Source organism: Streptococcus thoraltensis DSM 12221, from assembly GCF_000380145.1.
In the GTDB taxonomy this organism is placed as follows: Bacteria; Bacillota; Bacilli; order Lactobacillales; family Streptococcaceae; genus Streptococcus; species Streptococcus thoraltensis.
The window spans coordinates 57672-115342 of sequence record NZ_KB904629.1; the positions used below are offsets into that span (position 1 = coordinate 57672).

Annotated in this window: 43 protein-coding genes, 1 tRNA gene, 1 other RNA gene and 1 pseudogene (2 of these 46 cut by a window edge); 18 read left to right on the forward strand and 28 right to left on the reverse strand. The window is 40.2% G+C overall.

What is annotated here, in order from left to right; genetic code table 11:
• The 4 genes from A3IA_RS0109165 to treP form a co-directional block, all read right to left on the reverse strand.
• Positions 1–615 carry the 5' portion of a M13 family metallopeptidase gene (locus A3IA_RS0109165; RefSeq protein WP_018381023.1) on the reverse strand. 1281 nt of this gene lie to the left of the window's left edge, so 615 of the gene's 1896 nt are visible here — the first part of the coding sequence; it begins with the start codon at positions 613–615; its stop codon lies off the left edge, out of view.
• A gap of 955 nt (positions 616–1570) precedes the next feature.
• Positions 1571–2908 (reverse strand): MFS transporter, encoded by a 1338-nt coding sequence (locus A3IA_RS0109170; RefSeq protein ID WP_018381025.1) that lies wholly within the window; start codon positions 2906–2908, stop codon positions 1571–1573.
• An 820-nt stretch (positions 2909–3728) separates the two neighbouring features.
• Complete coding sequence (treC, locus tag A3IA_RS0109175; RefSeq protein ID WP_018381026.1) at positions 3729–5354, reverse strand: alpha,alpha-phosphotrehalase; 1626 nt, start codon at positions 5352–5354, stop codon at positions 3729–3731.
• 425 nt (positions 5355–5779) lie between these two features.
• Entirely contained in the window at positions 5780–7819 is a 2040-nt protein-coding gene (gene treP / locus A3IA_RS0109180; protein ID WP_018381027.1) for a PTS system trehalose-specific EIIBC component, read from the reverse strand.
• Positions 7820–8017: 198 nt separating this feature from the next.
• On the opposite strand from treP, the gene treR reads away from it, so the two are divergent.
• Entirely contained in the window at positions 8018–8734 is a 717-nt protein-coding gene (treR, locus tag A3IA_RS0109185) for a trehalose operon repressor (protein ID WP_018381028.1), read from the forward strand.
• A gap of 62 nt (positions 8735–8796) precedes the next feature.
• Here treR and A3IA_RS0109190 read toward each other — a convergent pair whose 3' ends face one another.
• Positions 8797–9939 carry a glycerate kinase family protein gene (locus tag A3IA_RS0109190; protein WP_018381029.1) on the reverse strand — a complete coding sequence of 381 codons (1143 nt, stop codon included), beginning with the start codon at positions 9937–9939 and terminating at the stop codon, positions 8797–8799.
• 300 nt (positions 9940–10239) lie between these two features.
• Here A3IA_RS0109190 and A3IA_RS0109195 point away from each other — a divergent pair, with 300 nt between their 5' ends.
• Positions 10240–11880, forward strand: coding sequence for a phosphoenolpyruvate carboxykinase (ATP) (locus tag A3IA_RS0109195; protein WP_018381030.1), 1641 nt, complete (start codon positions 10240–10242; stop codon positions 11878–11880).
• Between the two features lie 801 nt (positions 11881–12681).
• Here the strand turns inward: A3IA_RS0109195 and A3IA_RS0109205 are convergent.
• The 3 genes from A3IA_RS0109205 to A3IA_RS0109215 all read right to left on the reverse strand — a co-directional run bounded on the left by A3IA_RS0109205 (position 12682) and on the right by A3IA_RS0109215 (position 16015).
• On the reverse strand, positions 12682–13011 hold the full coding sequence (locus A3IA_RS0109205) for a hypothetical protein (protein ID WP_018381032.1): 330 nt from the start codon (positions 13009–13011) through the stop codon (positions 12682–12684).
• 6 nt (positions 13012–13017) lie between these two features.
• Complete coding sequence (gene dtd, locus A3IA_RS0109210) at positions 13018–13461, reverse strand: D-aminoacyl-tRNA deacylase (protein WP_018381033.1); 444 nt, start codon at positions 13459–13461, stop codon at positions 13018–13020.
• Positions 13462–13792: 331 nt separating this feature from the next.
• A complete protein-coding gene (locus tag A3IA_RS0109215; RefSeq protein WP_018381034.1) occupies positions 13793–16015 on the reverse strand; it encodes a RelA/SpoT family protein in 2223 nt (740 codons plus the stop codon).
• 245 nt (positions 16016–16260) lie between these two features.
• On the opposite strand from A3IA_RS0109215, the gene A3IA_RS12070 reads away from it, so the two are divergent.
• Positions 16261–18717, forward strand: coding sequence for a bifunctional 2',3'-cyclic-nucleotide 2'-phosphodiesterase/3'-nucleotidase (locus tag A3IA_RS12070; protein WP_018381035.1), 2457 nt, complete (start codon positions 16261–16263; stop codon positions 18715–18717).
• 156 nt (positions 18718–18873) lie between these two features.
• Here A3IA_RS12070 and A3IA_RS0109225 read toward each other — a convergent pair whose 3' ends face one another.
• The 3 genes from A3IA_RS0109225 to A3IA_RS0109235 all read right to left on the reverse strand — a co-directional run bounded on the left by A3IA_RS0109225 (position 18874) and on the right by A3IA_RS0109235 (position 22894).
• Entirely contained in the window at positions 18874–19860 is a 987-nt protein-coding gene (locus A3IA_RS0109225; RefSeq protein ID WP_018381036.1) for a LacI family DNA-binding transcriptional regulator, read from the reverse strand.
• A 117-nt stretch (positions 19861–19977) separates the two neighbouring features.
• Positions 19978–21444: a glycoside hydrolase family 32 protein gene (locus A3IA_RS0109230; protein ID WP_018381037.1), complete on the reverse strand. Its 1467-nt coding sequence runs from the start codon at positions 21442–21444 to the stop codon at positions 19978–19980.
• Positions 21445–21454: 10 nt separating this feature from the next.
• Positions 21455–22894, reverse strand: a complete 1440-nt coding sequence (locus tag A3IA_RS0109235; protein ID WP_018381038.1) for a sucrose-specific PTS transporter subunit IIBC — start codon at positions 22892–22894, stop codon at positions 21455–21457.
• A gap of 180 nt (positions 22895–23074) precedes the next feature.
• On the opposite strand from A3IA_RS0109235, the gene nrdI reads away from it, so the two are divergent.
• The 4 genes from nrdI (at position 23075) to A3IA_RS0109255 (ending at position 25822) form a co-directional block, all read left to right on the forward strand.
• A complete protein-coding gene (gene nrdI, locus A3IA_RS0109240) occupies positions 23075–23530 on the forward strand; it encodes a class Ib ribonucleoside-diphosphate reductase assembly flavoprotein NrdI (protein WP_018381039.1) in 456 nt (151 codons plus the stop codon).
• A 123-nt stretch (positions 23531–23653) separates the two neighbouring features.
• Positions 23654–24691 (forward strand): M42 family metallopeptidase, encoded by a 1038-nt coding sequence (locus tag A3IA_RS0109245; RefSeq protein ID WP_018381040.1) that lies wholly within the window; start codon positions 23654–23656, stop codon positions 24689–24691.
• 120 nt (positions 24692–24811) lie between these two features.
• Positions 24812–25315 (forward strand): STM3941 family protein, encoded by a 504-nt coding sequence (locus tag A3IA_RS0109250; protein WP_018381041.1) that lies wholly within the window; start codon positions 24812–24814, stop codon positions 25313–25315.
• A gap of 6 nt (positions 25316–25321) precedes the next feature.
• A complete protein-coding gene (locus A3IA_RS0109255) occupies positions 25322–25822 on the forward strand; it encodes a kinase (protein ID WP_018381042.1) in 501 nt (166 codons plus the stop codon).
• Positions 25823–25847: 25 nt separating this feature from the next.
• On the opposite strand, the gene A3IA_RS0109260 is transcribed toward A3IA_RS0109255, so the two are convergent.
• From A3IA_RS0109260 to A3IA_RS0109330, 13 genes are all read right to left on the reverse strand, one after another.
• The gene (locus tag A3IA_RS0109260; RefSeq protein ID WP_026217657.1) at positions 25848–26660 is read right to left on the reverse strand and encodes an endonuclease/exonuclease/phosphatase family protein; all 813 of its coding nucleotides are present in this window, start codon (positions 26658–26660) and stop codon (positions 25848–25850) included.
• 403 nt (positions 26661–27063) lie between these two features.
• On the reverse strand, positions 27064–29253 hold the full coding sequence (locus A3IA_RS0109265; protein WP_018381044.1) for a PTS transporter subunit IIBC: 2190 nt from the start codon (positions 29251–29253) through the stop codon (positions 27064–27066).
• Positions 29254–30024: 771 nt separating this feature from the next.
• On the reverse strand, positions 30025–30483 hold the full coding sequence (locus A3IA_RS0109275; protein WP_018381045.1) for a hypothetical protein: 459 nt from the start codon (positions 30481–30483) through the stop codon (positions 30025–30027).
• A gap of 5 nt (positions 30484–30488) precedes the next feature.
• Entirely contained in the window at positions 30489–31241 is a 753-nt protein-coding gene (locus tag A3IA_RS0109280) for a MurR/RpiR family transcriptional regulator (RefSeq protein ID WP_018381046.1), read from the reverse strand.
• A 127-nt stretch (positions 31242–31368) separates the two neighbouring features.
• Positions 31369–32715, reverse strand: a complete 1347-nt coding sequence (locus A3IA_RS0109285; RefSeq protein ID WP_018381047.1) for a 6-phospho-alpha-glucosidase — start codon at positions 32713–32715, stop codon at positions 31369–31371.
• A gap of 11 nt (positions 32716–32726) precedes the next feature.
• A complete protein-coding gene (locus A3IA_RS0109290; RefSeq protein ID WP_018381048.1) occupies positions 32727–34325 on the reverse strand; it encodes an alpha-glucoside-specific PTS transporter subunit IIBC in 1599 nt (532 codons plus the stop codon).
• 792 nt (positions 34326–35117) lie between these two features.
• Entirely contained in the window at positions 35118–35861 is a 744-nt protein-coding gene (locus A3IA_RS0109300) for a 16S rRNA (uracil(1498)-N(3))-methyltransferase (RefSeq protein WP_018381050.1), read from the reverse strand.
• On the reverse strand, positions 35862–36809 hold the full coding sequence (prmA, locus tag A3IA_RS0109305; RefSeq protein WP_018381051.1) for a 50S ribosomal protein L11 methyltransferase: 948 nt from the start codon (positions 36807–36809) through the stop codon (positions 35862–35864).
• Positions 36810–37246: 437 nt separating this feature from the next.
• Positions 37247–37603, reverse strand: a complete 357-nt coding sequence (locus A3IA_RS0109310; RefSeq protein WP_018381052.1) for an ASCH domain-containing protein — start codon at positions 37601–37603, stop codon at positions 37247–37249.
• A gap of 25 nt (positions 37604–37628) precedes the next feature.
• Positions 37629–37949 carry a type II toxin-antitoxin system RelE/ParE family toxin gene (locus A3IA_RS0109315; RefSeq protein ID WP_018381053.1) on the reverse strand — a complete coding sequence of 107 codons (321 nt, stop codon included), beginning with the start codon at positions 37947–37949 and terminating at the stop codon, positions 37629–37631.
• A complete protein-coding gene (relB, locus tag A3IA_RS0109320) occupies positions 37939–38232 on the reverse strand; it encodes a type II toxin-antitoxin system RelB/ParD family antitoxin (protein WP_018381054.1) in 294 nt (97 codons plus the stop codon). Before relB ends, A3IA_RS0109315 begins: the two co-directional genes overlap by 11 nt.
• Before the next feature lie 207 nt (positions 38233–38439).
• Positions 38440–38907: a GNAT family N-acetyltransferase gene (locus tag A3IA_RS0109325; protein WP_018381055.1), complete on the reverse strand. Its 468-nt coding sequence runs from the start codon at positions 38905–38907 to the stop codon at positions 38440–38442.
• Positions 38908–38928: 21 nt separating this feature from the next.
• The gene (locus A3IA_RS0109330; protein WP_018381056.1) at positions 38929–39399 is read right to left on the reverse strand and encodes a DUF3013 family protein; all 471 of its coding nucleotides are present in this window, start codon (positions 39397–39399) and stop codon (positions 38929–38931) included.
• A gap of 97 nt (positions 39400–39496) precedes the next feature.
• Here A3IA_RS0109330 and A3IA_RS0109335 point away from each other — a divergent pair, with 97 nt between their 5' ends.
• The 4 genes from A3IA_RS0109335 to A3IA_RS0109345 all read left to right on the forward strand — a co-directional run bounded on the left by A3IA_RS0109335 (position 39497) and on the right by A3IA_RS0109345 (position 41605).
• Complete coding sequence (locus tag A3IA_RS0109335; RefSeq protein ID WP_018381057.1) at positions 39497–39994, forward strand: GNAT family N-acetyltransferase; 498 nt, start codon at positions 39497–39499, stop codon at positions 39992–39994.
• A complete protein-coding gene (locus A3IA_RS0109340; RefSeq protein ID WP_018381058.1) occupies positions 39987–41255 on the forward strand; it encodes a replication-associated recombination protein A in 1269 nt (422 codons plus the stop codon). Before A3IA_RS0109335 ends, A3IA_RS0109340 begins: the two co-directional genes overlap by 8 nt.
• Positions 41256–41332: 77 nt before the next feature.
• Positions 41333–41527: non-coding RNA, 6S RNA (gene ssrS / locus A3IA_RS12770), on the forward strand.
• A gap of 5 nt (positions 41528–41532) precedes the next feature.
• A tRNA-Lys gene (locus A3IA_RS0109345) sits at positions 41533–41605 on the forward strand.
• 47 nt (positions 41606–41652) lie between these two features.
• Here A3IA_RS0109345 and A3IA_RS12075 read toward each other — a convergent pair.
• From A3IA_RS12075 to A3IA_RS0109360, 3 genes and pseudogenes are all read right to left on the reverse strand, one after another.
• Positions 41653–42050, reverse strand: a pseudogene (locus A3IA_RS12075) (tyrosine-type recombinase/integrase); the annotation flags it as partial.
• Between the two features lie 74 nt (positions 42051–42124).
• The gene (locus A3IA_RS0109355) at positions 42125–43321 is read right to left on the reverse strand and encodes a peptidoglycan bridge formation glycyltransferase FemA/FemB family protein (RefSeq protein WP_018381060.1); all 1197 of its coding nucleotides are present in this window, start codon (positions 43319–43321) and stop codon (positions 42125–42127) included.
• A 14-nt stretch (positions 43322–43335) separates the two neighbouring features.
• On the reverse strand, positions 43336–43539 hold the full coding sequence (locus A3IA_RS0109360) for a hypothetical protein (protein ID WP_018381061.1): 204 nt from the start codon (positions 43537–43539) through the stop codon (positions 43336–43338).
• Between the two features lie 607 nt (positions 43540–44146).
• On the opposite strand from A3IA_RS0109360, the gene A3IA_RS0109365 reads away from it, so the two are divergent.
• From A3IA_RS0109365 to A3IA_RS0109380, 3 genes are all read left to right on the forward strand, one after another.
• Positions 44147–45217: a YSIRK-type signal peptide-containing protein gene (locus A3IA_RS0109365; protein WP_018381062.1), complete on the forward strand. Its 1071-nt coding sequence runs from the start codon at positions 44147–44149 to the stop codon at positions 45215–45217.
• A 490-nt stretch (positions 45218–45707) separates the two neighbouring features.
• A complete protein-coding gene (locus A3IA_RS0109370; protein ID WP_425314540.1) occupies positions 45708–50633 on the forward strand; it encodes a MucBP domain-containing protein in 4926 nt (1641 codons plus the stop codon).
• Between the two features lie 778 nt (positions 50634–51411).
• On the forward strand, positions 51412–52242 hold the full coding sequence (locus A3IA_RS0109380; protein WP_018381064.1) for a methyltransferase domain-containing protein: 831 nt from the start codon (positions 51412–51414) through the stop codon (positions 52240–52242).
• A 744-nt stretch (positions 52243–52986) separates the two neighbouring features.
• On the opposite strand, the gene A3IA_RS0109385 is transcribed toward A3IA_RS0109380, so the two are convergent.
• Entirely contained in the window at positions 52987–53493 is a 507-nt protein-coding gene (locus tag A3IA_RS0109385; RefSeq protein ID WP_018381065.1) for a TetR/AcrR family transcriptional regulator, read from the reverse strand.
• 165 nt (positions 53494–53658) lie between these two features.
• Between A3IA_RS0109385 and A3IA_RS0109390 the strand changes: the two genes are divergently transcribed.
• The 4 genes from A3IA_RS0109390 to A3IA_RS0109405 all read left to right on the forward strand — a co-directional run.
• Entirely contained in the window at positions 53659–54930 is a 1272-nt protein-coding gene (locus tag A3IA_RS0109390) for a YhgE/Pip domain-containing protein (RefSeq protein ID WP_018381066.1), read from the forward strand.
• Positions 54931–55189: 259 nt separating this feature from the next.
• The gene (locus A3IA_RS0109395) at positions 55190–55807 is read left to right on the forward strand and encodes a phosphate-starvation-inducible PsiE family protein (protein WP_018381067.1); all 618 of its coding nucleotides are present in this window, start codon (positions 55190–55192) and stop codon (positions 55805–55807) included.
• A gap of 170 nt (positions 55808–55977) precedes the next feature.
• Positions 55978–57327, forward strand: coding sequence for a glucose-6-phosphate isomerase (locus tag A3IA_RS0109400; protein ID WP_018381068.1), 1350 nt, complete (start codon positions 55978–55980; stop codon positions 57325–57327).
• Between the two features lie 157 nt (positions 57328–57484).
• Positions 57485–57671: the 5' end (the start) of an SDR family oxidoreductase gene (locus A3IA_RS0109405; RefSeq protein ID WP_018381069.1), read on the forward strand. It continues 614 nt past the right edge of the window; only the first 187 of its 801 coding nucleotides appear in the window; the start codon lies at positions 57485–57487; its stop codon lies beyond the right edge, outside the window.

Consider the following 57671-nt stretch of genomic DNA (forward strand, 5'->3'; position numbering starts at 1 on the left):
TGATTCTTCACTTGAAAGAACATACTTAGCCAATTTAGCATCCAAAGCAAGGATTTTATCCAGCATGTCTTTGATTTCTTCATCAGAAAAGCCAAATTTAGGCAGTAAATCTTCTTGCGACTTGCGCCAGAGGGTTAACAACTCTTTGCCTTTTTCATTGTCTTTGGCATAGTAGGTCGTGTCTGGTAGGATGAGGCTTGGTGCTTCTGCCCAGAGGACGTTAGTTTGGGCATCCATAAAGTCTGGAGATACGTTAAATGGCAAGAGATTTGGTTTGCCTTCCATTTCATAAGTGCCCATTTGTTGTGCAAACTCAGCAAATGATGCTAAACCTTTATACTCTTCAATTAGCGCTTGAACAGGCTCTGTCCCTGCGGCTTCACGCGCATCGTAGTCAGCTACTAACTTGTGGAATTTGACAAAATTAGCCAAAATAGCATCATCTGGAAGATTGTTTCCTGCTAACCACTCATCAGTCGTTTCTATCATCAAGTCTTCAATCTCATCTGCTAAATCTGAGAAACCACCTGTGCGAGGTTTATCATCAGGGATAACAGCTGTTTTTTCCCATTCACCATTGACGGCTTCAAAGAAATCATCTTGTAAACGTGTCATATATGTCTCCTTTTTACTTACATCACTTGCAAGCAAGCGATTGTTAAAAACTATTTTAACAGAAAATGGTATAAAAAGAAGTCAAAAACAATAAAATTATGGCAAAAAGATGAAAAAAGATTATCTTGATATATGATACCCAAGATTTTCTTAACAGAAGATAGCCATGCTAGTTCTCTTCATCAATGTTATTAATACGTCCCAATTTAAATCCTTTTAAATGGATTGCTCCAACTTCTTCAAGTAAATCAATAGCTCTTAAATAGACTTCTTGATACCCCTTTGTCAACCGTTTTTTATTAAAAATACAGTCAAATGAATTAACTTTCAGACAAGGAAGAGAAAAGACACGGACAGTGCTTGATACTCTTCGAAAATTAAAAGCAGACCTTCTTAAGTTGATTTGCTGACCTTCAGTTCTATCTGCATAGGCATCGCCTAGTCTGCTTTTGATTTTCATTGAGTATGAGTAGAACAAGTCGAAAGTGGCGATGTAGCAAAGTTAATTCAAAAGACCATATTTTCATTAACGTGTCTCATCTAATGCTTTACTTCTGGTCATCCCGACTAGTCAGGTGGTTAATCACAATTACTAAAAAGTTTCGCGTTACTAACTCAATCACTGTCTAGACTTTATAATAAACCTTATAAAGCTATTTGCGAAGAAGTTTGGCTGCTTTGACAATGATAATCAACTTTGCACTTTAACAGGGATAGATTAGGAATAAGACCTGCAAAAATCAGCAGAAAGCTAGCGAAAAACACTTCAAACAAGTTTTCTGCAGCTTTTTTTATTACAGCAAAAACTAAAAACTCCTAGAAACACTTAACTAGGTGTTTCTAGGAGCTGTGCTGTTGATAGGTTAAACGATAGGGGAAATATTAGGCTGTTTGGTAGGGTTTGGGGTGAGGCATTATCTTTCAAAGCTTTGCCCGATTTTTTTGATGTTGGTTGTTATTCTTTAATGATTTCTTCCTCACGTTTTGACAAAATGAGGTAACCAACAGCAGAGAAGGCTGATAAAGCAGCGATAACGATATAAGACCAGAACCAACCAAAGCTATCGGCTAGAATGGGCATGAGCCAGTTGGCTCCCATATTTCCAATGAGGTAGGCTGTAACACCGACAAAACCAATGGCAGTACCAGCAACATTTAGAGGGACAAAATCGATGGTTAAGATATTGACAATCAGCTGAGGTCCGTAGATCAGAGCGCCAAGAACCCCTGAAATGATTAGGAGTAATGGGTAATTGGGATGACCACTGGCAGTCATTTGTTCATAAATAATGACAAAACCAGTCATTGAAAAGAGGCCGATAGCTCCTATTTTCGCCATTTTATTAGGATATTTGATCGCTAACCAAGCAAATACAAGCGAACCTGGGATGGCTACCCATTCTAAAATGGAGATGGCAATTTGAGCTTGTTCTGTTGGTAAATTAGCAACTTCACTGAGATAAATGGGCATCCAGTCTTCAATCCCAAAACGAATAAAGTAGAGGGCAACATTGACTGCAGCAACCAAAAGTAGGGCAGGATTACAAAAAACGTATTTCCAAATTAACTGACCGTAAGAGAGCGAATTTTTCTCTTCCTCAGTCGCCACATTTGATTCACCAGCATCACCGTACATGGTTCGCAAGGAATCAAGACCTTCTGATTCGGGATTGTCACCTCCCAGTTTCCAACAAATCAGAGCAAATCCTAAGACTAGTATGCCGGGTACTAAAAAGGCCATATAGATGTTACCGGTTTCAGGCGTGACAAAGCCAGCGCTCGTTAGAAAAGCAATCATCATTGGTAGGAGAGCGGAGCCTGCATTTTGAGAAATGTTCCAGCCTGCAATAGCTCCTCCCCGTGTTTTATTGGGGAAGAAATTAGCAATCATAGCCTGTGAAGCAGGTGCTAAAGCTCCTTGAACAATACCACAGAGAATTAAAAGGACACCAAGTGTTAGCATGGACGTGTTGAAAAAGCCAATGATAATACAGATTAGGGCACTGCTTCCTAAACAGACGGCAAAAAGTTTACGTAAGCTGACCTTATCTCCTAAGGCACCCATGAAAAATTTAGCAAGCCCATAGGAGACGGTTAGACAAGACAGAAGTGTGGCAATATCAGCCTTGTCCCACCCATTATTAATCATGATGCTATTAGACATCAATTTAAAATTATTGCGTACCAAATAGGCACAGACGTAACCAAAGAAGGCAATGAGAAAAACAATCCGTTGGCGTTTAATAAATGTGGCAAACTTTTCAGGATGCTGTTGTTGATAATCTGTTTCCATAAAAAACCTCTTCATAAAATTGTAACTGCTTTCACAAAAAGATTATACCCTAAGTACCCAAGACTTGACAAGGGCAATGGAACAAAAAACAACAGAACATTTCAAACTAAGATAATCGATGAAACCCTCTTAATAGTCTCTAAGGTTCAAAACACCTCCTAGATCCTTGGTTTTAACAGATGAAACAGGTCTGCCTTAATCATTGTCACTGCTAAACGGGAAACTTGCCCCTACTCTAAGAGCTTAACTTTGCTGCCCTGCCGCCACGGAATGCGAAAAGGTCATACAAGCTAATCTCATCTACGAATTATAGTCTTTTGAATTAACTTTGATACATGGTCACTTTCAACTTGCCGTGTTCATACTCAATGACAATCAAGTACTGTCCGCCTCACAGTTCCTTGTTCTGAAAGTTAATTCATTTAACGATATCGGCTACTTAACCACTGCATCTTGCACAGAGCCACACAAAAAAAGCAAAAGCTAGGTTTTATCCTAGCCTAGAATGTAAACCGCTCCCTGAAAATTTGATAATATGGGAAATCTTCAGGGGGGGATAGATAATAATTAGAGGTTTAGAAACGCTGTTATTTCAGTGTTTTTTGCTGCCTTTCATTTTTGACTGCAAAGAAAAAAGATTGGATAAAAAGTCCATTTTGGACATTTTATCCAATCTGAGATGGGTTTTATCCCTTCTTGGAAGAAATGGATAGCCTTATACTCAATGAAAACCAAAAGCAGACTAGCCACCGCCGATGCAGATAGGGCCGGTGTTCATCAAATTAAGTCAACAGGGTTTGCTTTTGATTTTCGAAGAGTATTAGTTAGCTAGTATAGCCAGTGTCTGATAAGGTTTGAGAGTTACGATTTGCCCAACTGTTTCTGTGTCATAGTTACTAATAAGCACCCGACCATTTTGATAATCGGCTGATAGGTCTAACTCAACCTCCTTGTCATAGAAGTTGTTGAGGACAAGAAGTTTTTGACCGTCTAACTCACGCTCAAAGGCGTAAACAGACTTACTATCTCTATAAGCTGCCTTGTAATCCCCTTCTGAAATAATCGGCATTTCTTTGCGAAGCTTGATAAGGTCTTGATAGAACTTAAAGATGACACCGTCTTTTTCATTAGCCACGTTAATCTCTTTGTAAGATTTTCCCGCCTTTAGCCATGGTGTCCCAGTAGTAAATCCAGCATTGTCACTAGCATCCCACTGCATTGGGGTACGTGAGTTATCACGGGACTTGGCTTTGATAATCTCGAGAGCTTCTTCTGGTGTTTTACCCTCATCTAGCATGATTTGGTAGGCATTGATACTTTCAACATCCACATAATCAGACATTGACTCAAAATCAGGGTCAATCATCCCAATTTCTTCACCCATATAGATGTATGGCGTGCCACGCGATAGATGGATTGACGCGCCCAGCATGGTTGCTCCTTCGTTGCGGAAATTTTTCACATCTACAAAACGGTTAAGAGCGCGTGGTTGGTCGTGATTGTTGTAGAAAAGAGCATTCCAACCATTGCCTTCGCTCATTCCTTCCCCCCATGAATGAAAGAGGTCACGCAGAGCTGCGAAATCAAAATCCATGATAGTCCATTTTTGACCGTCTTGGTAATCTACTTTCAAGTGATGAAAGTTAAAAGCCATTGACAATTCTTCACGGTCTGGAGCTGTATACATGATGCAGTTTTCCACAGTTGTCGCTGACATTTCGCCGACGGTCATGAAGGAATCATCCTGTCCAAAGCTGGCTTGGTTGAGTTCATGAAGGTATTCGTGAGTAATAGGGCGGTCAGTGTAAGCTGGTTTTCCATCATTGATTGGGCAATCTTTAAGGACTTCATCTTTACCAATCAGGTTAATGACGTCAAATCGGAAGCCTTTGACACCCTTGTTTTGCCAGAATTTAACGACTTTAAAAAGTTCTTCACGCACATTTGGATTGCGCCAGTTCAAATCAGCTTGAGTCACGTCAAAAAGGTGGAGATAATATTTTCCAGTATCACCAAATGGTGCCCATGCATTGCCACCGAACTTGGAAACCCAGTCAGTTGGTTCATCACGCAGGATAAAGAAATCCTGATAATACTTATCACCGGCTAAAGCTTTTTGGAACCATTCATGCTCAGTTGAACAGTGGTTTAAAACCATATCCAGCATAAAGTCGATACCCAACTCTTTACCACGTGCTACCATGGCTTCAAAATCAGCCATAGTTCCAAAGTCTGGATTGACAGCTGTATAATCTGCCACATCATACCCGTTATCGCGTTGTGGACTTGGATAAAAAGGATTGAGCCAGATCATATCAATCCCTAGCTCTTTGAGGTAAGGCAAGTTTTCTGTCACCCCATTGAGGTCACCGGTACCACTACCAGTCGTGTCTTTAAATGATTTTGGGTAAATTTGGTAAACAACCTTACGTTTGTCGATTGCCATGATAAGTCCTTTCTAGTAACTTAATATAGATAAGAAGCTGGAACAAACGTACCCAGCTTAAACTTTTTAGAGTTAAACTTGCAAGAGGCAGTGCTTGAATGGGGTTAATTCTCTGATTCTACCCGCTTTTCTAGCCCTACTCACCTTTTGCATGGAGGCGACAAAATCGATTACTCCTAGTTGCTGATTTTGTCTCTCTTGCTATTTCATTTTATTGTCAAATGAATTAACTTTCAGAACAAGGAACTGTGACACAGACAGTACTTGATACTCTTCGAAAGTCAAATGCAGACCTTGCTGACTTGATTTGATGAAGACAGTTCTATCTGCTATCTGTGTCGCCTAGTTTGCTTTTGATTGTCATTGAGCATGAGTAAAGCAGGTCGAAAGTACTGATCTATCAACGTTAATTCAAAAGACTACACCTAGAGTTTTGTTGCTTTAAGGATGTCTTCACCACGTGAAACATGGCGAGGAGTAGTTCCTACAGGATCAACTTGATAGTCACTATGATTTGTCACAATAACTGGTGTTTCAACTGGGTATCCAGCTGCTTGGATGGCTGCAATATCAAATGAAATCAAGAGATCGCCAGCAGCAACCTTATCACCTTGAGCTACATGAGCTGTAAAACCTTTTCCGTCAAGGTTTACAGTGTCCATGCCGATGTGCATAAGCATTTCCACACCTTCATCGCTCACGAGTCCAACAGCATGTTTTGATGGGAAAAGAACAGAGATAGTTCCTGACATCGGTGCCACAAGTTGTCCTTCAGATGGTTCAACAAGGACACCTTGCCCCATGACACCTTGTGCAAAGACTGGATCAACAGCTTCAGAAAGTGGTTTGACCTCACCAGCAAGTGGGCTATGAATTGAGGAAACAGTTGCCACTGCTGATGTTGTAGTTGATGCTACAGGCGCTGACGTTTCAGCCGTTACATCAGTAAGAGCAGCTTGCGAAGCTAATTTTTCATCTTCAGCTTTTGTAAGGACGTTTGCTTTACGAAAAACAATGGTTAGGATAAATGGCACAATAAGAGCAACTGCCATACAGATGAAGAAAGGCACCATGTATTTAACGTTAATGGCAAGAAAACCCGGGATACCACCGACACCGATAGCGTTGGCTTGAACGTTCATAGTCGTTGATAAAAGGCCTGCGAGAGCTGAACCAATCATACCTGCGACGAATGGGTAGACGTATTTAACGTTAACACCAAAGAGGGCTGGCTCAGTTACGCCAAGGTAGGCTGAAATGGCTGCTGGAAGTGAGATTTCAGCTTCACGTTCATTTTTGCGGTTCATGAAGAAATAAGCAAATACAGCTGAACCTTGTGCCATATTTGAAAGAGCGATCATTGGCCATAAACCAGTTGTTTTAGAAGCAGTATCTGCAATGAGTTGGGTATCAATAGCATTGGTCATGTGGTGAAGTCCTGTGATAACAAGCGGTGCGTAAAGAGCGCCAAAGATGGCACCAAAGAGCCATTTGACAGGACCAGTTAAACCAGCTAAAACAACAAATGAAATCCCTTTACCAATTGTCCAACCAAGTGGGCCTAAAACGGTGTGAGCCAAGATAAGTGCTGGAAGTAACGAAAGAAATGGTACAAAAATCATTGAAACCATTTCTGGAATGCGTTTGCGCCAGAAGATTTCAAGGTAGGACAGGCTAAGTCCTGCAAGAAGAGCTGGGATAACTTGGGCTTGGTAGCCAATACGATTGATTGTAAATGATCCGAAATTCCACACCCAATCCTTAGCAATTTCAGCTGCTGGTGTTCCTGCTACTGCATAGGCATTGAGCAATTGTGGCGACACCAAACAGATACCAAGAACGATACCTAGAATTTGCGTTGTTCCCATTTTACGAGAGACAGACCAGGTGATTCCTACCGGTAGGAAGTGGAAAATAGCCTCACTGGGTAACCAGAGAAAGTGGTTTACACCGCTCCAGAAAGGGGAAACCATCGTAATGGTATTCCAAACAGGATTGCCATCAGCATCAAAAACTTTTGCACCATCTGCAATCTGTTGACCTAACCAAGGCATTCCCACAGATTCTAAGACATTACGAAAACCAAGAATTAAACCACCAACGATGATTGCTGGAATAATTGGAGTGAAAATCTCAGCCAACATGGTCATGACACGCTGGATAGGATTTTGATTACTTTTGGCTGCTGATTTAGCCGCTTCTTTAGAGACGCCTTCAACACCTGAAACGGCTGTAAAGTCATTGTAGAAAATCGGCACATCGTTACCGATAATGACTTGGAATTGTCCCGCGTTGGTGAAGGTGCCTTTAACAGCTGAAATCTTTTCGATTTCATTAACATTCGCTTTGCTGTCGTCATTTAAGACGAAGCGCATGCGTGTCGCACAGTGTGTGACAGCCTTGATATTTTCTTTACCACCGATGGCAGTTAAGAGGTCTTTAGCTTGAGATTCAAATTTTCCCATTTGAGTCAAACTCCTTTTATGATTTACTAGGATTGCTCCAGATTATTTTGCAGTAAGGCGTAGATAAATTTATTTACAAGACAAGTGTAATCGATTGCAAATTTGTAGGCAAGTTGTTTGGCGATATTTTTCTTAATTTTTGTTAAAATAAGGTATCTTGTCTGTAAAAAATAGACAACTTAGAAAAAGTGTGAAAAAATGAAAAAGTACGAGAAAATTTTCCGAAATTTAGAAGCTGCTATTATCCAAGGAACCTATCAAGTTAATGACTTTTTGCCAACCGAAGAAGAGCTGGCTCAGCAATTTGCCGTAAGCCGCGATACCATCCGAAAAGCTTTGAAACTCCTAGCACAACACGGGCTGATTCAGAAACGTCAAGGTAGTGGTTCACAAGTTATCAAGCATGAACGGATTAATTTCCCTGTTTCAGCCTTAACCAGTTTCCAAGAAATTGCACAGGCGCAGGGCATGACGACAACAACCAACGTCATCGCTATTGATAAACTCATCGTTGATGGGAAACTATCAGAACTCACAGGATTTTCACCTAAGAGTCATGTTTGGCGCATCACGCGCCAGCGTGTGATGGAAGGCGTTGCCTCTGTTCTTGACATTGACTATTTGCTAACCACATTTGTTCCAGAAATAGACCGTTCAATTGCGGAAAAATCCATTTATGACTATTTGGAAAATCAGTTACACCTCATGATTGATTTGGCAGAAAAAGAGATTACTATTGATCAAACTAATCAGCAAGACAGCATTCTTCTGGATCTAGCAGGTGAGCATCATGTTGTTTCCATCAAATCTAAGGTCTTTCTGACCAACGGCAAACAATTTCAATTCACCGAAAGTCGCCATAAACTGGATAAATTTAGGTTTGTGGATTTTGCCAAGAGAAGACCAGCAAATTAGACAAAAAAAATAACAATTCAAAACAAAAAGAACTGAGATAGTCGAGCTATCCCAGTCTTCTCTTATTTGCTTATCCTATGGTAAAAACTGATGACATTTTTGGCAGTATTGGCAATAAGAGATGGTGCATTTGTCATAGCTTCTTTCAAACTCATCGGAGAATTGACAATATCAAAAACCCCTGAAATCCCAGCATCATAGAGGGCATCCAAGTCTGTCGCTGCTCCACCGACAATCGCTATTGTAGGAACACCGTGTTTCTGAGCCAGCTGGGCAACCCCAATAGGAGCCTTACCATTCACTGATTGACTGTCCATTTGACCCTCTCCAGTAATCACCAGATCAGCTTTGGCAATGACCTCTTCAATAGCTATCAACTCTAAAATAGTCGCAATACCTTTTTCTGCTCTAGCATTGAAAAAGGTCAGCAAGCCAAATCCCAAACCACCAGCTGCACCAGCGCCTGCACTGTCTTTCTCGTGCCGTCCAGTCACTTCTGCTGCAAGATCAGCATACCTATCAAGCGCCCTATCCAAGTCCCTCAATTGCTCTATATTTCCTCCTTTTTGAGGACCATAAACAAAAGAAGCTCCCCGCTCACCACACAGGGGATTATCCACATCCACTAATAAAACAATCTCAACATCAGCGATAGCCTTTATTTTTTGGCTAGTATCTATCGAAGCAATTTTAGAGACATTAGCAGAAATCGGTTTGAGAGATTGACCAGCCTCATCAAAAAATCTTACTCCTAGAGCTGCTGCCAAGCCCATGCCGCCATCATTTGTCGCACTGCCACCCAAGCCTATATAAATCTTTGACACGCCTTTGTTAAGCGCATCTTTAACAAGTTCCCCCGTTCCATAAGTTGAAGATTGCAAAATATCCAAGTCTTCTTTTGCTACCAGGGTAAGCCCAGAAGCCTCTGCCGTCTCAATAATAGCTGTACTGCCATTATCAATGAGACCATAATGAGCCTCCACAGTCTGACCAAATGGTCCTTGAACATTTAAGGAAATACGGCTTCCCTCACGACTCGTCATAATGGCATCCACAGTCCCTTCACCACCGTCAGCAATAGGAAAAACAACAACGTGATCGTCAGGATAAAGCGCATGAATCCCCTGACAAATACTACGACCAACTTCTAAAGAGTTAACACTACCCTTGAAAGAATCACTAGCAACAACAATCGTTTCAGCCATAAACATCTCCTAGTCTTATACTCAATGAAAATCAACAACAGACTAGACGATGCCGATGCAGATAGAACTGAAGGTCATCAAATCAAGTCAACAAAGTCTGCTTTTGATTTTCCAAGAGTATTAATCATTCTACTCGTCTATAAAGTTATTACTGCCATTATATGAAAATCTCTTCAACTCCTCAAGTTTAGCGTTTACATAATGTATTAGATGTGTTTTTTTCATAGAAAAATGACAGCGCTTACTTAATTTGTGATATAATGAACCTAAATCACATTCTGTACAAAAGGAGATTTAGTTATGGTAACTTATCAACAATTTGCTGAAGATGACATGCGCAAAAGCGCCCCTTACTTCTCACCTCTCAAAACGACCATTGAGACTGCCTTTTATGAAAATCATGTCAAAACCATTAGGTCGTTGGAGGAGGCTTACACCCTAGCCAGTAAAGCGCCTACAACGGTTGTACTTGACATGGAGGTGGCTCACGCTGACGAGTTAGGGCTGCCAGAAGGAGCCAAGATACTTCTCTCAAATGGCGGAGCGGTTGTTGGACGAACTGCCAAAGCAAGACGTATTTTGGGGCAAAATCCTGAAGAAGATACCAAACTTCTGCCAATTGTGCGTGACGCTATTTTCAATGCTCGTCACCGGACTTTTTACCGTGCTGATGCAGTTGTTGGCTTAGACGAAGCCTTCATGCTCAGAGCCCATCTCATGGTGCCAGAAGACGACATCAACAACCTCTACTCTTGGTTGATTAATTTCCAAATCTTAAATGACGATTATCAAAAACGTCTGGATCAGTCCGTCCTACATGACGACAATGATATTTACATCTTCTCTGATCCTGAGTGGAGTCATCCAGATTACCCTGATGGTTTGGCTTATTTTGATACCAACCACAATTGTGCTTTCATTCTTGGAATGCATTATTTTGGTGAGCTTAAGAAATCAACTCTTACCCTAGGTTGGGGAACCGCCGCTCGAAACCATTACGTTTCTTGTCACGGAGGATTGAAAATCTTCAAAAAAGACGGTCAAGACAGCCACGTTGCTTCTTTCTTTGGACTTTCTGGTTCAGGAAAATCAACCCTAACCCATGCTAAGCATGACGGTAAATACGACATTAAAGTTCTTCATGATGATGCTTTCATCATTTCAGAAATAGATGGTTCTTCTATCGCCCTAGAACCTTCTTATTTTGATAAAACACAGGATTACCCATCAGGGCACCGTGAACAAGATTATTTTGTAACTGTCCAAAACTGCGGGGTTACGTTGGATACAGAGGGGCGTAAACGCTTGGTAACAGAAGATGTTCGAAATGGTAACGGTCGCACCGTCAAATCCCGCTATTCAACACCAAATCGTGTCGATCGTATCGAAGATGGGATCCAGTCTATTTTCTGGATTATGAAAGATGATTCATTACCACCGCTGGTTAAAGTCAATGACCCCGTTCTTGCTTCAACTATGGGCTGTACCCTCATGACTATGCGTTCCAGCGCTGAAAACACTTCTGATAGCCTCAATAGTTTGATTATCGAACCCTATGCTAATCCTTTCCGAGTTTATCCTTTGGTTGAAGATTATCAAAAATTCCAAAACCTCTTTGAATCAGGCGTTAATTGCTACATTATCAACACTGGCTCTTATATGGGAGACAAGATTCCTAAAGAAACAACCCTCAGCATTATTGAGCAAATCGTTGATAGGAAAGGTCTCTTTAGACCATTTGGCCCAACTTCAAAACTTGAATTTTTGGATTGCCCAGAATTTCCAGTTAAGGCTTTCGATGACGAGTACAAGCAACTCATTAGAGATCGTATGCAGGCTCGCCTTGATTTCCTTCTCAACTTTAACCACAGCAATCTCGAGCATCCGCTACCTGCAGAAGCCATTTTGCATATGGAAGATTTGCTAAAAGAGTTAGAGTAGTAGGCTTACTTAGATCGCACTCTATAGTCAAATGAATTAACAATCGGAAACCCAAAGCCTTATTTGCCACCAGCTAAGGCTTTGGGCTTTCTTGTTTTTCACTTCAAAAAACTGGCTCGAAGTCATAACAAAAGCGAGAAATACCTATGGGATTTCTCGCTTTTAAGCTGTTTATATCTATAGGCTTTCACCTAATGCTAAATAAATTGAATTGTGTTCCAACTTCTTTGAACAACTGCTTTTATACTCAATGAAAAGAAAAATAAGACTAGGCGACACTGATACAGATAGAACTAAAGGTCATCTCATCAAGCCAACAAGGTCTGACTGTCGTTTTAAAAGAGTGTTGAGTCAGAACAACACGAGTTTTGAAAGACTCTCTACAGTTCTTTAGTCTCTTCATCAAGCGTCCTAAAGGCTTGATTCTTAAGCTTTTGTGGTGCAACGGCAAGGAAATTACCAATAGCTAAAAACACTAACCCTCATAACGCTGAAAGAATGCGAGATAAGCCTGTAATAGGAAGTGGGGGTGCTTTTTAAGGCTTGTTTTACAGTCTTTTGAATTAGCTTTGCTACATGGTCACTTTCGACTTCCCTACTCATACTCAATGAAAAGCAAGTACTGTCCGCGTCTTTTCTGTTCCTTGTTCTGAAAGTTAATTCATTTGACTATAATTGGCTTCATTGATTAGAAGATAGCATTAGTTTCATAGTATCTACAAAACAGCTATTTTATTTTTGGGTAATGATGAAACCACCTTTTGTGGAACGCTTGATAGCTATGTCCTCAACTCTAAGCACTTAACGCGCTAAAAACATCGCAACTAAAATCAATACGTCAACCACCAAGCGAATCAATTGGGGTTTCAAGTTAGGACGCTGTCCCATATTAGCAGCATTATTGAGGGCTATTCCTGACATTGCAAAAAGACCTCCGGCAACACCATAGATAGCACTGCTGTTGCCCTGCCAGAAATAAAGGTAGGTAAAAGCAATGGTCACAAGCACTCCAAAAAGCGTCAGCAACATATTACGTTTGGTAATGATTTTAGCTCCCAAACTGCCTAAAACCGCTGAAAAAGCTATTACAGACAGGTATAGACCTAGCACAATTAACACGACAATTTTCATAAAATCCTACTTATTCTTTGTGTCCAAGATAATAGTCACAGGACCATCATTGACCAAGGCAACTTTCATATCTGCTCCAAAAATACCCTTTTCAACGGGAACAGTCTCAGCCAAAGCTGCATTAAACTGGTCATAGAAAGCACTAGCCTTATCAGGCTTGGCAGCGCCAGTAAAGGCAGGACGTTTCCCCTTTTTAGTGTCGGCATAGAGAGTAAACTGCGAAATAGACAGAATGCTTCCTTTAATATCCTGAATAGACAGATTCATTTTATCATCTGCATCTGAAAAGATGCGCATATTGACAATCTTACGCACTGCGTAGTCCAAGTCTTCTTGATTATCCTCCGGACCAACACCAACCAGAAGCATTAGTCCTGGACCAATCTGACCGACTATTTTTTCTTCTATCGTCACAGACGCTTCTGAAACCCTTTGAATTACAATTTTCATAGATTCATTTACTTTCTAAAAATCAACTGACTTTAATCACTTTCAAACACAAACCAAACAACATTAAGACCCTATCACACTCAAAGATACTAAGCAGCGTGTTGACAACCTTTTTTAACATTTTACTGCCTCATGAGGAAACAGTTGTGAAAGCCTAAGATTGACATAAGTAACAAGCTACAATTCCCTTAACCACTTACCTCGAGGTAAAATCCTCTAAAACTGAACGCTACAAAGATACTAAATGACAAATCACTCTGATAGGAGACAGGGCATAAAAGACATAACCTGAGTTGCACTAACAAGGTATCCACTGATTCATCAAAGACTATCAGCCATTGGTACGCTTAACAGAATACACATCTGGAATAATCTTAATTTTATCAACCACAGATGTCAAAGCAGAAACATTGGGGATACCAAAGGTCACGTGAATGTTGGCAAACTTCATATCTTTACTTGGTTGTGCATGAAAAGATGAAATATTTTTAGTGGTATTTGAAACCACTTGGATGACATCGTTGATAATCCCCGAACGATTGAGGGCATAAATATCAATCTCAGCTTGATATTCTTTGCGAGAGTGGGCATCATCCCATTCCACTTCAATCAAGCGCTGTTCATAACCTTCCTGACTCTTGATGTTGTGGCAATCTTGGCGGTGGATGGCTACCCCACGACCTTTGGTGATGTAGCCTTCGATAGGATCTCCAGGGACAGGGTTACAGCATTTGGCGATACGCATAAGAAGTCCCGAAGCCCCTTGAATGATAACACCATTTTCATCACTCTTGACCTTGAGAACATCTTTCTTCTCAGCCTTAACTTCGCCGCCCTTCATGAGCTCTTCAGCTTCAGCCTTAACCCTTGCACGCTCTTCTTCACGACGCTCTTTTTCGGTTAATTTATTAAAAACAGTGACCGGACCAATATCACCAAAGCCAACCGCAGCATATAGCGCCTCTTCGCTCTTCACACTAAGTCTCGGTAGAATCTCTTCAATACGTTTTTTCTCAAGGTACTTATTAGCCACGTAGCCCTGCTCTTGGAAGAAGTCCACCAGAATCTCGCGACCTTTATTGACTGACATTTCCTTGTCTTGATTTTTGAAAAATTGACGGATTTTATTACGCGCTTTAGTCGTTTTCACCATCTTAATCCAGTCACGACTTGGTCCAAAAGAATTACTGTTAGTGACAATCTCAACAACATCACCCGTTTTGAGCTTGGCAGTCAAGGGAACCATGCGACCATTTACCTTAGCCCCCGTAGCCTTCTCACCAACTTGGGTATGAATAGCATAGGCAAAATCAATAGGTCCAGAATCCTTTGGCAATTCCTGCACGGCACCTGTTGGTGTGAAGACATAAATCCGCTCTGAAAAAATGTCTTCCTTAACGGAATCAACAAAGTCAACAGCATCGCCATTGGATGCATCCTGTAATTCTACTAGGTCTTTAATCCAGTTCATACCAAGAGCCGACTCTTTTTGATCAACCTTGGCAGTAATCCCTTTTTTGTAAGCCCAGTGAGCTGCCACCCCAAATTCTGCTACTTGGTGCATTTCTTTGGTCCGGATTTGAATTTCAATAGGTCCTTTTGGTCCATAAACCGTAGTATGAATAGACTGATAGCCATTGACTTTTGGATTGGCGATGTAATCCTTAAAACGACCCGGCATTGGACGCCATAGTTCATGAATGTAGCCCAGCATAGCGTAGACATCGCTTTGCGTTTCCATGACACAACGGATAGCAATCAAATCATAAATTTGATCAAAGCGTTTCTTCTTATCACGCATTTTGCGATAAATAGAGTAGATGTGCTTAGGGCGTCCATAAACCTCACCGAAGATTCCTTCTTCTTCAGTTGTTGATTTGATTTTATTAACAATTTCATCCACAAGTTCTTCACGTTCGCGACGTTTTTCTTTCATCATGTGGGAAATTTTATAAAATTCAACTTCGTTGAGGTAACGAAAAGACAAGTCCTCTAGTTCCCATTTAATACGGCTAATACCAAGACGGTGGGCTAGAGGCGCATAAATTTCCATAGTCTCACGAGAAATACGCTCTTGCTTATTTTTAGGCAGGTGTTTCAAGGTACGCATGTTATGCAGGCGATCTGCCAATTTAACCAAGATAACACGAATATCCTTAGACATAGCCATCAGCATCTTTCGATGATTTTCCGCCAACTGCTCTGCATGGGATTTATACTCTACCTTCCCCAGCTTTGTAACACCATCAACGATATTACGAACATCCTTATCAAAGAGTTCTTCAATATCCCCTAAAGTAAAGTTTGTATCTTCTACAACATCATGAAGAAAGCCGCAAGCAACTGTCACAGCATCCAAATGAAGACCCGCCAAAATCCCTGCCACTTGGATAGGATGAATGATGTAGGGCTCACCAGATTTTCGGTACTGTTCCTCATGTGCTTTTTCTGCACACTCCAGCCCCTTCTTAACCAATGCAAGATCTTCTTTCGTCATGTATTGCGCTGCTAATGCAACGACTTCTTGACCAGTTAAATCAACCGCTTTTGCCATTCTAACTACCTACCCAATCTTAGACTCTTATAGTGTAACTATTTTAACACTATTTTTTAGAAAAAGGAACGAGTGCCCTCGCTAATTGCTCATTTTTTAAGATTTAACAGAAAATTACATGAAAAGCAAATGTTAAATCAATCCTTTAATAAAAAAGTTCGTTTTAAACAAAAATGTTATTGATGAAAAGGGTTACTTTTTATATAATGTTAATGTGAATTATTTTTAGGAAAAAAGGAGATCTTATGTCAAAGCATTATTGGTCAAAAAGCGCCCTGTTATTATCTCTTCTTGCTACTGCAACTAGTGCCAGCCTCGTTCAAGCAGAAGAAACAACAGGTTCAACGACAGCTGCTAATACTAATGTCGTCAGCCAGCCAGCAGCAACTGCTCCAACTGTAGAAGCGACACCAGCTACAAACCAACCCGTCGCTTCCGATACAAGCACGGTAACTGAATCACAGCCGCCTGCTGAAACTACTACAGCTAACTCCGATGCCACATCAACAGCAGCCCAACCCGTTGCAGCTGATACTAACGATACCGTTGCTCCTCAAGAAGGACAATCTGTTGACGTTCGCATCCTCTCAACAACCGACCTTCATACCAACCTTGTCAATTATGACTATTACCAAGACAAGGAATCTCAAAAAATCGGTCTAGCTAAAACTGCCGTTTTGATTGATAATGCCAAAGCTGAAAATAGTAACGTTGTCCTCGTCGACAACGGTGACCTTATCCAAGGAACACCTCTTGGAACATACAAAGCCTTGGTTGACCGTGTTGAAAAAGGGGAACAACACCCCATGTATGCAGCTCTTGGCGCTCTTGGCTTCGATGCTTCAACGCTTGGAAATCATGAATTCAACTATGGTCTTGACTACCTCAAAAATGTCATTTCAACTGCTGGTCTTCCTGTAGTCAATGCCAATGTTATTGATGCAACAAGTAATCAACCACTCTTTAAACAATACGAAATCATCACCAAATCATTCAAAGATGCCGATGGTAAACAAGTCAATCTTAAGATTGGTATTACAGGAATCGTACCGCCACAAATCCTCAACTGGGATAAAGCAAATTTAGAAGGAAAAGTCACTGTTCGTGATTCTGTTAAAGCCTTAGAAGAATTAGTTCCAAAAATCTGCCAAGCCGGTGCTGACATTGTCCTCGTCCTTTCTCACTCTGGTATCGGCGATGATGAATACCATGAAGGCGAAGAAAATGTTGGTTACCAAATCGCTGGAATCAAAGGGGTTGATGCTGTCGTAACTGGTCACTCACACGCTGAATTCCCTTCAGGAGATGATACTGGATTTTACGAAAAATACCCCAATGTTGACGGGGTAAATGGAACTATCAATGGGACACCTGTTACGATGGCTGGTAAATATGGAGACCATCTTGGTGTCATTGACCTTGGCTTAACTTACACTAACGGCAAATGGAAAGTTACCAAGAGCCACGCTGAAATCCGCGAAATTGACACGAAGAGCAATATTGCCGATCCAAGAGTCATAGCTATTGCTGACAAAGCCCACCAAGGTACCATTGCCTACGTTCGTAAACAGGTCGGCACAACAACAGCCCCTATCAACAGCTACTTTGCACTCGTCAAAGATGATCCTTCTGTTCAGATTGTGAATAACGCACAGCTCTGGTACGCTAAGCAAGAACTTGCTGGAACACCTGAAGCAGAGCTACCTCTACTATCTGCTGCTGCCCCATTTAAGGCTGGTACAAGAGGAGATGCTACAGCTTATACTGACATTCCTGCCGGTCCAATCGCGATTAAAAACGTAGCCGATCTCTACCTTTACGACAATGTCACAGCCATCTTAAAAGTAACCGGAGCCGATCTGAAAGAATGGTTGGAAATGTCTGCAGGTCAGTTCAACCAGATTGTTCCAACAGACACTAAGCCACAATCGCTCGTCAATATGGAATATCGCACCTACAACTTTGATGTGATTGATGGTCTCACATACGAATTCGATGTAACACAACCAAATAAATACGACCGCAACGGTAACTTGGTTAATGCTAGTGCGAGCCGCGTTCGCAACCTCAAATATAATGGTCAAGCCATTGATCCAAATCAAGAATTCATGGTCGTAACTAATAACTACCGTGCTACTGGAAACTTCCCTGGGGTTAAAAAGGCAAGCATCAATCGTTTGCTTAATCTTGAAAATCGCCAAGCCATTATCAACTACATTTTGGCTGAAAAAACCATCAATCCTTCTGCTGATAATAATTGGCGCTTTGCAGACACCATAAAAGGACTCGATTTACGTTTCCAAACAGCTGATAGTGCCAAAGGCTTGGTAGCTGGTAGTCAAGAATTAGTCTACCTCAACCCATCCACTACTATGGAAGGGTTTGGAGATTATCGTTTCGTCTACACAGAACCTACAACGACTGCACAAACACCAACTGTTGACACAAACGACGATCAAGTCGGTGACACATCAAGAACAACACTGGATCCAAAAACTCAAGCGGCCATCCACAGCATGGTTGCTAAGGCATATGCACAGACACTTGCTTCAACTGCCAATGAAAAACAAGCAAACATGTCCTCACAAAATAATGCAAAAGCCCTACCAAATACTGGTGAAACAAGCTCACTTTGGATGACAATCTTAGGAATTGTAAGCCTTGGCTTCATTGCTAAAGTCAAAAATCGTAAAGAAAACTAGTTTTCCAAAATAAAAATTCAGGTTGAAGAAAAAGCCCATCTCGGACGATTTCTTCAACCTGATTTGTTTTCTTAGGAGAATCCAGAAAAAGGTTACTACTACTCAATGAAATTGGAGGGCTTCTCTACTTCCTTTTCCTACCAGATTTTTTACTCTTTACCGAGTTGTCTTCCCTTCAATAAAAGAAACAGGGATTTTCTTACGAACAACTGGATGATTGTTGTTTCGATCATTGATACGATCTAATAAACAAGCCACTGCCTCTTTAGCAATTGCAGGAACATCTTGACGGATGCTAGATAGAAATACAGGTGTAGAATAACTTTGTTGACTTCCGTCAAAACCTATTAATTGGAGATCTTCAGGAACGCTTATATTTCTTTGCGTTAACAATTCGTAAACATTCAAAGCATGCGTATCTGACGCTGTTAAGATACCATCAACTTTTATTTGACCAGAGGCTATCTGGTTGATAAATTCAATCAGTCTGTTTTGATACTCTTTGCGGGAATCACTATCATAACAGAGATGGTAAGGAATACCATATTCCTCGCAGTAGGCTTTAAACCCATCTAAGCGAGCTGTCGTATCATTTTCATACGAAGAACCATGACCCACATAAGCCAGAACAGAACTTCCCCTTTGAGATAAAACTTCCGCACCTAAGTATCCCCCATGATAATTGTCACTGGAAATAAAATCGGTATTAGCTGAAAAAAAACGGTCTATACTAACGACAGCCATGTCTGAGGTGATATAGTTATCGATATTACTATAGGTAATCGCAATAATCCCATCAACCTTGTTTTGACGAGCCATTGTGACATACTCTATCTCGGCATCCAAATTATCCCTGGTATTACAAAGAATCAATTTAATCCCCTGCTCCCTTAAAGTCTGTTCTATATAATAAGTCAACTCACTAAAAAAAGGATGCCAGACACTTGGAATAATCAAAACCACACTGTTAGTTCGATTGGTTTTTAACCCCTTCGCGTAGGTATTAGGCTCGTATGCCAATTCTTTGATAGCTCCCTCAACAGCAATTCTGGTCTTCTCCTTAACTTTAAATCCATTGAGGTACTTAGAAACTGTTCCTACAGATACTCCAGCTAATTTAGCAACATCTTTTATCGTAGCCATCCATTACTCCATTCTTTGGTGCTTGTATTTATCGATTATAACATAACTAAAAACAGGCTTGAGATCGAAGTAATCCCAAACTCATTTTAAATTTTTCGTAGAAGCTGATGTTGATTATTAAATTTCCCACAAATCTAATTCGTAAGAGGTCTTACCTTTACTTGTCAATTGCAATCCGTTGGCGTCTTTTTTGCTAAAAATACGGCTTGTAAATACTTCAAAACCATCGTTAATAAAAATTTCAAGGCTAGATTCATCTAAAAATAAATGGATGTCTAAACTATCTGCTTGAAATTCACATGACCTTGTGCGACCATACTCAGCTGTCACCGTTTCACCAGCATTGCTTAAATCTAACTGCAATCTGGCTTTGCTACTATCATAAGAAAAGACAACCTTCTCTCCATCTCCCTCACGAAGAGCTAGAGCAAAGTATTCCAGCTCATCTAAGGTTAGGCTAAGTTGTAATTCATAAGTCCTAGACGTTTCAGAAAAGCTAAAGGTTTCATCATTTAAGTCTCCAACAAAATGCCTGTGGGACTTCCTCAAGCCTTCCAATTCCTTGACAGGGCGTTGATAAAGATGACCTTTTTCAACAACCAATTCTCTCGGCAGAGTCAAACAGTGTGCCCAACCATAGGCATCTGTCACACAATCCACTCCCGGGAGCCCTAGCCATCCGACTAAGAGTCGACGACCTAGGTGATCTTGCATCGTTTGAGGGGCATAGAAATCAAATCCTCTATCTAATTCCTTGAATTTATTATGATGAAACTGACCTGTACTAAAGTCAATAGGATTTCCCATCAGATAACCAGACTGAAAAATATTGCGATATTTTTCGCCCTCAGCTGACATTCCTTGAGGGGAGAACAATAGCACGCCTTGACCATTTTGCTCAAAGTAATCTGGGCACTCCCACATATAACCAGCATTGCTATAATCAGCGGTATCAATAGTTCCTTGATACTCCCAATCTACTAAATTTTCAGATTTATAATAAACGATTTTTCCTCTATTATCGGTAGTTTCTGAACCAATTAAACAGATGTACTGCCCCTGATATTCGATTACTTTAGGGTCTCTGAAATTATCCGTAAACCCGCTTGGGCTATCTGAAATTAGGGGGAATTTTGCTTTTTTGATATTTCCAGACTGATCCATAACAGCATGACACTGGTAGGGGATTCTTATCCAGTCTGCCGTTCTAGTATTTCCCGTGTAAAATAAATGTAACTCATCTTCTACCACTAAACCACTTCCTGAAAAAACACCGTGGCTATCATAAAAACTATCTGGTTTTAGAGCTACGCCTTCATCTTTCCAATTCAGCAAATCTTCGGATGACACATGATACCAGTATTTAACACCATGTACGGGTCCTAAAGGAAACCATTGATAAAAAAGGTGGTAGCGTCCTTTATAATAACTAAATCCATTAGGATCATTTAACAAACCTGTCTTAGGTTGTATATGAAATTTTTGGCGGTAGGGAGATTTTGCAACCTGCTCTAACAATTTCTGATAAGCCTCTTGCGTAACATCTTCTAATCGCCTATAACGTTCTTCACGCGTCCATTCCATAACTTAGTCCTCAAACAACTGTCTTTTTCAAGAATAGTTTATGTAACACAAAGGTCATCACAAATGAAACCGCAAAGGCAATAGTAATCGCCACTAAAAATTGCCCCATTGATTGAGGTCTCATTACAATGACACCTGGAATCCCAGCAGGACCTTGTGAAACAGACAATACTTTCATCATCGTAGCATAGCCAGAACCTGCTGCTGAACCTATCAAAGCTGCAATGAATGGATAACGCAGTTTTAAATTGATACCAAAAAGTGCTGGCTCAGTAATCCCTAAAAGCGCTGAGGTTCCGGCTGCGGGAGCGATACTTTTTAGCTTCAAGTCATTCTTCATTAAAAAGAAGATCGCCAAGGCAGCAGCTCCCTGTGCAACGTTTGAAGCAGACACAACTGCAAAAGTTGGGGAACCACCTAACGTTTCAATATTAGATAAAATTTGCATTTCAGCCGTTACTAAACTATGATGCATACCTGTAATAACTAAAAGGGGGTAAAGAACGCCATATATAGCACCTCCGACAGCTCCTAAATCATAGAAAAGCCACAGGACTAACCCCGTCAAACTATCCCCCACAAATCTCATGATTGGACCTATCACCACAAATGTAATCAATGCAGTAAATAGTATCGAAATCAACGGTGTAATAATCATGTCTAAAATAGCTGGAACAACCTTACGACAAGTTTTTTCAATAATAGCTAATACAAAGGAAGCTGCAATGACTGGCAAAACAGTACCTTGATAACCAACCTGCGCCACTTTTAGTCCAAAAATATTCCAAAATGGGAGAGTATTATTAGCCAAGGCTTCTGCGTACCCATAACCATTTAATAAGTCTGGGTGAATCATAATCGCACCAATAACCGCGCCGAGAACTGGAGTTGCACCAAATATCTTAGCAGCAGAAAATCCAATAAGGATTGGAAGAAAAACAAAAGCTGCGTTAGCAAAAAGATTTATCATACTTGCTATATCTGCAAATTGTGGATACACTTCTACTAATGTTTTTCCTGAAATAAACAGTCCCTTAGCCGTTAGAACATTGTTCAAGCCCATCAGCAAACCTGATGCCACCAAGGCAGGCAAAATAGGCACAAAAACATCCGCTAGGGTTTTTAAAATCTTTTGCAGAGGGTTAAGTTTAGTTGCAGCGGTATTTTTAAATTCCTCTTTGCTGACTTCCGATAGATTAGCTAAAGCCATAAACTCTTCGTAAACCTTATTCACAATGCCTGTTCCCAAAATAATTTGAAACTGACCGCCATTATTAAAATGTCCCTTTACTAAGTCTAGACTTTCAATCTTTTCAACGTCAATTTTTGATTCATCTTTAATAACCAATCTTAGACGAGTTGCACAGTGGACAGCTGTTGAAATATTCTCTTGCCCGCCAACCGATTCAATGATAGAAGTGGCAGTTTGTTTGTAAGCATCATTAACCATCTTTAACTCCTTTTATAAAAAAGTGAAACGTTTCATATTTTTATGTTAGCACTAATAAAAAGCATTGTCAACCCTGTTTAAATCAAATATTGCAATAAAATAAAACGCTTCCTTTCATTCTGGATAAAAGTTGTATTTTAAAATAACTTTCTTTATAATTACAACTAGAAAGGAAACACTATGTCTACACTTACCCTTGTCTACGTCAGTCTCAGTGGAAACACTCACAGCTTTGTCACACGTTTTGCTAGTTTTCTCAAAGAAAAACACAACATTGACTCCAGATTGATTAACATCAAAGAGCTTAAACACGAAACTTTTCCTGTTAAAGAGCCTTTCCTTGCCCTACTGCCGACCTATCTCGAGGGCGGAAATGGCTTGGATTCTGGTGACACCGAGATTCTGACGACACCGTTGCGACAATTCATCGCAGCCCATGATAACTATAAAAACTGCTTTGGCATCATCGGTTCTGGTAACCGTAATTTCAACAATCAGTATTGCCTCTCAGCCAAACAGTACGCTGAACAATTTGGTTTTCCCATGTTAGCTGACTTTGAACTTCGAGGAACATCGGCTGATATAGAACGCATTGCTCCTATTGTTCTGGACGCTTGGCAGGCTTTTGAGAAGTAACCAAAGCATTGAGGAATCTAGGATAAAATGCTCGGCTTCTCGCTTTATTATCGCTTGACCCGTCTTCGTTTTTTGAACTGAATTTTTATTAAACATTAGAAATACGCTTATAAAGGATTTTTTATGAAAACAACCGTAGATTACATCACAAGGCTAACCAACATACCATCTCCAACTGGTTTTACCAAGACTATTATGAATTACATGACATCAGAGCTACAAAGTCTTGGCTATGAACCTGTTCGTACCCACAAAGGGGGGATTATGGTTTCTGTAAAAGGCAAAGATGATGACAAACATCGTGTAGTCACTGCACATTTGGATACACTGGGAGCCATGGTTCGTGCCATTAAACCAGACGGTCGCCTTAAGATGGACTTGGTCGGTGGCTTTGTTTATAACGCCATTGAAGGTGAAAACTGTACCGTCCACATCGCCAAAAATGGCAAGGAGATTTCTGGAACCATCCTCATGCATCAGACGTCTGTTCATGTTTATAAAGACGCTGGAACTGCCGAACGTAATCAAGCCAACATGGAAGTGCGTCTAGATGAAAAAGTTACCAGTGCCGAGGAAACACGCGCTCTAGGTATTGAAGTTGGAGATTTCATTTCTTTTGATCCAAGAGTTGTGGTCACTCCAAATGGCTTCATCAAGTCACGTCACCTCGACGACAAGGTCAGCGCAGCCATTCTCCTAGAACTTCTTAAAACTTATCAAGAAGAAGGCATCGAACTGCCATATACAACCCACTTCTACTTCTCAGCCTTTGAAGAAGTCGGACACGGTGCCAACTCCAGCCTTCCACCTCAAACTGTAGAATACTTGGCTGTTGATATGGGGGCTATGGGAGATGATCAAGCAACAGATGAATACACTGTTTCTATCTGTGTCAAGGACGCTTCTGGTCCTTACCATTACGAACTCCGTCAACACATGGTCGCTCTTTGCGAAGACCAACATATCCCTTACAAGCTTGATATTTACCCATATTATGGCAGTGACGCCTCTGCTGCTGTCCGCGCAGGTGCTGAGGTCAAACATGCGCTACTTGGTGCTGGTATCGAGTCCAGCCACTCTTATGAACGTACACATACAGACTCAGTAGAAGCCACCGAGCGCTTGGTTGATGCCTACCTCCAAAGTGAAATGATTGACTAGTTGACTTAGAAAACCTACGCATTCATCTACCAAAGCTTTTTAACTAAGCTCATGTGCAATTTACCTCACCGACTTTAAAACCAGCAAAGCCTACAGGAAAGCCACACCGCAGGAGAAAACATGTCCGAACCTATTATTATCCCTCATAAAAAAATAGGAAATATCATCTACGCATTTGGAGCTCTCTGCTTTGTCCTAATAGGGCTAAGCTTTCTCACAATCCCTAGTTTCCCCATTCAGTTGATAGGACTTCCCTCAATTGCCTTTTTTGGCATTTGTTTGGTCATTTACACCAAAAGAATCTTCAGCCCTCGTCCCTTACTAATCATTGACGAACAGGGAATCACTGATAACTCTTCGGCCTTAGCTATAGGGTTTATTCCTTGGAAAGACATTGAAAACGTAGAACTTCGCCACATGCTCAACCAGACCTTTATCAGTGTCGAGGTCAAATCTCACGATGCCTATTTGGCAAAAATGACCCCCTTTCAACGCTATGCTACAAAAGCCAACCTCAAAATGGGCTACCCTCTCGTCAATATCACTCTCAACACCACTGGAGCTGACTCTCAAACCATCCATCAGAGGATTGAGGAAGATTTTAGACATTATTATAGAAAGTGAACGACTATGCCAAAATTAATCATTCTACGAGGCAACGCCGGCTCAGGGAAAACCAGTCTAGCTCACTCTCTTCAAGAAGAATTGGGAGAAAATACGCTTTTACTATCTCAAGATTTACTAAGACGAACCATGCTTCACGCCCACGACGGCTTTGATACTCCAACTATTCCTCTTCTTCTTGAACTATTAAACTTTGGTTTTTATAATTGCCAAACTACAATTTTAGAAGGCATCCTAAAATCAGATTGGTACCAACCAGTCTGGCTAAGGATAATAGACCTTTACGGCTTTAAAAATATTCAGGCTTACTACTACGACTTACCTTTCGATGAAACACTAAAACGACACGCCACACGTGATAAGGCTAACGAGTTTGGAGAAGAGTCTCTCAAGCGGTGGTGGGTCGAGAAAGATTATCTGACAGATATTCCCGAAACAAAGCTAGGGAAGACAATTTCTCTAGAAACCGCCAAAGCTCTCATACTGTCAGACCTTAAAAAGTCCTGATGACATTGATCATCAGGACTTTTTCTTAGACTATCTCAATTTCCAAACCAAAATGGTCACTAACCACTGGGCTGTTTTTTCCGTCAAAGATAACTTTTGAGGATTTTACCTCGAAAGACTTATCTACAAATGCATGATCTACTTTGAGCGCTAGATCATTGCCTTCCCAACCATCAACATCAGCCAGAATGGTGTGGTCGCCAAAAGACTGTTCTGCTGCCATATGACTATCCTTGAGGTTCAGTGAACTGTTGATAACTTGTTGATAACCTTCATTTCCTGTAGGGTTGTTGAAATCCCCCATGAGAATGAGGGGATTTTTTTCAGAGGCAAGTGCTTGGGAGAGTTTCAACCATTCCACTTCAAAGCCTTTTTCCCACCACGACAGGTGCAAACTAACCATCGAAATCTCTTGTCCAGCAATCTTTGTACGTGCTAAAAGCGCTCGTCTGGTATGGTAATCAGTAGGATCTACCGTTTCTGAAGCCAAAATATCAAGCACTTCAATCGGTGTCTTGGATAAAATAGCGACACCTTCATGAAAGCAATCGTAACCGATATGGTTGTACACCCAAGACCAAGGATAGTCAGCGCCCTCCTCTTTTAAAGCGGTAACCAACTTTAAAGCATAGTTGTCTTCGTGAATCGGTGGGTTTACCATTAAAGGTTGGTAATGAAGACAATCTTCTGCCTCTCTAGCTTCAATAAGCTGATTGACTTCCTGCAAGCAGATAACATCATAATCATTTTCTAAAATAGTTGAAAGTAAGCCTTGGAACTTTATTTCCATGTCTTCTTCTCTCCATGAATGCGTATTTAAAGTTAGTAACTTCATGATTGATTCCTTTCTTTACTGTGGATCTTATTATACGTCAAATGAATTAGCTTTCAGACAAGGAAGTGAGACACGGACAGTACTTGAGTACGACAAGTCGAAAGTGACCATGTAGCAAAGTGAATTCAAAAGACTATAAAATCCCACTATCGATACTTCCAAAATAGGTACTAAACCTAGAGCTAATACCTCGAATAAGCAAGCTAACAAAACCAACTTAGACTCTTTGAAAATCAAACTTAGACCTTGCTGACTTGATTTGATGAGCTTGAGTTCTATCAGTAGCAGCGTTGCCTAATCTGACTTTGATTTTCATATAAGTACAAGGATTTCTAAGCTGCTATCATAAATGAAAGAATCCGAGCTTTTAACTCAGATTCTATGTTTATAATGGTTATTTTAACACTTATAGTTTAACGCGTGCAACCACATCTTTAGCAGAGTGATGACCTGTTTTTTCAAGTGTAACAGTTTCAATTTCTGCAGTATTGGTAAAGGCAACAACCGTTGTCACCTCACGACCAGCTGAGCGAATAGCCTCAAGATCTGCAACAACTAAGAGATCGCCTGCAGACACACGTTGACCATCTGTAACCTTAGCTGAGAATGGCGCACCATTGAGGGCTACCGTATCAAGACCGACGTGAACTAGCACTTCCAAACCGCTATCTGTTAGCAGTCCAAAGGCATGCTTAGTTGGAAAGACACTAGTCACTACACCAGCTACTGGAGAGTAGATGTTTCCATTTTCAGGTTCAACCGCAAAGCCATCTCCCATCATTTTTTGTGAGAAGACTGGATCAGACACTTCTGCGATGTCTAAAACCTTACCGTCAGCAACACTTGCTACCATCTCTTCAATGCCTTTAAAGTTTGTGTGACTTGTAGTTGTAGCGTCAGCTTCTTTGACTGTTACAGTTGGGATTTCTGCGCCTGAATCCAATAAATCTTGAATGTCAGATTTTAGAATATCTGCTTTTGGTCCATAAACTGCTTGAACACCATTTCCTTTGACAATCAAGCCCATAGCACCAGCTTGTTTCCAAGCATTTTCAGAAGCAACTTTTTCAGTATCATTGACACTAACGCGAAGACGAGTCATACATGCATCCACATCAGCAATGTTTGGTTTTCCACCAAGAAGATTGATGATTTGAACAACTTGTGAATTAGCATCTGCAACTGTACCATTGCTTTCAGCTTCTGAAGAGTCGTTAAGCATGTCAGCATCATAGTTACCATTTCGACCAGCAGTTGCCAAATTCATTTTCTTAATCATGAAATCTGCAACAAAGTACATGATACCAGCAAAGAGAAGAGATACCCAAACAAAGTTGATAAGATCCATTCCCAAACCAGCTTTAATCGCCATAGGGGTACGAGTTAAGAGCTCAATGTTACCAAATGAGTGAACACGAAGATTGACAACATCCGCCATAGCAAAGGCTGCCCCTTGAAGGAGTGCGTAGACCACATAAAGTGGCATTGCAGCAAACATGAACATGTACTCAAGAGGTTCTGTAACACCGGTTAAAAATACCGCTGCTGCAGCTGAGACGAACATGGCTTTATATTTTTTCTTCTTATCAGGATCAACATTGCGATACATTGCAAGTGTAAGACCCATCAAGATACCAGTCGCACCAATCATTTGACCGACTTTGAAACGCGCTGGTGTCACTGCGTTGAACAAATCATTATAAGCAGCTGTATCACCCGCACCTTTAAGATTTACCAAGTCTGTTACCCAAGCCAACCAGAGTGGGTCTTGTCCGAATACTTGACTACCTGCACTTGAACCTGTCAAGATGTCATATGTTCCACCTAGTGATGTGTAGTTCATTGGGATCGTCAACATGTGGTGAAGACCAAATGGCAAGAGTAGACGTTCCAAAGTACCGTACAAGAATGGTGCCAATACTGGCGCTGTGTCTTGTGATGAAGCAATCCATTTACCAAAGCCGTTGATTCCTGATTGGATAACTGGCCAGAAAATTGCCAATACAATCGCTACAATAGCAGAGCGAAGGATAACCACAAACGGCACAAAGCGTTTACCGTTAAAGAAAGTCAAAGCGTCTGGTAATTTGCGGTAGTTATAGTATTTGTTATAAGCTGTTGCACCAACAAAACCAGCGATAATACCAACGAATACCCCCATATTAAGAGCAGGATATTCCAAAACACTTGTAAAGTAGTCAGCGACTACCATCTTAGTGCCCAAGAAACTTGTCAAGGTTGCTTTTGGATCGGCAAGCATGGCACTTGAAACACCATAGATACCACCAGTAATACGGTTAATCAAGATGAATGACAAACCAGCTGCAAAGGCACCACCAGCACGTTCCTTAGCCCAGCTACCACCGATAGCCAGAGCAAAAAGCAAATGAAGATTACCAATAACTGCCCAACCAATTTGAGCAACAACATTCCCAATGTTAGCCAATAGAGGCGAGTCGGGATTAATCAAGGGAATAGAGTTCCCGATACTAACCATCAAACCAGCCGCTGGCATAACCGCAATAACAACCATCAAACATTTTCCGAATTTTTGCCAAAACTCGAAACTAAAAATTTGTTGAAATTTTCCTTTCATGTGACCTCTCCTCACAATTTCCAGACATGATGTCTTTTAGTTGAATTTACGCAAGCGTTTGCGTTAATTGTAACCTTATTATAACACCTTTTTAAAAATTGTAAAGCGATTTCAGATAAAATAATGAAAAAAATACTGCCTCATTTTATTCCAAAGATCTCGTTAGACACTCGAAAGTGCATAGAAATCATCTGCTCCTAAAGTCAACCTAAAACTGGTTACTATAGTCAAATGAGTTAACTTTCAGAACAAGGAGTTGAGACACGGGCAGTGCTCATACTCAATGCAAATCAAAAGTAAACTAAGCGACGCCAACGCAGATAGAACTGACGGTCATGAAATCAAGTCAACAAGGTTTGCTTTTGATTTTCGAAGAGCATGAGTAGGGCAAGTTAACAGTGACGACGTATCAAAGTTAAGTCAAAAAACGATAAACTAATCAGAAGCAGCCAAAGGCTGAAGCCTCAACTTCTAAAAACTTAACAACTTCGAAAGCAAACCGCTCATCACTTTGAACATGCCAAAAGAGAGAACCAATCGATCCTCTCTTTTATTTAATGATAAATTATCCGCTACACTTAACAAGCAGCCACTTTTCTTCAAGCTGACCCTCTAAGGTCTCTCTTTTTAGCTAGCCACTGCAGGGCATTTGCTTTTCTATTTACTGATAAGCCTTCCACTACAGTTGATAATGTGAGAAGAGGAGTTTTGAAAAGCTATAAATCAAGTCAGTTTTAAAGCACATGACCTCGGGCAGCCACTAGACCTATTTTATGCAAAAAAGCGCAGCCTTAGCAAAACAAATAACAAGAAAGCAGCTATTAACAGTATCGCTAGCATTAACCCCTTTATTCTTGGTTGCACCTTTGCCAGACTTAAGTTAAAAGTATCTTTTTTTGATTTCAAATATAAAAAAACAAGAATTGCGCCTAAAAGATTTAGCATGCAGCACTGCTGAACCAGTATAGCATATAAAACACCTTTGGCATCATCTTCAGAAAAATTGAATTTCTTTTCGTTACTAAGTATAAAAAAATTCCCTAGGGTTATCATTGCAACTAAAAAACTAATCGCAGACGTTACTTGATTTTGCAGTAAAGTTTGCAAGCCTTCGCCAGAAGAAATGGCTCTTATATATAAATACGTCACTATTGCTAAACAAGATATTATCCAATAGCCTAGTAAAATCCTTTTGTAAAATCGTGCTGTATTAGTTTTAACGTTAAACATATCTCTCACCGTCTAAGATTGTAATCAATTATTTTCCTATATATGTAATCCATTGTCACATTAAGAGGCATTAAAGAATCAGTGGTTTGATTGGGTGTAAACTGAAAAGGCGTCGTTTGATAATGAATAGCATAATCCGAGTGCTTATTCATAAAATTATCACCCAACCTGCTAATACTAATGATAGGAACCTTTCTTAACTCGAGAGCTAAAAAATTAGCCTGAATATTTTGAGTCGAACCACTTAAAGACGCTACTATAAAAGCATCTCGATTCGAGATAACTGGCATTGTTAAATCCAACTCTGTCTTATTGGGGATGACAATAATTGTTTTACCAAGTGGAACTAGGAGTGTTGCAAATTCTGATAAAATTCTCCGCTGCGAAGACCCCGTCCCATAGGCATAAATAATTTTTGCATTATGAATCAGTTCAAAAATCTCGGTAAAATCAACTTTCTCAAGTAAATCCAAAGTTTTCATAATATCCACCAATTGCAATGACATTGAATCACTAAAGTAATCAACCTTTTGCTTATTATGCTCCTGCCTCAATGCATATTTAAATTCAGAATAACCAGAAAAGCCAAGCTTTTTTACTAAGCGTAAAACGGTTGATTTTGAAGTAAAGGTCTTTTCAGCCAAGTCAGTAATGCTTAAAGTATGCAATACCTCCTTGTTCTCTAACATGTAAGCAACAATATCCTTATCTAGTTCTCCCAGCACTTTTTGGTGCTCTGCTATTAACTGCTCAATCATATTTTTTTAAAACCTTCTTATGAAATTATTGGTAATAGCATTATACCAAAATTAGCAGTGTTTGACTTAGCATTCAAAAGGGGATGCCAATGACAGGCATCCCACTTAAACCAATTGACGAAAAGCCTTATCGAAGTTCTGGCCAGTATTCCTTGTTTGCTTCAATTAAGTCATCCAAAATTTGTTTAGCAACACGACCGTTTGGAACCATCTTTGAAAGCGTGAGAGCTTGCCACAATTTTTGATAAGAACCTTCTTCCCAAGCTTCTACAACCAGTTTTTCCACTGACACTTGTTGTTCCATCATTCCTTTTTGGAATTGAGGAATCTTACCTTGACAGATTCTTTCAGGGCCGTTAGAAGTTACAATACATGGCACTTCAACCATCGCAGTAGAATCAAAGTTCTCAATGGCACCGTCATTTTCAACAATCAGCAACATTCTTTCATGGGTATTATATGCCAATGCCGTTGCCAAATCGACAATGTATGAAGCATGGTCGTCAGCTGTAAATGTGGTATCAACAGCCGTACCCTCAGCAACTATACGATTACACTCTGTGAAGACTATTTTTTCTCGATGATCCATAACTTCATTTGCACGGGTGTAATCAGGATCTGCAAGTGCAAATTCATCTTGTGAATAAAAGTAGTATTTTAAGTAAGTATTAGGGAGTGTGTCTGGATCTAACACTGCAACTTCTTTTGCTTTTTCAAACGTATGCATCCAACTAGCTTCAACGTCTTCAGAATGCTTATTAGCTAGCTCATTTGGTGTTACATAACCATGTTTTTGAACGTAATCTTTCAATTGGGGCATCAGATCATTTCCGTCATGGTCTCGAATATCAGTCCACCAGCCGAAATGATTTAAACCATAATAGCGAACGACAAAATCCTTACGAGATTCAAGGCCTAGAATTTCTGCCATCCGATATTCAATACCTACAGGCATGTCACAAATATTGATAATACGACTATTTGGTCGTAACTTGCGAGTTGCTTCAGCTACAATAGCTGCTGGATTAGAATAGTTCAACATCCATGCATCTGGTGAGTATTTTTCCATAAAATCAATTAACTCGATAACACCCCCAATTGACCGCATACCGTATGCGATACCTCCAGGCCCGCAAGTCTCTTGTCCGACCACACCGTATTTAAGCGGAATTTTCTCATCTTTTTCCCGCATGGCATACTTACCAACGCGTATATGAGCCATGACAAAATCTACATCTGTAAAGGCTGTCTCGGGATCAGTTGTAGAAACAAATGTGATTTCTGGTGCTCTTTCTTTTAACAATATTTCACAAGCATCGGCAACTTGTTTTTGTCTGTCGTAATCATTATCATAAAATTTAATTTGTCGAATTGGCATTCTGTCCTGATGATTAAGCAACATCATGATAATACCTGGTGTAAAGGTTGATCCCCCACCTGCAACAACAATAGAAACTGGTTTACGGTTATTCATTACTAATCCTCCTATAACTTGTCTTTTGAATATTTCACTAAGTTATCGAATTCCTCTCTAACCTGTGGAACATCTAAACCAACAATAATTTGAATATTATTACCTTTTCTAACTAAGCCATGAGCCCCACTAGCTCTAAACACGGCATCATCTTGAACAAGTCCTTCATCTTTAACGGTTAAACGAAGACGTGTCGCACAATTAGTCACACTAGCGATATTTTCAACGCCACCTACAGCTTCTAAGAAAGCTGCTGCACGCTCTAAATACACACTATTTTCTGATGAATCAGTCTTACCGCTCTTTTTATCTTTGTAATCCTGTTTGGAGTACAATTTCATTTCAGCATTTGGATCTACCGCTCTCCCTGGTGTCATCACATTAAATTTGAGAATTAAAAATCTAAACACAAGGAACCAGATTACAGTGTAAACTAAACCAACCAAGATATGCGTGAAAACAGTGGCTGAATGGTTGGCAAACATCGGAACCCACCCTCTAGTTACAAAGTCTATCAGACCACCACCATAATCGCCTGTTACTCCAAAGAAATACAAGGTTGCCGCCAAGAAAGCTGCTAATACCGCATGAATAGCAAATAAAGGTGGTGCAATAAATAAGAAAGTAAACTCTAAAGGTTCCGTAATACCAGCCAATACAGCTGTTAACGTTACGGGAATCATCATTGCCAAAACTTTTTTTCTATTTTCCACTCTAGCAGTATAATAAAATGCTGCAGCAATACCAGGTGAGGCAAATACTTTAGAATTTCCGTGAAGTGAAAAGCCACCTTCTGGGAATAACGTTTTTAAGGATTCTTTTGAAGCTGCAAATTCATTTAAATGAGAGAACCAGTACTGGGTAATCCCACCCTCAACAACAGCTGGGCCATAAACAAATGGTGTATAAACAAAGTGATGAAGTCCCGTAGGGATCAGTATCCTTTCTAAGAATGTATATATCCATACACCGATAACGCCAGAAGACGCCATCATGACTTGTAGGGAACTAATTCCCAATTGCACTTTTGGCCAAATGAAACAAATTAAAAACGCTATTGGTAACAATATGGCAAATGCAACCATAACAACAAAGGAAGAACCTTGGAATGTTCCTAAAAATTCAGGCAAAGATTTTTCAAAATAACGATTATGCAAATAAATGACAATCGAAGCAATCAAAATAGCACCGATAATCCCGGTATCCAAGGTCTTAATCCCCGCGATAGCCTTTAATCCACTGATACCACCAGGATCTTGAGAAAAATCTACACCGAAAGCTTTGTCCTTATAAGTCAATATCGTATTAATAAAATAATTTAGCGTGAGATAACTCACCACTGTTTCCATAACGGCTCGAGCATTTGCTTTTTTTGCCAATGCTATCGGTAAACCAATAACGAATAATAGTTCCATATTATTAAAAACAGTCCAAGAACCATTTTCAACAATTTTCCAAAATAAATGCCACAGTGTCCCTTCCGCTGCAAGTCCTCCAACAAATAGCTCATTATTAGCTACAGTTGCAATTGAGACCATTATCCCTGCAAAAGAAAAGAGTAACACTGGAGTAAACATAGCGCCACCAAAACGCTGAAACTTCTCCATCATAAAATCTAATTTCCTTTCTACTCTACTGCTCAGCGCTAAGCATTTCGTTAGTTATTACTTGTTGACTAAATACTAATACATTTTGTATGCGGTTACAACACTATTTCTAAAAGATGATTTTAGATAACTATTCTGAAACAAAAATTCACCGCGTGGGAAAATTCCCAGAAACTAATCTGACAAAAAACAAAGAAGCAAACCAGTCTAAACAGTTTTGGACATTAATTGCTAAAGCAAATGATATCGTCAAATCAATTAACTTTCAGACAAAAAAGTGAGACACGGGCAGTGCTTGATTTTCAAAGAATAGGAGTAGAGCAAGTTGACAGTGACGACGTATCAAAGTTAAATCAAAAGACTCTAACTTCACGATACTCTTTATAAGGCTAATCAAGCCAAATAGCTAACTCACCGATACATGACAGCCACCTTACTTCAATACCAAACTCAAGTTATACTTAACAAAAATAGACGTATCATAGATACCATAAAATCAACGCTATCCTCTATCAATGAAACCAATTAAAACAAGCAAAAAAAATAAATCCCATGCTTCCTATCACGAACACATCTCATCGCATTCTTCTACATCATGAGGACTTAACATTTCTAGCTACCTAGCAAGCTCCGTGTTTTCGCACCACGAAGGAAAGCACTTTATTTTCAGAAACTAAAAAGAGAGAACCAATCGATTCTCTCTTCTCCTTAATGATCAGTCACCCACTACAATTGATAACGTTCTCTAATCGCATGTGACAAGTGAAACGTTCAGTACATTTCAGAAAGCACTTGTTATTGCCACAATTCTGTCGCAAAACTAACAGCTGACAGGGCGTACAGGGGTGCGGTCTCCGTCCGCATAATGCGAGGACCAAGTCCACATTTTAACGCTCCTTCAGCCTCCAAAGCTTCAACTTCTCTAGGTGAGATACCTCCCTCTGGCCCAAAGACAAAGAGAAGCTTCGTGTCCTTTTCCATGTTTTTTAACTCACGCGCCAAGACTGCCATTTCGCCTGCTTTGGCGGATTCTTCATAGGCGATAAAAATCTTATCAAACTCGCCCAAACACCCTAGAAAGTCTTTCTTTGCGTCAAACAATCGCACTTCTGGCACTCGATTTCGTTTTGACTGCTCCGCAGCCCCAAGAGCGATTTTAGCTAATTTGTCTTCCTTTTTGGCTAATTTTTTGCCATCCCATTTGACCACTGACCAATCAGCTGGAAAAGCCCAAATGGCACTCGCACCCAGCTCTGTTGCTTTTTGTGTAATCAACTCTAGTTTATCTCCCTTAGGAAATCCTGAAGCTATCGTGACACGGACTGGTAATTCCGTATCCTCAAGCCATTCCTCGACAAGCCCAAAAGAATGTTCCAAAGCATCCAAAACCTTAGCCAAACGTTTGACACCATCTTCAAAAACCAAGACGACCTCATCGCCTTCAGTCAAGCGCATGACGTTGAACATATGCTTGACAGTGTCTTTATCAGTGATAATAATAGGATTTTCAGGCGCTCCCTTTACAAAATACTGCTGCATCTAGCCTCCAATCACACCGGAAATATCGTCGGTTTTCTTGAAAATACAGGCGTTCCACTCACCCTGAATCATATGGGTTTCAAGGAAGAAACCAGCCTTTTCAGCACTCGCACGAACCATCTCCCACTTATCAGCAATGATACCAGACATGATGAGATAGCCCTCGTCCTTAACCAAACGATAGGCATCGTCTGTCAGATGAATGAGAATGTCTGCCAAAATGTTAGCGACAATGACATCCGCCTCAATCTCAACCCCTTTTAACAAATCCCCAGCTGCCACATGAATATTTTCCATATTAGGGTTCATATCGATATTTTCCTGAGCCACGCGCACGGCTACATCATCCAAATCATAGGCAAAAATCTCTTTGGCACCTAGGAGTGAACTAGCAATTGAAAGCACACCAGAACCAGTCCCCACATCAAGAACCGTCTCACCGCCACGAAGCACCTGCTCCAAAGCAAATAAACTCATCTTGGTCGTCGGGTGCGTTCCCGTGCCAAAAGCCATACCCGGATCTAGACGGATGACCTTCTCAGAAGCTGTCGCCTCATAGTCCGTCCAAGATGGCACAATCGTTAAATCGTGGGTAATGCGAGCAGGTTCGTAGTATTTCTTCCAGTTGTCTGCCCAGTTTTCTTCGGCTAATTCTTTTGAATCAAGAGCGTAATCGCCCAGTGTCACCCCAGATTTAGCCAGTCTGCCAAGACCAGCTTGAAGGTGCTCCGTAACCTCAGATAAGTCCATAGTATCAGGGTAATAAGCCGTAATTGCAATCATATCGGACTGCTCCACTTCAGGATAAAGCTCACCGAAGCGATCCTCCTGACAAATATAATCAGCAGAGTCTGCAATCGCAACCCCCTGACTCCCCGTTTCAATAAGGAGGTTAGAAACTGCCTCCTCAGCCTCACGCAAAACGTGAATGGTAAGTTCGTTCCACATAATAAGATACAAAGGGACGCTTCGCTTGCGAAAATTTTTGTAGAAAATAGGAAAACTAACGACGACGCTCGCGTCTAGGCAGTCTTATCTTTTTTCCTAGAAAATTAGTCCCGTGTTCAGTATATAAGATACAAAGGGACGCTTCGCTTACGAAAATTTTTGTAGAAAAATAGGAAAACTAACGACGACGCTCGCGTCTAGACAGTTTTATCTTTTTTCCTAGAAAATTAGTCCCGTGTTCAATTTAACCCTTTATATTAAACTGAACGCTCCTTTCTATTTCATTTTTGTTTAGGGCGGGTTCAGTTAGATAAACTAACTAAACCAATTCCTTTCTCATTATTCAAAATTCTATCTATCAGAAAACATTTTGTATTCAAATTCTAAATTGTTAGCTTGCTTTCCCATGTGATTTTGAATCAACACTTTTTATTTTATTAGAAAATATTATCAATAACCTCCAACTCAATTCCCACAACTCCATACAGTTTTTGTCGCTCAGGACTATAATAGACGTCCATATCCTCAGGTTTTGCCGTGACAATATTTTGATCCGTATAGCCACATTTTTTCAAAGGAAGATGCTGATAAAGTTCTGCAAAGTTTGGAAAATAATGTAATGCCAATACCTTGGTTAATAAAGTCTTAGACATATCATCTGTCTGATAAAAACGAATAGAATCCCCGACCTGAATCACCTGTCTCTTTTCATCGTTCAATCGCAATTCAATCGTTTTCTCTCCCGATACCATCCGCTCCATCGGCCCTGCAGTTAGTAACATGTCATGAGTCATGCGTTAGTACAATCCCTTCTTCAGCCTACTTAAAAATATCAATCCAATTTCGTTTCTGGTAGAGAACCCTTAAGACCACAATAGCCATTCCGTCATCAATATAAAAGACAAGATATTTTCCGGCTAGCGTCATCCTTAAAACATGTTCTTTCGAAAATTGTCTGCCTAAGCGATCTGAAACATCAATGCCTAGACTTGGAATCTCAAGAAGTTGCTCAATAGCTAGACGAATATTGGTCATCGTATTCTCAGCGGCTTGTGGTGCTAAAAAATGATTTAAAATGTATTGGTAAATATCATCTAAATCTTCTTCTGCATCGGAAGTAATCATCAACTTACGACTCATATTTTGCAAACACCTCACTTGCAGGCTTTACTTCCCCTGCCAGATAACTGTCATAGCCTTTTTGGATTTCTGAAAATAATTCATCTACAATTTTATCTTTTTTAGATTTTTGATTACCCAATAGTACAGCTGGGACACTTTCCTGATCTACGACAGTCTGTAAGACATTATTAAATAGAGTTGACATATCTAAATCTTCATATCCCACAATCTCCCTAGCACGATTTAGCAACTCTGCATTTGTCCGAAAACTGAATTGAGAGTTTTTTTGAATGGTAGCCATCTTTTTCTCCTTTGTATATCTTGTATATACATACTACCATATCACTGATTATTCAGCAATTTAAAATCCTATGACCAAAATGCTCACAGGATTCACAATCTATTCCCTAAACTTAAGCGTTATTTCTAACTAATCTCTCAATCGTCCTTTCAAACTCTCGTAGACTTGGTCGTCTTTAAGGAAATCGGTAATCAGCATCATTTTCCATCACGATAATAACTTAGTCATAAATACCAAGTCCATTCCTTCTTGCACTGACTCCGTATGTGTCGTCTTATAACCACACTTTTCATATAGATTTACTAGAGATTTTTCTTGAAAAATCGTACACAAGTCCCATTTTACGATAGAGGAATGAGCTTGTTCCACTAGAGTAATCGCTGTTGAAGCATACCCTTTTCTTTGTTCTTTTGGGTAAATAGCTACACTTGCTAACCAGCCTTCTTTTTGTTCAGAATTAGTCTGCAATCGCAAAAAACCAACCGTCTTCTCCCTCTCTTTTATCAGATAATAAAAACTAGTCGGACGACTAAACTTCTCCTCAATATTCTCTTTTGTTTCTAAGTAAGGGTTATGTTCATCCTGATACTTGTCATACCAAACTTTAAAGCTCTGTCGTTGTATTTCTTGGACGACCTCTAAATCGCTAAAAGATGCTTTTTGTAGTTGTACCATAACAAGCCTCCTAAAATTTCTCTAATACCTCGGATAACCATAAAATTCCGTCTCTACCAACTCTGCCCTACCTTTTTCAAAGGCGTTGTCATCCCACTTGAGAGCAAATTCTGGGATGCTATCGTCTTGTAAGAAGTCCATGAGGTCGCTAATTCCCTCCATAGTCACATCATTCAACGTTTTGGCAAAATAGTCCAAAAACTCACGTGACAAACCTTTTTTGGGTTCATAAGGGATAGCTACCAAGTAATCTTCTGGATCAAACTTGGTTTTAGCTGGGTTATAGAAGAGGATAAAATCTTCGAAAACAATGTCATCATTAGAAACTTCCGCCACATCATCAATGACTTCAACTTCTGATTTGTTTTGCGCTTCTAAAACAACCACGACCTCTACCGCATGATTTTTTTTATCCCAATCAATGGCAAAATCCACATCCAAATGCTTTTCTAACTCTTCTTCTAAAACGGATAAAAATCCAAACTTAGCCATGCTCTTCCTCACTCAAGAAAGACATTAAAATGTCTTCTCGTATCATTATTTATAGTATAATAATTCTAGCATAATTTAGACGAAGGAACTAATCAAAATGAACATTCGCTACATGACATTAGAAGACATCGATGATATTGTTTCTATTGAAAATAAGGTTTGGACTGCTGAAACAACACCAGCCCCTCTACCAATCTCTGACGCAAACAAGATTTTGGAAAAATTCGAAAGCAACACTCACTATCTCATTGCAGAAGATGAGACGTCACACGAAATCTTAGGTGTCTTGGATTTCCACCCCTACTATTCTTTTGAATCTGGTAAGCACGTTGTCACCTTTAGTATCGCTGTTGATCCCGACAACCAAAAAGAGGGAGTGGGAAAAGCCTTGATGGACTACTTCTTTGAAGAAGCTAAGACAAAAGATTTCCAAAAAGTGACGATTCACGTCCTTGCCAATAATCAACAAGCTATCGCTTTCTACCAAAGTTTCCATTTTTCAGAAGAAGGTCGTGTGACGAACGCTTTTCTTATCAATGGCGACTACGTGGATGATCTCATTTTAAGTCTCTCTTTGGAGGATGGCAATGCCTGATAATTTAGCCCTACGCATGCGACCACGCAATATTTCAGAAGTCATTGGTCAAAAGCATTTGGTCGGCGAGGGAAAAATCATTCGCCGTATGGTTGAAGCCAACATGCTCTCTTCCATGATTCTCTATGGACCTCCTGGAATTGGAAAGACTTCTATCGCTAGTGCCATCGCTGGAACAACCCAGTATGCTTTTCGCACTTTTAATGCCACAGTTGATACTAAAAAAAGACTGCAAGAAATCGCTGAGGAAGCCAAGTTTTCTGGCGGACTGGTACTACTTCTAGACGAGATTCATCGGCTCGATAAGACCAAGCAAGATTTTCTACTTCCACTCTTGGAAAACGGCAATATCATCATGATTGGTGCTACAACGGAGAATCCATTTTTCTCCGTCACGCCCGCCATCCGCTCCCGTGTTCAGATTTTTGAGCTAGAACCCTTGAATAATGATGACATCAAGATAGCCATTCAAACAGCCATCTCAGACAAGGAGCGGGGCTTCGCTTTCGATGTGCATTTGGATAGCGCAGCCTTAGACTTTATCGCTACAGCAACCAATGGAGATCTGCGCTCTGCCTACAATTCCCTCGACCTAGCTGTTATGTCCACACAAGAAGACGCTGACGGTAGTCGCCACATCACACTAAGCACGGTTGAGAACAGTTTGCAGCGCAGCTATATTACCATGGATAAAGACGGAGATGCTCACTATGATGTCCTCTCAGCCCTACAAAAGTCTATCCGTGGATCTGATGTGAATGCCAGTCTCCACTATGCCGCGCGCCTTGTGGAAGCTGGGGATTTGCCAAGTTTAGCACGACGATTAACGGTTATCGCCTATGAGGATATTGGCTTAGCCAATCCTGAAGCCCAAATCCACACCGTAACAGCTCTGGAAGCGGCGCAAAAAATCGGCTTCCCCGAAGCAAGAATCTTGATAGCCAACGTCGTCATCGATCTAGCCCTATCACCAAAATCCAACTCAGCCTACCTCGCCATGGATGCGGCTTTAAAAGACTTACGCCACTCGGGAAATCTCCCCATTCCAAGACACTTACGCGACGGTCACTACGCTGGTAGTCAAGAGCTAGGAAATGCCCAAGACTATAAATACCCACATGCTTATCCAGAAAAATGGGTCAAACAGCAATACCTACCAGATAAGTTGAAGCAGGCGAATTATTTTGAGGCAAATGAGACAGGAAAATACGAACGCGCACTCGCTGCCAATAAACAGCGAATTGATAAGCTTTCACAATGACCCATCTAGCAAACGCTTCCATTTTTTGAGATTTTCTCTTGAATTTTTTTAAAAAAGTGGTATCATAATTAATAGAAATATAGCTGTGGTATACGAATTCACATCTAAGTGTTGACCGACTAATTCTTTGTATTTTCGGGAGACAAACGTTTCTTGACAGTATGCAAGCCGTTTCACGCGGAAGCGACTAAAGTCAAGGACACGTCGCCCACCTGCTTTATTGCGCGGGTTCAATACAAGCCGTGAATCACCGGTACCAATACAGCTTTTTCTTATCGCCTCCTTAGCTCAGTTGGTAGAGCAGTGGACTCTTAATCCATGGGTCACAGGTTCGAGCCCTGTAGGGGGCATAGTGCAATATTTGAAAAAAGCCTTTTATATAGGGCTTTTTTGAGTGTCATTTTAGCAGTTGCCCACCAGTTTGCCCACCAGAAGTTTTTTCCTTTTCAAACCACTCATTACGGGTCTCTTCTAAAAGATGTATATATATACTTCTTAACATGCTAGTATCTTTATGTCCAAACCACCTTGCCAATACCTCCAAGGGTACTCCTTCTTGAACTTTAACACTACCATAAGTATGCCGAGCACCATAAGCCGTGATAATAGGCTTGATGTTTAATTCTTTCACAATCTTTTTAACTCTTTTATTTACCGTAGATTCATCTGGTATTTCCCACTTCGAACCTGCCTGAAAAAAGACAAAATCATTATTATTTTTTAAGCCTAACAAACGACAAGTCATTTCTTGTTGTTTTTTTATTTAAACAAAACTCTCTTGACTTGTTTATTAAAAAGAAAAAAATTGAAGAAAATTGTCCCGTCTGGACTTTTTCTTCAATCTGATAGAGGCTTTGCCTACATTCTGATTACTTTTTTTTATAAATTTTGTAGAGATAATTAGCCAATTGATAAAGTGGTTTGTTAAGGGCTAAGTTAAATTCGCCGACATACTCCTCAATAGTTGGCTTGAAGGATGCCTTAAAGGTTGCTAGTCCCCCCTCAAGATTGCCTTCAACGCCCCCCATGTTTGCCCACTGCAAGCCTTCCTGATGGCATCGCTTGAAAATTTCAGCATCTAAAAGGTACTGGGGATAATAATGTTTAAAACTGTCATCCATACTAGCATAGAGTAACTCGATACCATATCCAAAACGAATGCCAAGGACACCCGCCATTACCAACTGATTTGGATTGTCTTTTGCCAAGTCGTCTAATTCTTCGATTTGTTTGCGAATGGAAGTCTCTTGCTGCTTGAGGTCCTTTAAACGATTTTTTTGATTTTCCGGTGTCTCACCCAAGGCTTTTTCCAGCTGTGCTAAGCGTTCCTTTTGCTCAGCCAGCTGCTTAGCAACATCAATCTTTGCAAAATAAAATTCCGCCCTATCGCCATAAACATCTTTTATTTTTTGAAAATAATCATAGTTCCTCAACTGAATTTGCTTACGCCTTTCTGTCAGAAGGACTAATTCAGAAAAACACTTAACCTCATCCTCCTGCCCCTTAATAATCTCAACACCCTTTTTATTGGCTTTTTTAATTAAACGTTTGGCATGCTTTTGATAATCATTGATAGCATCATCATTTAGATATTTATTCGCCTGAAAACGTGGTTGAACAGCATCAGCCAACCTAGTCGTCAAGCCCGACCAGACAAACCCCATCTTTTCAAAACGGTCAATCAACTCATGACAACCCTCAACTTGCTTCTCATCACTTCTATTAAAAAGGACATTCGGATCACACTTAAGTAGTAAGAACTTCTCTCTGCGTGCATAGGCTTTTAAAGCCTCAAAAACAGAAACCACCAACTCCCTATCACCATAATCAACGACTGGTCCTCTCGGCACATAAGCCACTCTGACATGCTTAAAAACGGTTTTAATAAGGATAGAGGCACAAGCCACCAATTCTTGATTGCGATAAAAAGCGACCTGTTCAGACGCCCAGTTGCTCTTCACTTGCCCCCAAAGACTCGTTTGCAACAAATTGCCGTGCGGGTGCTTTTCCACAAACAAATCAAATGCCGACTTGTCTTCCCCCACTTTCACTACAGATATAACCACGGTTAAATGCTCCTTTAAATAAACTTTTGTTTCTTTTCTAGTGCGCTACCAATTATAACACACCGTCTTAACTTACTAGCCACAAATGCCACCCTTACCATCACTCCCTCTTCACAAGCTCCATTTTGGATAACATCTGCTTTAGACAATGAAACCCCATCTGCTTCATACCATCTTAAACAAGCCACCTCATGAAAAAATGACGTCTGGCGATCCATTCTTAAAAACCTAAAACTCCCCCTATACTTGACAGCATTGACCTTACACTTATCATATCAACAAATCAGCTCACCATATTTTCATGAAACTCTCTGAAAAGTAAGAAACGAACAAGAAATAAGGCAACTGTACAGCCTGCGCTTTAAAAAATGAAAATCTCCTTACTTCATAAAATCTTAGACAGGCAATCCCATCAAGAAATAAAGTCTGACGATCCATTCTTAAAAATCTAAAACTGCCCCTATACTTGGTAGCATCATCGTTACACTTTTAGAACTAGAAAATCACTCTAATATTTTTTCGTGAAAATCTCTGAAAAGTAAGAAATGAACAAGAAATACCTCTGTTACATTGCATTCTATATAAAAAACAGTCCTTTTAATGAGTGTTTAACTATAATAGGAAAATAATAGTAAAAAAAGGTTATTAGACTCTTTACATTAAAAAATAAGATAAAAACAATATCCTGTCGTAGTTTATCATAAAAATCTTAAAATAAATAGCAAGATTGCTTGATTTTTACCCTTAATAATTATGTTATAAATTTGGCTTTTAACATTTAAATAGGAGTCCATAGAAATTTTAAAAAGAGACCAGGAGGTTTATATGTTTTTTAAACAAAAACAGCGCTTCTCCATTCGTAAGTATTCGTTTGGAGCAGCATCCGTCCTTTTAGGTACCGTGCTGTTAGGTCTGGCTGGACCAGAAGCTGCAGCGGAAACGGTAACAAAGGACACAGTTGAATTGACAAATCCAACTGTTACAGATGATGGCTCAGCACCATCATCGACATCAGAAGCACCTGCAACTGATGTGTCAGAAACACAGCCAACTTCAGCTGAACCATTTGCTGAAAGCACAGCTCCTACTGCTACTGAAGCGGCTGAAGAAACTGCCAGCGAAGCAAGTGCAGTATCAGAAGAAATGGCTGAAACATCAGAAGCAAGTCAACCAGAAACAGCATCAGAAAAAACTGTTGAAGCACCAGCTACATCAGAAGCAAGTGCAACTCCAGTAGAAGCAGCACCTGCTGTTGAGGTAGCGGCTGATTCAGCAACAGCTGTGTCAGAAACAACAACAAGCGAAGCGGCTGCTCAAGATACAGCTGCTGACGACCAAGCAAAAATGGCAGAGCTTGAAGCCCTTAAAGTCAAAACAGAAGCGGCTATTTCAAGCTACAATTTGCTATCAGACGCAGTTAAAGCTAGCTATATCGCTCGTTTGAAAGAAACAAGTGACTTGGCTGTCTTGGAATTGCTCGCACAGGAAGCTAAAAAAGCTCAAAAACGTGCGGAAACTTTCCCAACTTATGGTCAACCACGTACAAGTTATACAGGCTTCCGTGCTATTACACCCGCAACAGCACCAACTGCTGCTGAAGTATTGGATAATGATGGATGGACGGTTCTTAAACGCTTTAGTAATAAGCCAGGTATCTTCTACGTTCAACAATCTGGTACGGTTAATGGTGGAAAATCTACCGATAAATCTACCATTATCTATGAAGTAGATACTAAATCAGGTACTATTACGCCAGTTTCCAAAGATGACTTCGAAGGTGGCGGCACACTCTATGATAAGAACGTCGAAATTTCAAAACAACAAGGTTTTGGTGATCTAGGGGTAAGTGGTACCGGTGAGTCTTATCGTGCTATTAATGCCCCTTGGACTTTCTAATGACGGACGCTACGCCTACGCTCTCGGATTTACCTCCGACATCAATGTTGCCGATAGAACAACCATCAATGCAATCTACCGCTACGACATGCAAACCCAGAAATGGAGTGTTGCAAGCGATGCTCGTACGTGGGCAGACGGTATGGGAGTTATGGCAACCAACGCTTGGACAGCTGGTGCGGTAAACCCTAAAGACGGCAGGTACTACTTCGGTACACTCACTTTGAAAACAGACCCCGCCTTCTCTCAAGTGGCACCAGGTACTGAGGCTGCTTATCAAAAAGCGAAAACCGATGGTACTTTTGACCTTTACTTCCGTATGTGGTCCTTTGATCCAGCGACTGGTACGGTTGCCAATGCTGGTTACCTTGATACCAACCTAGTGAAATCAGGTAGCTTTGATAAAGAAGAAAGTTACTATAAACAGCTAGACAGCTATGTAGTGGGTAATGATATTGCCTTTGATACTGAAGGTAATATGAAGTTAATCATGAACCAGTACAATACGGCTAACTACTTCGTTTATTCTGTTGACGGTGCAACTTTTGATGCTGCAACAGCAGGTAATAACAAATACTCTAAGATTGAGGGTAAATTATCAGACGCTATCCCTATTTCTACTGATATTACAACCATTGATGCTACAAATAATGAAATTCTTCAAAAAGAAAATCAGGCAACAACTGGTGGACTTGCCGTTGATTCAGATGGTTCACTCCTCTTCCACAGCCGTCAAGGTAAGGTGGGACTTATCCGTCCTGACCTAAAATATGGAGGAATCTTAACAAACGTTAAAGCTCCTACTGATACAGCAACTTGGGGGGATGCTGCAAGTATCCGTGGTACCGTCGGTACAGGTAACGTTTACCGTGAGTACTACATTAAAGATACTGATACTATCCTATCAGGTACTGTTGGTGACGTTGTAGACTTCAAGTTCGTTCCAACCCTTGAGACAACAACTGGTAAAGACACGATTGAAAAAGATCAAGCCCTTTACCATGAGTACGATGCAACAGTTGGTCGTCCAAAAGCTATTAGAACAGCTGATGGTACAGTTTACCGTTACGTAGGTGTGAAGACAGGTTCTGACTCAGAAACAGGCACGGTTAAAAAAGAAGACCAAACCGTTAAGTACGAGTATGAACGTGTGGCTATTACAGGTAATGTAATTGTTAAGTACGTTGATGTAAACGGTAATACCATTAAAGACCCTGTTTATGACGAAGAAAATGCCGATGCAGGTGAACCTTATGATACAAACGTAGACCACAAGTTAGACCTCATTAAAGGAAAAGATGGTAAGACTTATGAGTTAGTACCAAAAGGAACTTACACAGTCGGTGAAGTAGATGACAATGGTCATTTGACATCATCTGATGAGACAACTGGTAAAGTAGAAGCTGGTTCGACGAAAGAAGTAACCTACGTTTACCGTGAAGTGCCAACTCAAAAAGCTGGTGACGTTGTTCTTCATTATGTTGATACAAAAGGAAATGAACTCCAACCAAATCACCATAACGCTGACGACAAACCAATCGGTACAGATTACACCGTCACAGCTGCTGAAAAACCTGAAACCATTGAAAAAGACGGCGTAACTTATAAGAAAGTTGAAACTTCAGCAACTGGAACCGTTGGCGATAGGGTTATTGCAAGTGAAAATGTCACTACCGAAGAAACTGGTAAGATTATTGACGGTACTAAAAACATCGTCTACGTCTACAAACCAGTTGGATCAGTTGTGATTCACTACGTCAACACTAAAGGTCAAGTCATCAAAGAAGTCGTAAAAGACATCACTGAAGGTGATCTTGATACAGCTTACAACGCCGCTGATAATAAAGAAGCTGCTGAAGAAAAACCACAAACCATCACTAAAGACGGAGTTAAATACAACTTCAAAGAAGTGGCTGCTTCAAACGTCGTTGGTACAACAACTGTTGTAACTACCGACAAGACAAACGTTCTTGGTCAAGAAACTGGTAAGGTTGTTGCAGGTACAACTCACGTTATCTACGTCTATGACGAAGAAACACCAGAAGTTCCAGAAACTCCAGTAGAAGTTAAGAATGGTTCTGTTATCGTTAACTATGTTGATGTAGATGGTAAGTTTATCAAGCCATCTGTCTTTGACGAGAAGAACCAACCAGAAGGCACACCATATGACACCACTGATGACAACCGTCCAACAACCATCTTGGGAAATGACGGTAAGATTTACGATATTGTTGCTGCAAGCGAACAAACTGTTGGTGTTGTAGATTACAACGGTCGCCTAACAACTCCTGCAGGTGGTCAGCTATGGCCTGCTTCAGACGAAGAAACTGGTCAAGTCGCAGGTAACATGACTAAGAACATCACCTACGTCTACAAAGTCAGAGAAACAGTTCAACCAGAAGTTAAGAATGGTTCTGTCGAAGTAACTTATGAAGATACTGAAGGAAACATCATCAAAGCTCCAGAAACTGATGTTGATGTTGCTCCAGTAGGTACCAAGTACGAAACACTTGACCACAAACCTGAGAAGATTGAAACCGAAAACAACGGCGAAAAATCTGTTTACTACTTGAAAGAGCATAAATCAGACTCAGCTCCAGAATCTGGTGAAGTCGTTGAAGGTGTAACAAGAGTTACTTACGTTTACGAAAAAGCTGGTTCTGTTGAAGTTAAGTATGTAGACGAAACAGGTAAAGAACTCAAACCTCTTGTTAAAGCTGTTACAGATGCTAAACCAGGCACTGACTACGACACAACAACAGCAACACTTCGTCCATCACAAATCACAACAGACGACGGTAAAGTTTACGAGTTGGTACCAGAAGGCAATTACGCAGTTGGTAACACAGATACTAACGGTCACTTGACAACGACAGATACTGTTAACGGTCAAGTAGAAGCTGGTAAGACCAAGTCAATCACTTACGTCTACAAACTCAAAGAAGAAACGCCTACTACGCCAGAAACACCAGTAGAAAAAGTTGGATCTGTTGTTGTTCACTATGTCAACACTGAAGGTCAAACCATCCAATCAGACTACAAAGACACAGTAGACGCACCAGTTGGTAGTTCGTATGACACTACTGAAACCAAACTCGAAAAACCTGACTTCATTAGTTTTGGTGGTAAGACTTACAAGTTCAAAGAGTATACAAACTCAAATACAGTTGGCAACACACCGATTGTTCCTAATACTCCTAACGATTTCATCGGTCCTGAAAAAGCAACAGTCTACCCAGGAACAACTCATGTCATCTACGTCTACGAAGAAGTCAAGGATGTTCCAACAACACCTGAAGAAGGTAAAACAGGTTCTGTTGTCGTTAAATACGAAGACACTGAAGGCAACGAAATCAAGTCTCCAGTGAAAGATACTGACGAGTCTCCAGTCGGTACCGTATACGAAACAGCGGACAACAAACCAAACACTATCAAAGGTGAAGATGGTTCAACTTACTACATCACTGAAAATCCTGTAAAACCAGGTTCAGCAGATGAAAAAGGTATCGTTGAAGAAGGCGAAAAAGTTGTCACTTACGTCTATGAAAAAGCTGGTGATGTTGTTGTTAACTACAAGGATAAAGACGGAAACGTGATTAAAGATCCTGTAGAAGACGAAAAAGATCAAAAACCAGGTAGCCCATACGACACAACCGACAACCGTCCAGAAGAAATCAAGACTCCAGACGGCAAGACCTACAAACGTGTTCCAAACCTCACTGAAGGTGAAGAAACTGGTGAAGTACCATCTGGTAAGAAGACTGAAGTAACTTATGTTTACGAAGAAGTCAAAGGTAACGTTGTTGTTCACTACATCGATATTGATGGCAACACCATTAAAGAAGATGTTGAAGACACTCCTCAAACGTCAACTGGTGTAGACTACAATACTGCAGACGACAATAAACCTGCTACTATCGAAAAAGATGGTAAGACCTATGAGCTTGTACCTGTATTGACTAAAGGTCAAGAACAAGGCAAGGTTGTTGAAGGTACAACAGAAATCACTTACGTCTACAAACTCAAAGAAGAACCTCAACCAGAAACACCTGCAGAAAAAGTGGGTTCAGTTGTTGTTAAATACGTGAATACGAAAGGCGAAACAATCGCAACAGATGTTAACGATACAGTTAACGCTAAAGTAGGATCTGACTACGACACAACCGACTACAAACCTGCTAAGATCTACAAAGATGGTAAGACTTACGTCTACAAAGAAGTTCAAGCTGGTTCTGTTGCTGAAAATGGTACTATCGTTGAAGGTACTCAAACCGTAACTTATGTTTACGAAGAAGAGGTTCCAACAACTCCTGAAGTGCCACAAGAACCAGGTAGCTACATCCCATACGTACCGAAAGATCCTAAGAACCCAGATCCAAACGATCCAGACAGTTCTATCGAGATTCCAAAAGTACCTTACGATGAAACGCCTGAAGATCCAAGCAATAACCCACCATTGCCACATGTTCCAGGATATGAGCCTAAAGATCCAAACGATCCAACAGGTAAGACACCGCTCAAACCAGTTGATCCTAACGATCCTACAAAAGGTTACATCCCACCAACCATCACAGACCCTAACGACCCTACAAAAGACACTCCTGTGCCTTACACACCTGTAGGAAGCGTTGTCGTTCGTTACAAAGATACTGATGGTAACGTGATTAAGGAACAGGTGACAGACACACCAACGTCTGACGTGGATACACCATACGACACAACAGATAACAAACCAACAGAAATCACTTACAAGGGTGACAAGTATGTCCTTGTACCAAGTAAGACTGAAGGGGAAGAATCTGGTAAAGTTGTTAAAGGTGAAACAGTGATTACCTACGTTTACCAAAAAGTTGGTAACTGGATTCCTGAAATCCCAGGTATTCCTGGTAAAGATCGTCCGAAATTACCTTACCCATTNGATCCAGAAGATCCAAATGAGCCGGTAAATCCTAACGATCCTAACACACCACCTATCCCACACGTTCCAGGATACACTCCAAATGATCCAGACGGTAACCCATTGAAACCAGTGGATCCTAACGATCCAACTAAGGGATATATCCCACCAGTTCCAACCAACCCAGGTGAAGATACTCCAATCCCTTACGTACCAAACACTCCTGAAAAACCAGATACTCCTAAAGAACCAAACACTCCTGACGTGCCTGGTACTCCAGAAAAACCTGGTACTCCAGATACACCTGATACTCCGTCTCCTAAATCTCCTGAGTCTCCAATGACTCCGACTGCATCAACACGTCGCAACGGTTCTGACAAGTACATGGCTAAAGGTGTTGAAAACTTACCAAATACTGGTGAGACAAGCAACTACGTAGGTGCTGTCTACGGTGGTATGGCAATTGGTCTAGCTGCACTACTAGCTTCTAAGAAGCGTAAAAGAGATAGCGAAGACTAATTCTCACAATACCATTGCTTAAATCTTTGCAATGACATTTAACGCATCGTTGCTAATAGTATCGATAGGTTAAATTCAAAGAACCAAAAAGCCCCCAAACGTTAGAATGGCTCTAGCGATTGGGGGCTTTTGGTTGTCGTTAACTATAGCGCAAGAGAGGCACTCGTTAACGAAGGATTTTGGGCTCATTGTCAACTGTGGTGGGGGACTTATGACCAAGCGTGAGGGAGATTCAGGTGTTCTCTCCTCTTGCATGTTTAAAGCGATGAATGTTTTATAGTCAAAGGAATTACCTTTCAGAACAAGAAACGAAAGACACGGACAGTACTTGATACTTAATAAAAACAAAAGCAGACCTTGTTGACTTGATTTGATGAACTTTAGTTCTATCTAAAGCACCGCCTAGTCTGCTTTTGATTTTCAAAGAGTATGAGTACGGCAAGTTCGACAGTGACCACGTAGCGAAGTTAATTCAAAAGGCTATAAATGATTTAGCGCAAGTGCCATCTGGTTTGTGGAAAGATGGATATGGATAAAGCAGCGATTCACCAAATTTTCTTAGCAATAATCAACTTGACCTAAAGTTTTGTAAGTGCCTTATGTTGGCATATATGACAACAGTTAAACACCTTGAGAAGGTTTTTAGAAAGATGTTATAATGTAAGGGATTATCTCTCACAGAAACACTTCTTAGAACCTTATCTTACGAATGGACAACTACCATTTTCAGATTAGTAACCTAAAATTACACCCCATCATCTTCTATGAAAGGAGCACCATGTCTCACACTTTGAAATCCTTAGCACCTCTTTTTACCTGCCCTGTCTGTCTTTCTGCTATGAACTATCAAACCACACGATTAGTTTGTACAGAGGGACACTCGTTTGATATTGCGAAACAAAATTATATTAATCTGCTCCTCAACAACAAACAAGATAAGCATTATGACAAACTTTCCTTTGCACGCCGTCATGACATTTTAGAGGCGGGCTTTTATGAGCCTATTCTACAGGCTATTGCCAAAGAAATCAGCAGTGATGACAGGACAAAGGTCATCCTTGATGTGGCATGTGGGGAAGGATACTACGCACGTCAACTCGCCCAAAATGAGAAAAATCATATCATCGCTTTTGACCTATCTAAACATTCCATCCGCTTAGCTGCTCAAAAAGATACTGCAAAAGACGTGACATGGTTTGTAGGTGATTTGGCAAAACTACCACTAGCTGATAACAGCGTAGATGTCATCCTTGACATCTACTCCCCTGCCAACTATCAAGAATTTAAACGCGTCTTAAAGCCTGGTGGTAAACTGATTAAAGTTGTAACTGCCAGCGAACATGTAGCAGAACTTCGCCAAGCTGCCTCTGAGCAGCTAAAAAATAAGACCTACTCAAATGCTAAAATTCTCAACCATTTTAGCCAAGCCTTTCCAAACTATCAAAAAAGTCATCTCACGAAAACCTATCCTGCCACACAAAAAGAGTTACTTACCTTTGCTCAGATGACACCGCTATTTTTCCATGTCAACTTGGATAAGATTGATTGGCAGGCATTAAAGCATATCACCATTGCAGCAGATATTTTAGTGGCTAAAATAGGGGACTAAATCACACTTTTTTCTTCAGTTTGTAAAAAACTAAACTCGCTCTATCTGCTTCTTGGCTCGCTAAAAAGAGCTAGATTTTAGTTCGCCCTGAAATAGACTATTATAGTCAACGGAATTAACTTTCAGAACAAGAAATTAAGACGCAGACAGTACTTGATACTCGATGAAAATCAAAAGCAGTCCTTATTGACTTGATTTGATGACCTTCAGTTCTATAGTCAAATGAATTAACTTTCAGACAAGGAACTAAGACGCGAACAGTACTTGAGTACAGCAAAGCCGAAAGTGACGACGTATCAAAGTTAATTCAAAAGACTATATTATCACCAGAGCATTGTGTAAAGAGCTGGCACTCTTCTAATTTCTCTCTTCAAACAGTCCTTCAGACGTGTTGAACACTCCTACTCTTTAAAAACTAGTTCAGACCTGCTTTGATGACCTTCGGTTCTATCATCGCTTAGTCTATTTTTGACTTTCAGTGGGTAGCAACACTTTGTCTGACAAATGAAAGGCTTAAAAATTAAGCTGGGGATTTTATCCCAGATCCGCTTGAAAAAAGTCTTTTGGGGATTATTTTCTTCAACTTTTTTCAGTTTCCTAGGGAAAGCAAAACTCTTAGAAAGGTTCTTAAATCAACCTTTCTAAGAGTTTATTTTTATTTACAATTAAGTCTTACATTTTCAATTTCACTATTGTTTAAAGAGGGTGTCTACATTAGAAGCTGAATATTTTATCTTAGCTTTTTTAATCTGCAAATATCCGCTTAAAGAGGGCGTAAAGGATGTCTTTTTGGTCTTCCTTTAAGCTGTAATGGTTATTTTTTAAGATGGTATAGGCACCACCGACGGCAAAGGATAATCTTAGACGTGAAATTTCAGAAACATTTTCCGAGATGGTCTCTTGATACAGTTGATAGGTTTTTTCTAAGATTTCATCCTGATTGCCAAAGAGGGCCTTGTTTTCAACATAGACTTGACTCATGGTCGCTTCAATATCATCAATAAAGGTGGTCATGTCTTCTTCTTTAATAGGATTTTCCAAAAGAAACTGGCGAATTGGCTCTAATGCTTCTTCTTGTAATTGTTCCACAAGGTCGTAAATATCCGTATAATATCGGTAAAAAGTAGACTTATTGATGAGTGCTTCTCGACACAAGTTTTCGACATAAATCTTTTCAATAGGTCTATCCTCTCGTAGTCGGACGAAAGCATCTCTGATAGCCCTTTTTGTTTTTATCACTCTCTTATCCATGAATACCCTCCTCGATACTATCTATTTTATCCTTTTTTCTGAAATATACAACGATTTTGCAGAAGGCGTTTGATAAGCAACGATTTTAAAAAAATTGCTGATTGAATGGGTTAAAAAATAGTCCTATAATACACTTTATTATTTAAAAATCGAAAAGGAGAAATCATGACTTTTAAAAAAATCATTCTTAATAAACTCATGTTAATTGCCATGGTGATTGCAGTGGTTTATCAAATTGCTATGATTGGTATTTACATCGGTGGCTACAAATACACAGCTGATCGCCCTGAAAAAAATAAGATTATCTACGTCAATCAGGATGGTGATAAGGGTAAAGCTATTGTCAAATCCATGAAAAAATCCTTAGATTTTGCTAGCCAAGACGAAAAGAGCCTGAAAGAAGCCAAATCAATCCTTCGCAACCACAAGGCTGCTTTAGTCGTCAATATCCCTGAAAATTATACTGAAGATATAGCTCAAGGCAAAGCTGTCAAGCTCAATTATTTCTATAACAGCGCTGGTGATACCATCAGCAAACAAACTGGGACAACCATCGCTAGCAAATTAACCAATAAACTCAACTTAGCAGTGTCCAGTCAAAAAATGCAGGCTGTCCTCATTAAATCAATGATGGAAGTGGCTAAACCTCAAATCGAAGCCGATGTCAAAAAGGCAGTTGGCACAGATCCAACCAAACTAGATGCTGTTCAAAAAACCGTTACGGCTAAATACCAAGAACAGTTCACTCAAATGGCTAAAAATGCCGTTAATCTCAATAGCGTTTCTGAAAACAGTAAGGACATCAATCCCAAGCCAACGTCTCATATGAACCTCATTATGACACCAATGATTGCCCCTGTATCAAGCTATATCGGTGCCATGATTTCATCTATCATCCTTTATAGTTTTGTCTTTAAAAAGGCTATCCGCTCTAACGTTTCTCGCAAATGGCTTGGTTGGCTTGCCCTTGAAGTTGATTACCTCTTGATTTCATTGGCTGTTGGCGGAACTGGTGCTCTTATGCTAGCTTTTATTAATCATTTTGGTCAGCAGACCACTCTTAAACTCTTTGGTATTTTAAGTCTCAATACCTTTGTTAGCTTCCAACTGATCTTAGCTATTTATATGGTTCTTGGAGCAGTTGCTTTCCTTGTAACCCTACCTTTAACATTAGCCCAAGTTGTGACGGCAGGTACTATGATTCCAGAATACCTCATGGCACCCGGATTAAAAGCTATCCGTCCATACCTTCCTGTTTCATCATCATGGCAATTAATCCAAGATACTATCTTTAAAACAAGCACAGATACTGACCCTCTCTTGCAATTGGCCATAATTGCTGGTGTGACGATGGTGATTTCCCTTCTTATCTTGCCAATCCGTTATCGTAAAAATGCAACTTCTCAACCAGACATTGATGTCTTGACCTTGCTATAAAGCCTCAAACTAGTTGGTTTTCTTAAACTGGCTAGTTCTTTTAATACTCTTCGAAAATCAAAAGCAGCCCTTGCTGACTTGATTTGATGAAGACAGTTCTATCGGCTATCTGTGTCGCCTAGTCTGTTTTTTATTTTCATTGAGTAGCATATAAACTATTTAGCACTTTTAAGAAATGCTGCTCGCGCTTGAAAGCTCATTTATGTTACTATAGAGTAAGGAAATTTATCCTTTCCAATCTACTGCATTAGGAGTCTTTATGCGAAAATTTTTACAGACTACTCTCTATGAACTATCGTTCTATGTTGAAATTATCATTTCTATTATCCTAGGTGTTGTTTTAGCAATACTAACAACTCGTCTTGTAGTTGATATATCAGGTGTTTTTGAGACAAATAATACCATTGAACATTATTTGCAAAATTTTCTTAATCAAGCCATGAGTATTGCCATTGGGGTCGAGTTGATTAAAATGTTGACCAAACACACGTCAAGTACCATCATTGAAGTCCTACTCTTTGCGCTAGCCCGTCAGCTCGTTGTTTCACATGGTAGTGCCTTAGATACTTTATTGACGGTTATCAGTCTGGCAATCCTTTTTGCATCACGTAAATTCCTTCTCAGTAACTTTGATGACCCTAATAGCATTATCGTACGAGGTAGTCAAACCGTTAAAATGGCAAACCTTTTAGCTCGCGTTGATATTCCTTGCCAAAATAAAGAATTAATGCGTGATTTTATGGTTCGTCATCTTAAAGAAGAAGAAAAAACAGTCGCCATTGGCGCATTTATTCATGTCAAAGACCTTGCCTTGCGTGTTGATAGCATGAGCGAGGGGATTATCACACGTGTCGAAATTATCAAATCGCACTATTGATTTTCTGAAATAATACCTATATTTTCAAGAAAGTTTCAGCAAAGAGTGTCTGTGATTTAAATCTATTTATAACGCTTACAATATTTTACAAAAATAATCTGAAATGATTGAAAAAAGTCTCACAAAAGAGTATCATAGTATCTGAATTCAAAATTAACAGGAGTATTAAAATGACACACATTCAATTTGATTATTCAAAAGTCCTTGACCAGTTTGTCGCACCGCATGAACTTGATTACATGCAAGCGCAAGTTACTGCTGCTGACAGCATGCTTCGCCAAGGTACTGGACCCGGTTCAGACTTTTTAGGTTGGTTAGACCTTCCAGAAAACTACGACAAAGAAGAGTTTGCTCGTATCCAAGAAGCCGCTAAAAAAATCCAATCTGACAGTGACGTGCTTGTTGTTATCGGTATTGGTGGTTCTTATCTTGGTGCTAAAGCTGCCATTGATTTCTTAAACAATCACTTTGCAAACTTGCAAACAGCAAAAGAGCGCAAAGCACCACAAATCCTTTACGCAGGAAATTCTATCTCATCAACTTACCTTGCTGACTTAGTAGAGTACGTTCAAGACAAAGAATTCTCAGTAAACGTGATTTCAAAATCAGGGACAACAACTGAGCCAGCTATTGCTTTTCGTGTTTTCAAAGAACTTTTGGTTAAAAAATACGGTCAAGAAGAAGCTAACAAACGTATCTATGCAACAACTGATAAGGTTAAAGGTGCTGTTAAAGTTGAAGCTGACGCTAACAACTGGGAAACTTATGTTGTTCCAGATAACGTCGGCGGACGTTTCTCAGTCCTTACAGCTGTAGGTCTTCTTCCAATCGCTGCTGCCGGTGCTGACATCACTGCCCTCATGGAAGGTGCTAACACTGCACGTAAAGAATTGTCTTCAGATAAAATCTCTGAAAACATTGCTTACCAATACGCAGCCGTTCGTAATGTACTCTACCGTAAAGGTTACGTTACTGAAATCTTGGCTAACTATGAGCCATCACTTCAATACTTCGGCGAATGGTGGAAACAATTAGCCGGCGAATCAGAAGGTAAAGACCAAAAAGGAATCTACCCAACTTCTGCTAACTTCTCAACAGACCTTCACTCACTTGGTCAATTCATCCAAGAAGGTTACCGCAACATCTTTGAAACAGTTATCCGCGTTGACAAACCACGTAAAAACGTTCTTATCCCTGAAATGGCTGAAGATCTTGATGGTCTTGGTTACCTTCAAGGCAAAGATGTTGACTTCGTTAACAAAAAAGCAACTGACGGTGTACTTCTTGCCCACACAGATGGCGGCGTGCCAAACATGTTTGTCACTCTTCCAGAACAAAACGAATTCACACTAGGTTATGCTATCTACTTCTTCGAATTAGCCATTGGTCTTTCAGGTTACCTCAACAGCGTTAACCCATTTGACCAACCGGGTGTTGAAGCCTACAAGAAAAACATGTTTGCCCTTCTTGGTAAACCAGGATTTGAAGACCTCGGCGCAGAACTCAACGCCCGCTTGTAAGCCATCATTGTCATAAAAATGAAGAGTCCTGAAAAGGGCTCTTTTTGATATTATCAAGAATTAGTAAATCAAATTTTTTTCAATCGTGAAAAAGTGTGTCTTAATTTTATTTCGTAAGCGTTTTATAATTGATTTACAAAAAAAAAGGAGTTCAAGCATGACAGATTGGTTAAATATTGCTGGAAAAACAGTTATCGTTACAGGGGCATCTTCAGGAATCGGAGCTGCCATCGTTAAAGAGTTATTAGAACTTAATGTAAACGTTGCTAATTTTGATATTGCTGAAGGAGAATTAAAACATGACAATCTCTTATTCGTGAAAGTAGATGTTACTTCTCGTGAAC

What these genes read in the sequence shown, in the direction of transcription:
- A3IA_RS0109170 (WP_018381025.1), bottom strand. Translation starts at nt 2,908, where the DNA reads ATGGAAACAGATTATCAACAACAGCATCCTGAAAAGTTTGCCACATTT.
- treC (WP_018381026.1), bottom strand. Translation starts at nt 5,354, where the DNA reads ATGGCAATCGACAAACGTAAGGTTGTTTACCAAATTTACCCAAAATCA.
- treP (WP_018381027.1), bottom strand. Translation starts at nt 7,819, where the DNA reads ATGGGAAAATTTGAATCTCAAGCTAAAGACCTCTTAACTGCCATCGGT.
- treR (WP_018381028.1), top strand. Translation starts at nt 8,018, where the DNA reads ATGAAAAAGTACGAGAAAATTTTCCGAAATTTAGAAGCTGCTATTATC.
- A3IA_RS0109190 (WP_018381029.1), bottom strand. Translation starts at nt 9,939, where the DNA reads ATGGCTGAAACGATTGTTGTTGCTAGTGATTCTTTCAAGGGTAGTGTT.
- A3IA_RS0109195 (WP_018381030.1), top strand. Translation starts at nt 10,240, where the DNA reads ATGGTAACTTATCAACAATTTGCTGAAGATGACATGCGCAAAAGCGCC.
- A3IA_RS0109205 (WP_018381032.1), bottom strand. Translation starts at nt 13,011, where the DNA reads ATGAAAATTGTCGTGTTAATTGTGCTAGGTCTATACCTGTCTGTAATA.
- dtd (WP_018381033.1), bottom strand. Translation starts at nt 13,461, where the DNA reads ATGAAAATTGTAATTCAAAGGGTTTCAGAAGCGTCTGTGACGATAGAA.
- A3IA_RS0109215 (WP_018381034.1), bottom strand. Translation starts at nt 16,015, where the DNA reads ATGGCAAAAGCGGTTGATTTAACTGGTCAAGAAGTCGTTGCATTAGCA.
- A3IA_RS12070 (WP_018381035.1), top strand. Translation starts at nt 16,261, where the DNA reads ATGTCAAAGCATTATTGGTCAAAAAGCGCCCTGTTATTATCTCTTCTT.
- A3IA_RS0109225 (WP_018381036.1), bottom strand. Translation starts at nt 19,860, where the DNA reads ATGGCTACGATAAAAGATGTTGCTAAATTAGCTGGAGTATCTGTAGGA.
- A3IA_RS0109230 (WP_018381037.1), bottom strand. Translation starts at nt 21,444, where the DNA reads ATGGAATGGACGCGTGAAGAACGTTATAGGCGATTAGAAGATGTTACG.
- A3IA_RS0109235 (WP_018381038.1), bottom strand. Translation starts at nt 22,894, where the DNA reads ATGGTTAATGATGCTTACAAACAAACTGCCACTTCTATCATTGAATCG.
- nrdI (WP_018381039.1), top strand. Translation starts at nt 23,075, where the DNA reads ATGTCTACACTTACCCTTGTCTACGTCAGTCTCAGTGGAAACACTCAC.
- A3IA_RS0109245 (WP_018381040.1), top strand. Translation starts at nt 23,654, where the DNA reads ATGAAAACAACCGTAGATTACATCACAAGGCTAACCAACATACCATCT.
- A3IA_RS0109250 (WP_018381041.1), top strand. Translation starts at nt 24,812, where the DNA reads ATGTCCGAACCTATTATTATCCCTCATAAAAAAATAGGAAATATCATC.
- A3IA_RS0109255 (WP_018381042.1), top strand. Translation starts at nt 25,322, where the DNA reads ATGCCAAAATTAATCATTCTACGAGGCAACGCCGGCTCAGGGAAAACC.
- A3IA_RS0109265 (WP_018381044.1), bottom strand. Translation starts at nt 29,253, where the DNA reads ATGAAAGGAAAATTTCAACAAATTTTTAGTTTCGAGTTTTGGCAAAAA.
- A3IA_RS0109275 (WP_018381045.1), bottom strand. Translation starts at nt 30,483, where the DNA reads ATGTTTAACGTTAAAACTAATACAGCACGATTTTACAAAAGGATTTTA.
- A3IA_RS0109280 (WP_018381046.1), bottom strand. Translation starts at nt 31,241, where the DNA reads ATGATTGAGCAGTTAATAGCAGAGCACCAAAAAGTGCTGGGAGAACTA.
- A3IA_RS0109285 (WP_018381047.1), bottom strand. Translation starts at nt 32,715, where the DNA reads ATGAATAACCGTAAACCAGTTTCTATTGTTGTTGCAGGTGGGGGATCA.
- A3IA_RS0109290 (WP_018381048.1), bottom strand. Translation starts at nt 34,325, where the DNA reads ATGATGGAGAAGTTTCAGCGTTTTGGTGGCGCTATGTTTACTCCAGTG.
- A3IA_RS0109300 (WP_018381050.1), bottom strand. Translation starts at nt 35,861, where the DNA reads ATGCAGCAGTATTTTGTAAAGGGAGCGCCTGAAAATCCTATTATTATC.
- prmA (WP_018381051.1), bottom strand. Translation starts at nt 36,809, where the DNA reads ATGTGGAACGAACTTACCATTCACGTTTTGCGTGAGGCTGAGGAGGCA.
- A3IA_RS0109310 (WP_018381052.1), bottom strand. Translation starts at nt 37,603, where the DNA reads ATGACTCATGACATGTTACTAACTGCAGGGCCGATGGAGCGGATGGTA.
- A3IA_RS0109315 (WP_018381053.1), bottom strand. Translation starts at nt 37,949, where the DNA reads ATGAGTCGTAAGTTGATGATTACTTCCGATGCAGAAGAAGATTTAGAT.
- relB (WP_018381054.1), bottom strand. Translation starts at nt 38,232, where the DNA reads ATGGCTACCATTCAAAAAAACTCTCAATTCAGTTTTCGGACAAATGCA.
- A3IA_RS0109325 (WP_018381055.1), bottom strand. Translation starts at nt 38,907, where the DNA reads ATGGTACAACTACAAAAAGCATCTTTTAGCGATTTAGAGGTCGTCCAA.
- A3IA_RS0109330 (WP_018381056.1), bottom strand. Translation starts at nt 39,399, where the DNA reads ATGGCTAAGTTTGGATTTTTATCCGTTTTAGAAGAAGAGTTAGAAAAG.
- A3IA_RS0109335 (WP_018381057.1), top strand. Translation starts at nt 39,497, where the DNA reads ATGAACATTCGCTACATGACATTAGAAGACATCGATGATATTGTTTCT.
- A3IA_RS0109340 (WP_018381058.1), top strand. Translation starts at nt 39,987, where the DNA reads ATGCCTGATAATTTAGCCCTACGCATGCGACCACGCAATATTTCAGAA.
- A3IA_RS0109360 (WP_018381061.1), bottom strand. Translation starts at nt 43,539, where the DNA reads ATGGATCGCCAGACGTCATTTTTTCATGAGGTGGCTTGTTTAAGATGG.
- A3IA_RS0109365 (WP_018381062.1), top strand. Translation starts at nt 44,147, where the DNA reads ATGTTTTTTAAACAAAAACAGCGCTTCTCCATTCGTAAGTATTCGTTT.
- A3IA_RS0109380 (WP_018381064.1), top strand. Translation starts at nt 51,412, where the DNA reads ATGTCTCACACTTTGAAATCCTTAGCACCTCTTTTTACCTGCCCTGTC.
- A3IA_RS0109385 (WP_018381065.1), bottom strand. Translation starts at nt 53,493, where the DNA reads ATGGATAAGAGAGTGATAAAAACAAAAAGGGCTATCAGAGATGCTTTC.
- A3IA_RS0109390 (WP_018381066.1), top strand. Translation starts at nt 53,659, where the DNA reads ATGACTTTTAAAAAAATCATTCTTAATAAACTCATGTTAATTGCCATG.
- A3IA_RS0109395 (WP_018381067.1), top strand. Translation starts at nt 55,190, where the DNA reads ATGCGAAAATTTTTACAGACTACTCTCTATGAACTATCGTTCTATGTT.
- A3IA_RS0109400 (WP_018381068.1), top strand. Translation starts at nt 55,978, where the DNA reads ATGACACACATTCAATTTGATTATTCAAAAGTCCTTGACCAGTTTGTC.